Raw genomic sequence first — 57,010 nt, 5'->3', positions numbered from 1 at the left:
CCGACCAGTTGCCCACCATCAATGCCGGCGTCACGGGCAACCGCCAGCCCGCCGCCGATGGCAGCGACAGCATCACCAGCGCCTACACCGCAGGTCTCGCGCTGGCGTCCTGGGAAATCGATTTCTTTGGCCGCGTGGCCAGCCTGAAGGAAGCGGCGCTGGCGCAGTTCCTGGCCACGCAGGAGGCGCGCAGCGCGGTGCAGACCAGCCTGGTCGCCTCGGTGGTCAGCACCTGGCTGAGCCTGCAGACCAACGAGGAACTGCTGGCCCTGACGCAGCGCACGCTGGCCACCCGGGACGACTCGCTGCGGCTCAACCGCATGCGCTTTGACCAGGGCGTGACCTCGGCCCTGGACCTGCGCCAGGCCGAATCCCTGACGGCGGCCGCGCGTTCCACCCTGGCCCAGCAGCAACGCCTGCGCGCGCTCGATGTGAACGCGCTCACGCTGCTGGTGGGGCAACCCCTGCCCGAGCGGCTGCTGCCCAGTGTCCAGGCCGATGGCGGCGCAGTGGCCCTGCGCGATGTGCCCGAAGGCATGCCGTCCGATCTGCTGGAGCGCCGCCCCGACATCCGCCAGGCCGAGCAACAGCTGATCGCGGCCAACGCCAATATTGGTGCGGCGCGGGCAGCGTTCTTCCCGCGCATTGCCCTCACGGCCAGCGCTGGCACCGCCAGCAATGCGTTGTCGGGCCTGTTCAAGAGCGGTTCGTGGGGCTGGACGCTGGCGCCCCAGGCCGTGCTGCCCATTTTTGATGCCGGGCGCAACCAGGCCGGGCTCGACTCGGCCCGTGCCGGGCGCGAGATTGCGGTGGCCCAGTACGACAAGGCCATTCAAAGCGCGTTCCGCGAGGTGGCCGATGCCCTGGCCGGCCGCGCCACGCTGGGCGAGCAGGTGCTGGCCCAGCAGGCTCAGGCCAACGCTGAGGCCGACCGCTTCCGCCTGGCCGATCTGCGCTACCGCAACGGCGTGGCCAGCTACCTCGATGTGCTCGACGCCCAGCGCGCCCTGTTTGCCACCCAGCAGGCGCTGGCCCAGTCGCAGCTGGCGCAGCGGCAGAACCAGGTGGCGCTATACAAGGCGCTCGGTGGCGGCTGGCGCGATGCGGCCGACAGCGCCGCCCCCGCAGCCACGCAGAACTGAGGGCTGCTTGCCCGGCTTTGTGCCGGGCCATGCAGCTTGAATCCTTGGCGTAAAGCGCCGAGGTTCCCGGGCGATGGGCCTGCGCCACGCCGCATGCGGCTGTATCGGGCGGCGGCGACAATGCTCGCCATGCAAACCCCTTCTGACGTTCCGGGCGCGCGCCTGCCGGACTTTCGCACCCAGCCGCGCGCATTTCTGCAAGCGCTTTTCGATGCCGCCGTGCGCAGCGCCCAGCCGCTGCAAGGCATGCGCGCCTGGCTGCCCGAGCCGCCGCGTGGGCGCACCCTGGTGCTGGGCGCGGGCAAGGCGGGGGGCTCCATGGCCCAGGCGCTGGAGGCCCTGTGGCCTGCCGACGCGCCGCTGTCGGGCCTGGTGGTCACGCGCTATGGTCATGTGCCGCCCCGGCCAGAGGGCCTGGCGCAGCGTATCGACGTGGTCGAGGCAGCGCACCCCGTGCCCGACGCGGCAGGCATGGCGGCGGCCGAGCGCATGCTGGCGCTCACTGCGGGGCTGACGGCCGACGACCTGGTGCTGTGCCTGGTGTCGGGCGGCGGCTCGTCTTTGCTGACGCTGCCGGCCGAGGGCCTGGCGCTGGTAGACAAGCAACGCATCAACCGCGCCCTGCTCGAAAGCGGGGCCAGCATTGGCGAGATGAATTGCGTGCGCAAGCACCTCTCGCGCATCAAGGGCGGGCGCCTGGCCGCGGCCTGTGCACCGGCGCGCGTGGTCACGCTCACCATCAGCGATGTGCCGGGCGATGACCCCTCGGTCATTGCCAGCGGCCCCACCGTGCCCGACACCACCACCTGCGCCGACGCGCTGGAAATTTTGGCGCGTTACTGCATCGACGTGCCGCAGCCCGTGCGCCAGGCCTTGCAAAACGGCACGCTGGAGACCCCCAAACCGACAGATGGCGTCTTTACCGGGCATTCCGTGCACCTGGTGGCCACGCCCTGGCAGGCGCTGGAGGCGGCTGCGGCCGTGGCGCGCAGGGCGGGGCTGGCGGCCTACATTTTGTCGGACGAGGTGGAAGGCGAGTCCCGCGAGGTGGGGCGGGTGCACGCGGCATTGGCGCGCAGCGTGGCGCTGCGTGGCCAGCCGTTCGAGCGGCCTTGCGTGATTTTGAGCGGCGGCGAAACCACGGTCACGGTGCGCCCGCGCCGCGCGGGCGCAGCCCCCGGCCGCGGCGGGCGTGCCGGCGAGTTCTGCCTGGGCCTGGCACAGGCGCTGCAGGGCATGGCTGGCGTGTGGGCGCTGGCGGCCGACACCGATGGCATCGATGGCATCGAAGACAACGCGGGCGCGCTGGTCACGCCCGACACGCTGGCCCGTGCCGCAGCGGCGCCATTGCGCGTAGCCGACCACCTGGATCGCCACGATGCCTATGGCTACTTCGAGGCGCTCGGTGATCTGGTCGTCACCGGGCCCACGCATACCAATGTGAATGACTTCAGGGTGCTACTTGTTTTATAGCTGCTAGCGCTTATCCAATAAGCGCTTGAAGCACTTTTTGCTTCAATTCATGGGGGTGGCCACCAGCGTCGTGGCATGAAAAAAGGCACGGCAGATGGCTCTGCCGTGCCTTTTTTGCCTGAGCCCGGGGGCGCGGCGATCAGAAGCGGTGGCGAATGCCCGCGCCGAAGCTGTTGCCGTTGGTCTGGCTGGTGATCTTGTCGTTCATGTACATGGCGTACACATCGGTGCGTTTGGACAGGTTGTAGTCGTAGCCCAGCGTGAAGGTCTTGCGGCTCACGTCGGGGGTGGACCACTCGGTCTTCACCCACTCGGCGAGCAGCTTGCCATTGCCCAGCGGGGCCGAGGCGCCGACCTGCACCGTCTTGCCCTTGGTGGAGGCGGTGTCATCGATTTTCTTTTCGCCATAGCTCAGGTAGGGCTTGACCATGCCGAAGTCGTAGGCGCCCAGCAGCATCCAGTATTTGTGGTTGTTGGGCAGCAGCGTGTTCACAGGGTTGCCGATGTCGGCGTTTTCATAGAAGCCGGTCAGGGTCAGCGGGCCGCCAAAATAGAAGAAGTTGACGCCCACGTTGTTCTTGCCGGTTTCGCCCGCCTGTTCACCAAACTGGTATTGCAGGTTGGCCTTGAAGCCGCCGATGTCGGGCGTGGAATACACGATCTGGTTGCTCCAGCCCGTGTCGGCGGGCGTCATGGAACGCCAGCCCGTGCCGTTGAACAACGGCACATCCTTGTGCAGGATCAGCGGAGAGAAGGTGAACGAGTCACCCAGCGGGTTGCCCACCACCGAAGGCAGAAAGTTGGGCGCCATCCAGCGGCCCAGCAGCACCGAGCCAAAACCGCCCGACAGGCTGACGTTGGCATCGCGCGAGAAGAAGGTGTCGTTGACAAAGCGCCCTTGCGTGCCGGCGTCCACCTTGATGAACGAGGTCAGGTTGAAGTGGGCCTTCAGGCCGCCGCCCAGGTCTTCGGTGCCCTTGAAGCCAAACCACGAGGTGGTCAGACCACCGCTATCGACCACGGACTTGCTCTTGGCATCGCCAGCCATCTTCATGGAGCCGGCAAACACGTCCATCAGGCCGGTGAGCTGAACGGAGCTTTGGGCATGGGCCCCGGCGGCACACAGCAGTGCGGCGCTCAGGGCGATCAGGTTTTTTTTCATTGAAACTCCTGCAGGGGGTTGAAAACGCCGGTTATCCCGGCCTGAAAGGGCATGACACCGTCATGACAGTGCATCGCGCACTCGATGATCGTGTCCCCAACAACTTGTTGCAAGTTCCATGCCTCATGCGGGGGCGGATGTTGTTTTTCGTGCTGTTTGACCGGGCGCAGAGGGCAGGCGCGGCCCCTGCCAGGGTCCGGCTTCCTTTTGATCTTCCTCAAAACGCACCGCGCTATCGCACGGCAAAGTGGGCTGCATGCTGCCATCCACATTCTTTTCCCTCCCCGCCCAGATCGAAGTGCTAGCTGCCGGCGAAGTGCTGCGCAGGCGCAATCAGGACCTGACTTCGGTGCTGCACCTCGAAAGCGGGCGGGTGCTGCGCGGCATTTACGAAGAAGGGCGCATGCGCCACCAGCTGGGCGTGGTGGAAGGGCCCTTCTGGCTGGATGCGGCTTCTGCGTTGCTCGAAATGCCTTTTCCGGTAGACATGGTGACGGAGACGCGGGTGCAGGTGCGTCGCCTGCCGATTGAGGAATTCCGGCGCGGCTGCGCGTCGCTGCCTGCCGTGGCGCAGGGTATTTTGCGGGACATGGCCACCGGATACCGGCAGCAGTCCGAGCTGGCGGTGAGCCGGCTCGCGCAGGACGCAGAGGCGCGGTGCGCCCAGTGGTTGCTCAACCACGCGCAGCCCGACCACAGCGGCGCCATGAGCGTGACACTGCACCAGCGCAAGCGCCTCATTGCGGCGCAACTGGGCATTGCCCCCGAAACCTTTTCGCGTGTGCTGCGCCACCTGCGCGAGCACGGCCTGATTGCCGGCACCGGCAACGTGCTCAATCTTCCGCAGCCGCACGCGCTGCAGTCTGTGGCGGGTTGCTGAAGCTGCCGGGCGACCCTTTGACTCAGGGTTATTCCTTGGGCTGAAGCGAGGGTTCCACCCAAGCGTCTGGGGCGGGGGGCTGCGTATATTTGCCTGAGAACTCTTTGGCAAACCCGGCTCTCATGTTGCCCCCTGAACTTCTTGCTGTGTTGAGCCTGTCGCGCGCGGGGTGCCCATGACCCCGTTGGCGCATGCACAGGCGCAGACGGAGTCGCCCACCTGGTGGCCGCCCGGATCGTTGGTGCTGCGCCTGATGCTCGTGGCCATGCTGGCCGTGGCTGTGTCGGGGGTGTTGTCGGCGTGGCTGGCTTCGCGTGCCGCGGAGCGCGAGGCCATCCGCCGCGTGGTGGGCCAGCAGAACGAAGAGGTCGAGGTGATGGCCCGGCTGCTGGCCAGCAAGATCGAGCAAAGCCAGAAAGTGCTGCGCACCGTGGCCGAGGGCATCACGCCGGAAGTGCTCAATTCGCCATCGTCGCTCGAATCGCTGTTGCGGCAGGGCCTGCCGGCCGTGCAGTTTTTTGATTCGATGCAGGTGGCCCGCCAGGATGGCGAGCTGCGCGTCAACCTGCATTCCGGGCGGCTGGAAGATGCGGCCAACCTGGACCCTGTCGAGCGCGATGCCCTGCGGCGCACGCTCAGTGGCGGCAAGCCCCTGGTGTCCGAGCTGGTGGGCGGGCGCACCGCCGCGGCGCGGGTCATGTTCACCATGCCGCTGCGCCGAGAGGATGGCCCGGTTCTGGGGGTGGTGGCCGGGGTGCTCAAGCTGCATTCGCAAGGATTGCTGCCGCCGTCCATGACGCTCCCGGCGCGGGACGATTCGCGCCTGATCGTCTTCACCCGCGACGGCACCATCCTGTCGCATCCCGATCCCCTGCGCCTGCTGGGCAACGTGCGCGACGAAGCCGGGCTGGGGCCGGTCTATGCCCAATGGCTGCAACAGGCGCAGCCCGTGGTCGGGCGTGGCACCACCGTGGTGCAGCCGGCGCACATCGTGAGCATGGCCGGAATGCCGCTGCCGCAGTGGCTGGTGGCCCGAGTGAGTGATTTTCGCGCCATGATGGCGCCCCTGGAAGGTGCGCAGCGCAAGGCCTGGTGGCTTGCCGCCGCGGTGATGGCAGCCAGCATGGCCTTGCTGGCGGCGTTCATGGCGTGGATGGCGCAGCCTCTGGCACGGCTGTGCCACAGCGCGCTGCAACTGGCGCACGGGGAGCGTAGCGGAGCCATCCAGTGGCCCCGCGCCAGCGGCGAGGTGGGGGCGTTGGTCAAGGTGTTTGAGGGGCAGATGCAGCAAAGCGCCCAGCAGCGCCAGCAGCGGGCACAACTGGAAGGGCAGTTTCAGGCCATCCTCGACAACGCCTCCGTGGGTATCGTGATCACCCGCCGGGGCATTCTCGAAGTGGTGGGGCGGCAGGCCTGCCAGATGCTTGGCTACTGCGACGAGGAACTGCACGGCCGCCCGGCGCGCACCCTTTATGCGACGGACGCCGACTACGCTCGGTTGGGCGAGCGCGTGCAGGCCGCATTCCGGGCCCATGGCGCGTTTGACGGGGATGTGTGCTTCATGCGCAAGGATGGCAGCCCCGTCTGGGCGCGGGTGCAGGGGCGAGGGGTGCAGGCGGACGACATGGTGGGCGGCACGGTCTGGATTCTGGAGGACATGACCGCCGCACGCGAGGCGCAGCAGCAGCAGGACTGGGCCTCCATCCATGACCCGCTCACGCAGCTGCGCAACCGCGACGCGTTTGTCCAGCGCATGGGCGTGTTGCTGGCCGAGCGGGCTGCGCGGGCGCGCATGCCGGACATGGCGGCCGCACAAGCCGAGGCACAGGCCGAGGGCGACGGAGTGATGCTGTTCCTCGACCTGGACCATTTCACCGTGGTCAACGATGTTGCCGGCCATGATGCTGGCGACGATGTGCTGCGCCATGTGGCGCGACTGCTGGAGTCGCAGGTGCGTCAGATCGGCTGGGCGGCGCGGCTGGGCGGCGACGAGTTTGCCGTGGTGCTGCCAGGCTGCTCGCCTACGCGGGGGCAGGCGGTGGCCGAGCAACTGCGCGCCGCCGTGCAGGCCTGGGAGCCGTCGTACCAGGGCCGCAGCTTCACGCTGGGCGTGAGCATTGGTCTGGTGGTGCTGGATGCCAGCCTGCAGGATGTGCCGTCGGTGCTGTATGCGGCCGATATGGCGTGCTACGACGCCAAGCGAGCGGGGCGCAACCGGGTGGAGATGCGCCATGCCAGCCAGGCGGCGGCTTCGGGGCGTATGCCGCTGGGGCCGGGGGAGGGGGATTAGCCTTCTTGCTTTTTGGGTTGATTTTTTGATATGGAACGTTTTTGCCTGATTGGCTACATACCTCAGACCAACCCCCGTTCGCCCTGAGCTTGTCGAAGGGCTGTTTGCAAGGAGTGCCCAGGCTTCGACAAGCTCAGCCCGAACGGTTGATAGAAGGCATCTGAGACATGTAGCTAATCAGGCGTTTTTGGGCTTTTGCGCTTATGTAGAATGCGCTGGTAGCTATTGTTTTGATAGTTCGTGGCGTGCCTTTGCTCAGGGCGGAGGCCGGGTCTCGCCCCGGCGGGCGAGGTACTTTTCTTTGCTTCGCCAAAGAAACGTACCCAAAAGAAAGGCGACCCACAGTCTGCGGCCCCTTCGGGGCAACCTGCGGCGGTGCGCTTGCGGGGTGCGCCGTGGAACTCGCTTTGCGCTGCGCGCGCCGCTCAGACAACCACGGCGAGCTAGATGACGAGGCATGCGCGCTGCGACGCGCATGCTCACCCCGCAACCGCACCGCCGCAGGCGCAGCCAGATGGGGGGAGCCACCGAACATCCAAACAACCCCACGGGCCATCGCTGCGCTCGGCCCCGTCTCGCGGGCGCAAGTGCCACGCGCTGCGCAACCTGGGCCGAGCGCAGCGATGGCCCGTGTGGCTGTTGGCTCCCCACCCCTTCTGGATGCGCCTGGGGCGCGCAGGGCGCGGGGTGGCGGGTGTGCCGCAGGACACACCCGCTTCGTGATCTGACTCGCCGTGGTTGTCTGAACGGAGCGCCGCAGGCGCGCAGTGAGTTCCACGGCGCACCCCGCGCACGAGCACCCCAGGTTGCCCGCAGCGAAGCGGAGGGTCGCAGACAGCAGGGTCGCCTTTTCTTTGCTTACTTTCTTTTGGCGAAGCAAAAGAAAGTGAGGCGCCCGCCGGGGCGCAACCCGGCCCCCATCCTTAGCAAGAACCCGGAAAAACTATCAAAACAATAGCGAAAAACGCTTGATACACAAGCGCCACAACCAGAAAACACTCAATCCATCACCCGCCCCAACGCCCGCAGCACATGCTCCGCCGTCGCCGGCGCCATCAACACCACCGGCGCCGCAGCATTAACGCCACCACGCCCAGCCGCCACCGCATTGCGCAGCGCCTCATACACACTGATCGCCAACATGAACGGCGGCTCGCCCACCGCCTTGCTGCCGCCCACGTTGTCCTCGCGGTTGGCTTCAGGCCACAGGTCCACCTTGAAGTGCGCCGGAATATCGCCCGTCGCCGGAATCTTGTAAGTGCTGGGCGCATGGGTGGCCAGGGTGCCCTTGTCGTTCCACACCAGCTGCTCGGTCGTCAGCCAGCCCATGCCCTGCACAAAGCCGCCTTCGATCTGGCCGATGTCGATGGCCGGGTTGATGCTGTGGCCCACGTCGTGCAGGATGTCCACCTTCAGCACACGGCTCTCGCCGGTGAGGGTGTCAATCACCACTTCGGTGCAGGCCGCGCCGTAGCTGAAGTAGTAGAACGGCCGCCCGGTCAGCGTGGTCTTGTCGTAGTGGATCTTGGGCGTGCGGTAAAAACCGTCGCTCCACAGCTGGATGCGGTTGGCATAGGCGGCCTGCACTACCTCCTCAAAACTGCGCACCGTCTTGGGCGAGATCACCTGGCCGCCCGCAAACCGGATCGCGCCTGCGCCGCAACCATCGAGCCCGCACACGAACGCGGCCAGGTTGTCGCGCACATGGCGGGCCGCAAACTGCGCGGCGCGGCCGTTCAGGTCGGTGCCGCTGCTGGCGGCGGTGGCGCTGGCGTTGGGCACCTTGCTGGTGTCGCTGGCTGTTACCAGCACGCGGTGCAGCGGCACGCCCAGCTCGTCGGCCACGATCTGCGCCACCTTGGTGTGCAGGCCCTGGCCCATTTCGGTGCCGCCGTGGTTCACCTGCACGCTGCCGTCGGTGTACACATGCACCAGCGCACCCGCCTGATTGAACAGCGTGGCCGTGAAGCTGATGCCGAACTTGACGGGCGTGATGGCCAGGCCGCGCTTGAGCACCGGGCTTTGCGCGTTCCAGGCCGTAATGTCGGCCTGGCGCTGGCGGTAGCCCGAGGTTTGCTCCAGCGTGGGCAGCAGCTCGTGCAGGATGTTGTCTTCCACCGCCATCTGGTAGTGGGTGACGTGGCGGCCGCTGTTCGCGTCCTTGCCGTACAGGTTGGCCAGGCGCACGTCCTGCGCATCGCGCCCCAGGGCGCGCGCAATGTCGCCCAAAATGGCTTCGATCACGATCACGCCCTGCGGGCCGCCAAAGCCGCGGAAGGCGGTGTGGCTCTGGGTGTTGGTCTTGCAGCGGTACGAGGCAATCTCGACATCGCTCAGGTAATACGCGTTGTCGGCATGGAACACCGCCCGGTCGGCCACGGGGCCCGACAGGTCGGCGCTGAAGCCGCAGTTGGCGGCCATTTGCAGCTTCAGGCCCGTGATGCGGCCGGTGTCGTCAAAGCCCACGTCGTACTCGTACGCAAAAGGGTGGCGCTTGCCGGTGACCATGAAGTCTTCGTCCCGGTCCAGCCGCAGCTTGATGGGGCGGCCCAGCTTGTTGGCGGCCACGGCGGCCCACACGGCCAGGTGGCCGGCCTGAGTCTCCTTGCCGCCAAAGCCGCCACCCATGCGGCGGCATTCCACGCGCACCGCATGGTTGTCGATGCCCAAAGCGTGTGCCACCCAGTGCTGCACCTCGCCGGGATGCTGCGTACTCGAATGGATCGACCACTGGTTTTGCTCCAGCGGCAGGGCGTAGGCGATCTGGCCCTCCAGGTAGAAATGCTCCTGCCCGCCGACTTCAAACGCACCGCACAGGCGGTGCGCCGATTGCGCGAGGCCGGTGGCCGCATCGCCCCGGCGCACAAACACCGGGGGCAGCACATAGCTTTGTGCCTTCAGCGCGTCGTGCACCGTCAGCACGGCGGGCAGGGGCGTGATGTCGAGCTTCACAGCGCGCACCGCGCGGCGCGCCTGCATGACCGAGTCGGCCACCACCAGGCCGATCACCTGGCCGACAAACTGCACGTTGTCCAGCGCAAACACCGGCTCGTCGTGCGCGAACGCGGCCAGGATCTTGTCGCCGGGCACGTCGCTGGCCAGCACCACGCCACGCACGCCGGGCAGTGCCAGTGCGGCCGTGGCGTCCACCCCGTTCAGCGTGCCGTGGGCCACGGTCGAGAGGATGGGCGCCGCATACAGCGTGCCCTTCACCTCCGGCAGGTCGTCGATGTAGTGCGCAGCACCCGCCACCTGGGCGCGGGCGCTTTCGTGGATGTGGGGCTGTCCCATCGCGGCGCGGGTGGGCGCGGGCAGGGCGGTTTCGGCGATGGTGTGGGGGGCGTTCATACGGCGGCCTCCAGCGTCAAGGTGTCCAGGCTGACCGAGGGCTGGCCCTGGCTCTCCAGCCAGTAGCGTTGCAGCAGGCTGCCCAGCACCTGGCGGCGGTAGGCGCCGCTGGCACGCATGTCCGAGATGGGGCTGAACTCGGCCTGCAGCACGGTGGCGGCGCGTTGCGCGGTGGCTTCGGTCCACGGTTGGCCTGTCAGCGCAGCCTCGGTCTGCCGCGCGCGGGCCGGGGTGGCGGCCACGCCGCCCGCGCCAATGCTGGCGCGCTGCACGGTGCCGTTGGCGATGTCCAGGTTCAGCACCAGGCACACGGCGGAGATGTCGTCGTCAAAGCGCTTGGAGATCTTGTACGCGGCAAGCCTTTCGGTCTGCGCAGGCCGGGGCACCACGATGCGCACCAGCAGCTCGTCGGCCTCCATCACGTTCTGGCGGTAGCCGGTGTAAAGGTCTTTCAGCGGCAGCTGGCGCTCGCCCCTGGCCTGGCTGGCCAGCACCACCTGGGCGCGCAGCGCAATCAGCAGCGGCATGGAGTCGCCAATGGGCGAACCGTTGGCCACATTGCCGCCCAGCGTGCCCGCGTTGCGCACCGGCAGCCCGGCAAACCGCGCGGCAAAACGGTGCAGCTGCGGCCACTGCGCGGTGAGGGCTGCAAACGCGTCGGTCAGCGTGACGGCGGCGCCGATGTGAATCGCGTCGGCGTGTTGCACCACCTGCCGCAGTTCGGCCGCGCGGGTCACGTCCAGTACTTGCGCGTATTGCTTGTGCAGCTTGGTCACCCACAGCCCCACATCGGTGCAGCCGGCCACCACCTGGGCGTCGGGGTGCGCCGCACGGGCCGCGAGCAGGGTGGGAAGCGTGGTGGGGGAAATATAGGAAAAATCGGCCTCTGGCGCTTGTTGGGTGTGCGCTAGTAGCTCTAATTTTTGTAGCAAATCGGCTTCGTTGACGCGCATGGCTGGCAGCGATGTCATCTGCTGGGCGGCATCGAGGATGGGGCGGTAGCCGGTGCAGCGGCACAGGTTGCCCGAGAGTTCTTCCTGCGCCAGTTCGCGGGTGATGGGTTCACCATGGCAGATATGGTTTTGGTACATGCCGAACAGGCTCATCACAAAGCCGGGGGTGCAGAAGCCGCACTGGGAGCCATGGCACTGGACCATGGCTTCTTGAGCGGGATGCAGTGTGGGTGACTGGCGCGGCGCTGATGTGGCGTCGCCCACCGGCTGGATCAACGGGTCTTCCGCCAGGTCTTCCACCGTCCACAGCGCCATGCCGTCGATCGAATGCGCCAGGCGGATGCAGCTGTTCACGGCGCTGTAATGCAGCTGGCCATCGCGCGCCTCGCCCAGCACCACGGTGCAGGCGCCGCAGTCGCCCTCGCCGCAGCCCTCCTTGGTGCCGGTGCAGCCCAGGTCCTCGCGCAGCACCTGCAGCAGCGTGCGGTCGGGTGGTACATTGCGCAGCGCCACCGGCTGGCCTCGGCGCAGAAATTGCAAGGGTCGGGTTGTCATATGAAAAGTGCCACGTCGATGCGCGGAGATCGTAAACAGGTTGTCGGGGTGCAGCGCACCGGGCAAGGGCGCCAGCGCAAGCTTATGCCGACCGGGCAAGCACCGCAATTTCCACGCCAGATGCAGGCCATGCCGTGGCAGGCGCACGGGCGCCGGTCCGTGGTGGCTTTGCTGCTAAAAAGATAGCTGCTGGCGCATATGGAACAAGCGCAAAGCCCTGATTTGAATCCAATTGCCGTTCATGAAAACTGAGAGACAATCGCCTGCATGAGCTCCACCCCCATCTCCCGCCCGCCGGGCACTCCGGGCATGTCCGGCGCAGTGCCGCCCCGGCTGCAGCTGGTGGGCATCACCAAGCGCTACCCGGCCGTGGTGGCCAACAGTGCGGTTTCGCTGACGGTGCAGCCCGGCGAGATCCATGCCGTGCTGGGCGAAAACGGCGCGGGCAAGTCCACGCTGATGAAGATCATCTACGGCTCGGTCAAGCCCGACGAGGGCAGCGTGCACTTCAACGGCCAGGCCGTGCAGGTGCGCAACCCGCAAGAGGCCCGCGCCTTGGGCATCGCCATGGTGTTCCAGCATTTCAGCCTGTTCGACACCCTCACGGTGGCCGAGAACGTGTGGCTGGGGCTGGACAAGCGCATCACGCTGTCCGAGGTCACACAGCGCATCACCGCCACGGCGGCCGAGTACGGCCTGGGCATCGACCCGCTGCGCCCCGTGCACACGCTTTCCGTGGGCGAAATGCAGCGCGTGGAAATCATCCGTGCGCTGCTCACCCAGCCCAAGCTGCTCATCCTGGATGAGCCCACCTCGGTGCTCACCCCGCAGGCGGTCGAAATGCTGTTCGTGGTGCTGCGCAAGCTGGCCAGCGAGGGCTGCAGCATTCTTTACATCAGCCACAAGCTGCACGAAATCCGTGCGCTGTGCACCGCCTGCACCGTGCTGCGCGGCGGCAAGGTGACGGGGGTGTGCAACCCGGCCGAAGAGTCGAATGCATCCCTGTCGCGCCTGATGATTGGCGCCGAGCCGCCCGCGCTCACGCACCGCGCCGTGCAGACCGGCGCCACCGTGCTGCGCGTGCAGGGCCTGTCGCTGCCGCGCGCCGACCAGTTTGGCGTGGACTTGATTGATGTTCAATTCGAGGTGAAGGCGGGCGAGGTGGTGGGCATTGCCGGGGTGTCGGGCAATGGGCAAAAAGAGCTCTTGTATGCGCTGTCGGGCGAAGACCAGCGTGCCGAGCCCGCCAGCATCCAGGTGGCGGGCCAGCACGCCGGGCGCATGGGGCCGGGCCAGCGCCGCGCCCTGGGCCTGCACTTTGTGCCCGAGGAGCGCCTGGGCCGTGGCGCTGTGCCCACCATGGGGCTGGCGCACAACCTGCTGCTCACGCGCACCAACGCGGTCGCGGGCAGTGGCTGGATCCAGCTGGGGGCGTTGCAAAAGCACGCCCAGGCCATCATCGAGCGCTTCCATGTGAAGGCGGGCGGCCCCCACGCGGCGGCCCGGTCGCTGTCGGGGGGCAATCTGCAAAAGTTCATCGTGGGGCGCGAGATCGACGCCAACCCTGCGTTGCTCATCGTCTCGCAGCCCACCTGGGGCGTGGACGTGGGTGCAGCCGCGCAGATTCGCGGCGAGATTTTGGCGCTGCGCGACGCCGGCTGTGCCGTGCTGGTCGTGAGCGAGGAGCTGGACGAATTGTTTGAAATCTGTGACCGCCTGCATGTGGTGGCCAAGGGGCAGCTCTCGCCTTCGGTGCCGCGCGCCGACGCGACCGTGGAGCGCATTGGCGAATGGATGAGCGGCCTGTGGCATGCCGACGTGCAGGCGCATCTGGCCCGCAACCGCGAGCAGCTTGCCCAACTGAACCAGGGGGCGCAGCATGTTCCGACTTGAACCGCGCCCGCAGGCATCGCGCTGGTGGAGCTATGGCTCGCCGCTGCTGGCCCTGGCCGTCACGGTGCTGATCGGCATTGCGCTGTTTGCCGCGCTGGGCAAGGACCCAGTGCGCGGCCTGCAGGTGTTCTTCTGGGAGCCGGTACGCTCGTCCTACGCGCTGGGCGAGCTCATGGTCAAGGCCACGCCGCTGCTGCTGATTGCGCTGGGGCTGGCGGTGTGCTTTCGCTCCAACGTCTGGAACATCGGCGCCGAGGGTCAGTTTGTCATCGGTGCCGTGGTGGCCGGTGGCGTGGCGCTGCTGGCCGACAAGAGCACGGGCCCCTGGATCGTGCCCGCCATCTTGCTGGCCGGCGTGCTGGGCGGCATGGCCTGGGCGGGGCTCACGGCGCTGCTGCGCGACAAGTTCAATGCCAATGAAATCCTGGTCAGCCTGATGCTGGTGTACGTGGCCACGCTGGTGCTGGGCTACCTGGTCTATGGGCCCTGGAAAGACCCCATGGGCTATAACTTTCCGCAAACCAAGACCTTCGAGAAGGTCACGCAGATTCCGCGCCTCATGCAGGGCTCGCGCGTGAGCATTGGCCTGTTGCTGGCGCTGGCGGCCGCGGGCGCGCTGTGGGTGTTTTTGTTTCGCACGCGTGCGGGCTTTGCCCAGCAGGTGGGCGGGCTGGCGCCGGCGGCGGCGCGCTATGCCGGGTTTTCGTCACGGCGCGCGCTGTGGACGGCGTTGCTCATTTCGGGCGGCGCAGCGGGCCTGGCGGGCGCGCTGGAGGTGGCGGGCCCCATTGGCCAGCTCACGCCCTATGTGCCCGCGGGCTACGGCTTTGCGGCCATCATCGTGGCCTTTGTGGGGCGGCTGCACCCGGTGGGCATGGTGTTTTCGGCCATTCTCATGAGCATGTTCTATATCGGCGGCGAGCTGGCGCAGTCGCGCCTGGGCCTGCCCAAGTCGCTCACCGGCGTGTTCCAGGGCTTGCTGCTGTTCACGCTGCTGGCCTGTGACACGCTGATCGCCTACCGCGTGCGGTGGGTGGGTGCCCGCAAGGAGGTGCGTTGATGATGGAATCGTATGCATTGCTGATCGGCGCCACGCTGAGCGCGGGCACCGTGCTGGCCCTGGCGGCGCTGGGCCTGCTCATCAACGAAAAGGCCGGCATCGTCAACCTGGGGGCCGAGGGCATGATGCTGTGCGCCGCCATCGCGGGCTTTGCCACCGTGGTGCACACCGGCAACACCTGGCTGGGCTTTGCCGCGGGCATGGCGGCAGGGGCATTGCTGGCCGCCATCTTTGGCGTGTTGGTGATCTGGCTCAACACCAACCAATACGCCACAGGCTTGGCGCTCAGCCTGTTTGGCGTGGGGTTCTCGGCGTTTGCGGGCATCAGCTATGTGCAGGCCAAGCTGCCCGAACTGCCCAAGTACGCGATTCCCGTGCTGGGCGATGTTCCGCTGCTCGGGCCCGCGCTGTTCCAGCAGCATCCCTTGGTGTACCTCACCATGGCGCTGGTGGCGGGGCTGATCTGGTTCCTGTACCGCTCGCGCGCGGGCCTGGTGTTGCGCTCGGTGGGGGAGTCGCCCGAATCGGCCCATGCGCTGGGCTACCCCGTGCGCCGCATCCGGCTGGCGGCCGTGATGGCGGGGGGCGCTTTGTGCGGCCTGGCGGGCGCCTACATCTCCACCGTGTACACCCCGCTGTGGGTGGAGGGCATGGTGGCCGGGCGCGGCTGGATCGCGCTGGCCCTCACCACCTTTGCCACCTGGCGCCCGGCACGCGTATTGCTTGGTTCTTATCTGTTTGGTGGCGTGACCATGCTCCAGTTCCATTTGCAGGCCACCGGCGTGCAGGTGGCCAGCCAGTTGCTGAGCATGCTGCCGTACGTGGCCACCATCGTGGTGCTGGCGCTGATTTCACGCAATCCGGCGTGGATCCGGGTGAACATGCCGGCATCGCTGGGCAAACCGTTCTATCCTGGCACCTGAAAATTTGCTTACATTCTGGCAACCCTTTTTTTACAAGGAAACGACATGACTGATCTCCAGAAACGCTCGCTGCTCAAAGTGGCCGCGCTGTCCGCCGTGGCTGCTGCCGCGCTCGTGGGCTGCGGCAAGAAGGAAGAGCCGGCCCCTGCGCCCGCACCGGCGCCTGCCGCCGAAGCCCCCGCACCCAAGCCCGAGCCACTGAAGATTGCATTTGCGTATGTCGGCCCCGTGGGCGATGGTGGCTGGTCTTTTGCGCACGACAACGGTCGCAAGGCCCTGGAAAAGGAATTCGGCGACAAGATCGTGACCAGCTTTGTCGAAAGCGTGCCCGAATCGGCCGATGCCGAGCGTGTGCTGCGTGACATGGCCGGCCAGGGCAACAAGCTGATCTTCGGCACCACCTTTGGCTACATGGAGTCCATGCTCAAGGTGGCGGCCGACAACGCTGGTGTGAAATTCGAACACGCCACCGGCTACAAGACGGCCGAGAACATGCGCACCTACGACAGCCGCACCTACGAAGGCGCTTACATGGCGGGCGTGATCGCAGGCGCCATGACCAAGACGAACACGCTGGGCGTGGTCGGCTCGGTGCCGATTCCTGAAGTGATCCGCAACATCAACAGCTTCACGCTGGGTGCGCAGTCGGTCAACCCCAAGATCAAGACCAAGGTGGTCTGGGTGAATGAGTGGTTCAGCCCGCCCAAGGAAACCGAGGCCGCCACCAGCCTGATCAACGGCGGCGCCGACGTGCTGTTCCAGAACACCGACTCGCCCGCCGTGCTCAAGACCGCCCAGGAAAAGGGCAAGCGCGCCTTCGGCTGGGACAGCGACATGACCGCCTACGGCCCCAAGGCCCACCTGGCCTCGGCCGTGATCAACTGGGGTCCCTACTACATCAAGGCCACCAAGGATGCGCTGGAAGGCACCTGGGCCACGGGCCAGAGTTGGTGGGGCGTGAAGGAAGGCACGATCGACATCGTCTCCATCGCCGACGACGTGCCGGCCGACATCAAGGCCAAGGTCGAGTCCATCAAGGCGGGCCTGAAGGATGGCAGCTACTCCATCTGGAAAGGTCCCATCCTGGGTCAGGATGGCAAGCCCGTGCTGGAAAAAGACGTGGTGGCTGACGACAAGTTCCTTGGTGGCATCAACTTCTACGTGAAGGGCGTGGAAGGCAAGATTCCTGGGGGCGACAAGAAGTAAGCTCCAGGCTTGCTGACACCCTGGCCGCCCGAGGGCGGCCTTTTTTTCTGGATTTTTGGGAGAGACCCATGATGGAGGAAACCCTCTGGCACCCCGTGGCCGATGCGCGGGAGGTGGCGTCGCAACCGCTTGGCGTGCAGTTGCTGGAGCGGCCCCTGGTGCTCTGGCGCGACGCCAGCGGCGCCGTGCAGGCCTTTGCGGACCAGTGCCCACACCGGGGCGCGCGGCTGTCGCTCGGCCGCGTGGTCAACGGGCGGCTGGAGTGCCCCTACCACGGCTGGCAGTTCGCCGGCAGTGGCCACTGCGAGCATGTGCCGGCGCTGCCATCGTTCGTCCCCCCGCCCACCCACTGCGCCCGCCGATTCGAGTGCTGCGAGCAGCATGGTCTGGTGTGGGTGCGCCTGGCAGAGGGCGCTGCAGCGCTGCCGGAGTTTCGCGCCGAAGAAGATGCGCACCTGCGCAAGCTCAACTGCGGTCCCTATGACGTGGCGGCCAGTGCGCCGCGCATCATCGAGAACTTTCTGGATATGTCGCACTTTGGCTTTGTGCACGAAGGCTGGCTGGGCAGCCGCGACGCAGCGGCCATCGATGACTATCGGGTCGAGTCCACCGCCACGGGGCTGCTGGCCACTGGCTGCAAGGCCTGGCAACCTCAGTCGAACCTGCATTCCACGGCCGCTGCGCAGGTGGAATACACCTATGAGGTCACGGCGCCCTATGCGGCGGTGCTGACCAAGGTGCCCGAGGCGCACACCACGGCAGTGCAGGGCTGGCGCGAGTCCATCGCCTTGTTCATCTGCCCGTTGACGCCAGAAACCAGCCGGGTGTGGTTTCGGCTGGCGGTGGCCGACTTTGAGTCGCCGGACGAAAAGCTGCAGGCCTTCCAGCACACCATCTTCACGCAGGATCAGCCGGTGCTGGAGTCGCAAAGGCCCAAGCGCCTGCCGCTGGACTTGCGCGCCGAGTTGCACACCGCGGCCGACAAGGCATCATCCGCCTACCGCCGTTTGCTGAAGAAAAACGGCATCACCTTCGGAGTCTGCTGATGTTTAAAGTGCCCCCTGTAGCCGCAGAGCGTCTGCAGCAGTTGCTGCGCGCCATGCCCAAGGCCGAACTGCATATCCACATCGAGGGCTCGCTGGAGCCCGAGCTGATCTTTGCCCTGGCGCAGCGCAACGGGGTGCCGCTGCCCTATGCCAGCGTGGACGATTTGCGGCAGGCCTATGCCTTCACCAACCTGCAGAGCTTTCTCGACATCTACTACGCGGGTGCCAGCGTTTTGCTGCATGAGCAGGATTTTTACGATATGGCCCGCGCCTACCTTGCGCGAGCTGCTATGGATAACGTAGCACACGCAGAAATTTTTTTCGACCCCCAGACCCACACCGCACGCGGAGTGGCGATGGAGACCGTGATCAACGGCTTGCACCGCGCCTGTGCGGACGCACGCACCGAGCTGGGCATCAGCGCCACGCTGATCCTGTGTTTCCTGCGCCACCTGAGCGAGGAGTCGGCGTTTGAAACGCTGGAGCAGGCCATGCCGCTCATCAACAAGATCGTGGGTGTGGGGCTCGACTCCAGCGAGGTGGGCCATCCGCCCGAGAAGTTTGCGCGCGTGTTCGCCCGCTGCCGCGCGCTGGGCCTGCATCTGGTGGCCCACGCGGGTGAAGAGGGGCCGCCCGCCTACATCTGGAGCGCGCTGGATGTGCTCAAGGTCGAACGCATCGACCACGGCGTGCAGGCCATGCACGACGCGGCCCTGATGCAGCGCCTGGCGCAAGACCGTATCCCGCTCACGGTGTGCCCGCTGTCAAACCAGAAACTGTGTGTGTTCCCCGACCTCAAAAACCACAACCTGCGCCAGTTGCTGGACGCCGGCCTGTGCGCCACGGTCAACTCGGACGACCCGGCCTATTTTGGCGGTTACATCAACGAGAACTTCACCCAGGTGTTTGCCGCCACGGACATGACGGTCCGACACGCCTACCAGCTGGCGTTCAACAGTTTCGAAGCCAGCTTTGCCAGCCATGCCGACAAGCGCGTGTGGGAGCACCGCCTGAAGGAAGCCTTCGAGCGCTTCGTCGAGCACGACTAGCCTCTCAGCCTGCGCCTGGGCATGGGCATGGGCATGGGCATGGGCATGGGCATGGGTTGGAGCTCCAGGCAGTTCTCCTCGCGTAAAATACCGGCGCAAAGGCTGCTGTCCCGGCAGCCTTTTGTTTTTTGTTTCCGGGACCATGTAGAGGAACACCATGTACAAAAACCTCGCAGCCACGCTCGTGGCCGCTTGTTTTTTCTCCCCCGTTTTTTCCCAGACCGCGCCCGCCAAGGGAAGCGCCGCCGAGCCCGTCAAGGCCGGCTTTGTCTATGTCTCGCCGGTCACCGAAGCGGGCTGGACGCGCCAGCACGAAGAAGGCCGCAAGGCCGTCGAGGCCGCGCTGGGGGCGCAGGTGAAAACCACTTTTGTCGAAAACGTGCCCGAAGGGGCCGATGCCGAACGCGTGATCCGCGACCTGGCGGCGACGGGCCACCAGATTATTTTCACGCCCAGCTTTGGCTACATGGAGCCCACGCTCAAGGTGGCGCAGGACTATCCCGGCGTGAAGTTCGAGTCCATCACCGGCTACAAGACCACGGCCAATGTGGCCACGGCCAACGCACGCTACTACGAAGGCCGTTACCTGGCGGGCATTGCCGCAGGCCGCATGAGCAAGACCGGCGTGGCCGGCTTTGTGGCGGGCTTCCCCATCCCCGAGGTGCTGCAGGGCATCAACGCGTTTGCCCTGGGCATGCGTTCGGTCAACCCGCAGGCCATGGTCAAGGTGGTGTGGCTCAACGTGTGGTTCGACCCGCCCAAGGAGCGCGATGCTGCCATGGCGCTGTTCAACCAGGATGTGGATGTGATCGCGTTCCATACCGGCTCTACCGCAGTGATGGCGGCGGCGCAGGAGCGCGGCAAGATGGCCGTGGCCTACCACTCGGACATGCGCCGGATCGGGCCCGATGCGCAGATCGTGGCCATCACCCACCAGTGGGGCAACTACTACACCGAGCGCGTGCGCGCCGTGCAAAACGGCAGCTGGAAAAGCGGCAATGTGTGGGGCGGCGTGCGCGAGGGCATGATCCGCGTGGGCGACTTTGGCAGCCGCGTGCCCGCAGCCGTGCAAAAAGAGGTGCTTGCCGCGCAGAAGGCGGTGGGGGCGGGCAGGCTGCACCCCTTCCGCGCCGGCAAGGCCGCCGTGCGTGACAACGAAGGCCATGAGGTCATTCCCGCCGGGCAAACGCTTTCCGACCCGCAGATTCTGCAGATGAACTGGCTGGTCGAAGGGGTGCAGGGCAAGCTGCCGCGCTGATGCCCTTCGAAGGCGGCAGCGCCGCTGCCTGCCGCTAAGCTATGAACCATGCCTGTATTTCGCTCCGCCCTTTTGCGCTTTGCCGACGATGGCTCGGCCCTGTATGAACAAGATGGCCTGCTGGCCGTGGGCCCGGATGCCCAGGGGCGCCAGCGGGTGCTGGCCGCGGGGGCCTGGTCTGACCTGGCGCCCCGCTTTGGCGACGGGCCGGTCGAGCACCTGCCGGGCCGCATCATTGCCCCCGGGTTTGTGGACATGCACATCCACTTTCCGCAGACCGACGTGATTGGCTCGCCGGCCGAAGGCCTGCTGCCCTGGCTGGAAAACTACACCTTTCCCCATGAAAAACGCTTCGCAGCGCCCGACTACAGTGCGCAAGTAGCTCAGTTTTTCATAGCAGAATTGCTGCGCAACGGCGTGACCACCGCGCTGGCGTTTGCCACCTCGCACCCCGCGTCGGCCGAGGCGTTGTTCGTTCAGGCGCAGCGCCACCAGATGCGCCTGATCACCGGCAAGGTGCTGCAGGACCGCCACTCGCCCGACGGCGTGCGCGACGACACCGAGCAGAGCCTGGTCGACACCGAGGCCCTCATCCAGCGCTGGCATGGCGTGGACCGCCTGGGCTATGCCATCACGCCACGCTTTGCGCCCACCAGCACGCCCGCGCAGCTGCGTGGCGCCGGGGAACTGGCGGCGCGCTACTCCGATGTGTGGATCCAGTCGCATGTGGCGGAGAACCTCGATGAAATCCGCTGGGCACGCGAGCTGTTTCCGGCATCGCGCAGCTACCTGTCGGTGTACGACGACTTCGGCCTTCTGCGCGAACGCGCCGTGTACGCCCACTGCATCCATCTGGGCGAAGCAGACCGCGCCCTGCTGCGCGACACCGGGGCGGTGGCGGCCATCAGCCCCACCAGCAACCTGTTTCTGGGCAGCGGCTTTTTCGACTATGCCGAGGCCGACCGCGTGGGCGTGGGCTACGGGCTGGCGAGCGACGTGGGTGGTGGCACCAGCTTCAGCCCGTTTCACACCATGATGGCGGCGTATTACGTGGGCCGCGAGGGTCAGACCAAGCGCGGCCTGAGCCTGTCGCCCGCGCACCTGTGGTGGCAGCACACGGCCGGTGCCGCCAGGGCGCTGGGCCTGGCCGGCGTGGTGGGCAATCTGCAGCCCGGTTGCGAGGCCGACTTTGTGGTGCTCAACCCCCAGGCCACGCCGCTGCTGGCGCGCCGCACGGCCCAGGCCGACAGCCTGGACGAGCTGCTGTTCGCCATGATCGTGCTGGGCGATGATCGGCTGGTGGAAAATACGGTAATTTCTCAAGCAAAATACGGCTCTTGCGCTTGATGGTCAAGCGCTAATAGCTATCAAAAACGTAGTATTGGCGAGGAGCCTTCCACCATGAGCATCAAGAGCGACAAATGGATCCGCCGCATGGCGGCCGAGCACGGCATGATCGAACCCTTCGAGCCCGGCCAGGTGCGCGAGGTCGAGGGCCGAAAAATCATCAGCTACGGCACCAGCAGTTATGGCTACGACATCCGCTGCGCCCCCGAATTCAAGGTGTTCACCAACATCCACAGCACGGTGGTAGACCCGAAGAATTTTGATGAAAAAAGCTTCGTCGATTTTCATGGAGACAGCTGCATCATCCCGCCCAACAGCTTTGCGCTGGCGCGCACGGTGGAATACTTTCGCATCCCGCGCAACGTGCTCACCATCTGCCTGGGCAAGAGCACCTATGCACGCTGCGGCATCATCGTCAACGTCACGCCGTTCGAGCCCGAGTGGGAAGGCTATGTGACGCTGGAGTTCTCCAACACCACGCCGTTGCCCGCACGCATCTATGCGGGCGAGGGCTGCGCGCAGGTGCTGTTTTTCGAGAGCGACAAGGACGATGTCTGCGAAGTCTCCTACAAGGACCGTGGCGGCAAATACCAGGGCCAGGTGGGCGTCACGCTGCCCAAGGCCTGAAAACAGACACGGCGCGGCGTGTCGCCATGCGCCTCGCCACGGAGGTGCCGCCGTTCAGGTTTCCACGCAGACCCTGTTGCGCCCCTGGCCCTTGGCCTCGTAAAGGGCCATGTCTGCGCGGCGCAGGATGTCGGCGCCGTTCTCTTGCCCGCGCATGGTGGCCACGCCCACGCTCACGGTGATGGTGCCAACCACCGGGTCCTGCTGATCGGCCATGGCGGTGACCAGCGCCTGGGCTATTGCCTGGGCACCGGCCAGATCGGTGTCGGGCAGCAGGGCCACAAATTCTTCACCACCGAGCCGTGCGACCACATCCGAGCTGCGCAGCCGCGATTCGAGCGTGCGCGCCAGGCGGCGCAATACCTCGTCGCCGGCCTCGTGGCCGTAGGTGTCGTTCACGCGCTTGAAATGGTCCACGTCCATGGTGATCAGGCTCAGCGGCCGGCTGCTGCGCCGGGCCAGCGCGAGGGCAAATGCCATCTGTGATTCAAACCCGCGCCGGTTGAGCAGGCCGGTGAGGGCATCGGTGCGGGCCTGCAGGTCGAGCGCGCGGTTGGCGGCCTCCAGCTCGAGCGTGCGCAGGCGCACCTTTTCCTCCATGGCTTCGCGTGCGGCGAGCAGGCGGTGGGTCATGCGGCCGAGTGCCTGCGCGAGCTGGCGCACTTCGCGGTTGCTGTGCACGGCCGGTATGTCGCTGCCGGGCTGGCCCGCCTCCACGGCGCTGGCGGCATCGGCCAGCGCATACAGGTCCACGCTCAGCCGGCGCGCTGCCAGCCACGCCAATACCGATGCAAAAAGGGCCGCCGCCAGGCCGATGAGCAGGGCCAGGCGCACCGTGTGGTCGGCCTCGGCAAAAGCCAGTTCCACCGGCTGGCGCGCCACGATTCGCCAGCCCAGGTCGCTGGCCGCATTGCGGGGCTGCAGCTGGGTGGCGGCGGTGAGGTAGCGTTTGCCGTCCTGCCACTGCACCACGGCGCTCTGTGTGTGCCCGCCGTCGCGGTTGTTGTTGACGTGGGTGCCTGCGGGCAGGCGCTGGCCGGCGGCCTGCAATGCACCGGCGCGGCCATGGGGGGCCAGGATCATCTGACCCTGGCGGTCGAAGATGAAGAGCTCCACGGCGCTATCTTCGGATGTGGGCGGGGTGAGGGTTTCCAGCACCTCGCGCGTCCACTCCCAGCTGCCGTGGATGCCCAGCACGCCCACGGTGGTGGCGCCGATGCGGATGGGCGCTGCAAAGTCGACAAACCGGTAGGGCTCGCCGGATGCCGTGGGTGGCAGCAGCTCTTGCAGCAGTTTGGCGGTGTGCACATCGCCCACATGCACCCCTCGCAAGCCACTTTGAAACCACGGGCGCGCGGCCACGCTCTGGCCGGCCAGTAAACCGCCCGTTGCGTTGCGCACCACGCCCTGGGCATCGGCCACACCGATCCAGACATTGGTCGGCTGCATCGTCTGGCTGCGCGCGAGCATGTGCTGGGCCTCGGGCGAGTCAAGCCCTTTGGACCACATCATTTCGGCGCCGGCCAGCACCTCGGCCTCCAGGCTGCGCTGCATCAGTCCGATGGCCAGAAGCTTTCCAGCGTTCTCGGCGACCACTTGCAGCGACGCCCCCGCATCGCGCTGGATGCGGTGCTTGAGCAACTCGCCAAACCCCAGCGACAGCAGCACGGCCAGCCCGACGACCAGCGCGCCAAAAACCAGCGCAATCTGCGTGCGCAGTCCGCGGTCGGCGAATCGCGCAAAAAAGGTCATGAGGGCACCTGCACGGCCGCTGCGGGCATCGGGGACTCTGCCGCACCCCGGCACATGGCCAGCCGCGCGGCGGCCAGATCCCAGCCAGCCCAGCCACAGCTTTTGAACAGCACCGGGCCTTTGCTGGCCCGCGCGCCGTGGGCCCATGGGCCGCACACCACGTCCCTCAGCCTGGGCATGGCGGCCACGTCGAGTCCGGCCTGCAGCAGGTCACCCGCTTCGTGGCTGGCATCGCCGGTGTCCACCACAATGGTTCCGTGCAGCGCCACATGCTGGCACAGGGCGGGCGCCAGCTCCACCATCGTGGGGGTGAAGGCGCCCACGGCCGCAATAAAGGCATCCGGCCGGGGTGCCGCCGACAGCACCACGCCCTGGGCCGGGGTGCAGGTGGCGACCAGCGGGCAGTGGGGCAGGGCGGCGTCGGCGTCGGCCACCACGCGGGCCTGGGCGCCCAGGGCGTGCACATGTGCGGCCAGGGCCTCGGCGCTGGCGGCGCTGCGCGAAGCGATCCACACCTCTTGCACCCCCAGCCCCACTACAAACGCCTCGGCATGGGCCCGGCCCTGCACGCCGGCGCCCACGATGAGCAAGGGCCCCTGCGGCACCTGGGCCAAATGGCGGGCCGCCAGCAGCGAGACGGCAGCGGTGCGGCGGGCGGTGACCGTGGGGCCGTCCAGCACCAGCCGGCGCTCGCCCGTGGCAATGTCGAACACCACCACATCGCCCTGGATGGACGGGCGCCCGGTGCCTGCGTTGCCGGGAGTGAAGGTGATGAGCTTGGTCATGGCCACGCTGCGGTCAGTGGCGGGCATCACAAACAGGCTGCCGCCCTGCGCCAGCGGCAGCACGCTGCGGGCCGGAACGGACACGGTACTGTCCCGCAGCAGGGCCGCAATTTCATCGGCTAGCGCTGACCACGGCAGCAGAGCCGCCGTGGCCGCCGCATTCAGCGAGCCCGGGGCTTCAGAAAAGGGTGCAAATGACATGGCCCGCACTGTACACACAGCGTCGGGCCGCTGCGGTGGCGCACAAGCATTCACCGCTGGATTGGCCATGCCCTCCAATGGCTCAATAGGTGCACCCGCCTGCAGGGCAATGTCCTGCTGCGCCAGCACGGCCGCCCACAGCGCCGCATGGATGCCGCGCACCATGTCGCGCAGCGGCAGGTGGGGTGTGCCCTGCCCGATGACCCAGGGCACATGCACAAAGCCGCCCCGCGCTCCGGCCGGGCCCACGCCCCGCACCAGCAGGTGCATCAGCCCATACAGCACATGGTTGCAGACAAAGGTGCCTGCGGTCTGCGAGACCTCGCAGGGCACGCCCGCGCGCCTGGCCCAGGCACACCGTCATCACGGGCTGTTGCGCTTGCACCAGCGCCGCCAGCCGCTGCAGCGAATGCCCGAACACCGTGGGCAGCTGCGCTGCCACCACGGTACGGCCGGCAATGCGCTGGCCATGCAGCGCCTGCGCGATGAGCCAGCTGGGGTTGCGCGTGTCGCCGCCAAACGGACCGAACCCGGCGAGCAGAATCACGCGTTCTGCGGGCTGTGGGAGGGGTTGGGGTCGTGGGCCATGAACTGGGACTGCGTGGTGCCGGTATAGGGCCAAAAAAGGAAGCGGCAAGTGCAGGGGTGGGTGCACAGGGGGCGGTACAGCGGTGCACACGGTCACATGTAATTCGCTGCCCTGACCGCCGCACGGCGCGTAACATGCGGACTTGGCCCTTCAATGTTGGAGGGCGCTGGAGACCTGCGATGAAATGGGAAGGCAACCGCGAATCGGACAATGTGGAAGACCGCCGCAGTGGAGGTGGCGGGATGCCCGTGTTCGGGGGGCGCAGCATTGGCATTGGCACCATCGTCATCGCCTTGCTGGGTGGCTGGGTGCTGGGTGTCAACCCGCTGACCATCTTGAGTTTGCTCAGCGGTGGCGGCGCGCCCACGGCGCAGGTGCAGCAGGGCCCCGCCCAGCGTCCGCCTGCAGATGACACCATGGGGCGCTTTGTTTCGACCGTGCTCGCAGATACCGAGGATGTCTGGCAGGCTGTGTTTCGCCAGGCCGGCGGCACCTACCAAGAGCCGCGCCTGGTGCTGTTCCGGGGCGCCACGCCCACGGCGTGCGGTACGGGCCAGGCCGCGATGGGCCCTTTTTATTGCCCGGCCGACCAGAAGGTGTACATCGATCTCGGGTTTTACGAAACGCTCAAGAGCCGCCTGGGGGCGCCGGGCGATTTTGCGCAGGCCTACGTCATTGCCCATGAGGTGGGCCACCATGTGCAAAACCAGCTGGGTATCAGCGCCAAGGTGGACCAGATGCGCGGCCGGGTGAGCCAGACCGAATACAACGCCTTGTCGGTGCGGCTCGAATTGCAGGCCGACTGTTTTGCCGGTGTGTGGGCGCACCACGCACAAAATGCGCGCCAGATTCTGGAGCAGGGCGATGTCGAAGAAGCCATGAACGCCGCAGCCAAGATTGGCGACGATGCCCTGCAGCGTTCTAGCGGCGGCGCCGTGGTGCCAGAAAGTTTTACGCATGGCAGCAGCGCCCAGCGCCAGCGCTGGTTCAACAATGGGCTGCAAAACGGCAATGTCAAGGGCTGTGACACATTTTCGAGCCGCAATCTCTGATTTCAGGGTGTCGCGTGGAGGCGCAGCCGTGGCACCCTGGGGGACCGTGGTACGAAAGCGATCCACTGCAAATATGGTGATAGCGCTCATGGATAAAGCGCTTGTAGCTATATAAATAATAGCAATTCACGGCGCGCAGCGTCGGTGCCGTGCGCCCGTCGTGCAGGGGCAACGCGCAAAAATAGCGCCACTTTTGCCACCGGTGCGACAATAGCGGGCTAAATGACAAGTTCTTTTTCCAATTTATCGCTGGCCGAGCCGCTGGCGCGCGCCGTGGCCGAAATGGGCTACGAGTCCATGACGCCCATCCAGGAGCAGGCCATTCCAGTGGTGCTTACCGGGCAAGACGTCATGGGCGCAGCCCAGACGGGCACCGGCAAGACGGCGGCGTTCTCGCTGCCGCTGCTGCAGCGCCTGCTCAAGCACGAAAGCAGTTCCACATCCCCCGCCCGCCACCCGGTGCGCGCATTGGTGCTGCTGCCCACGCGCGAGCTGGCCGACCAGGTTGCGCAGCAGATTGCGCTGTATGCCAAATACACCAAACTGCGCAGCACCGTGGTGTTTGGCGGCATGGACATGAAGCCGCAGACGCTGGAGCTCAAGAAGGGCGTGGAAGTGCTGGTGGCCACGCCAGGCCGCCTGCTGGACCACATCGAGGCCAAGAACGCGGTGCTCAACCAGGTCGAGTACGTGGTGCTCGACGAGGCCGACCGCATGCTGGACATCGGCTTTTTGCCCGACCTGCAGCGCATTCTTTCGTACCTGCCCAAGCAGCGCACCACGCTCTTGTTCAGCGCCACGTTCTCGCCCGAGATCAAACGCCTGGCCGGCAGCTACCTGCAAAACCCGGTCACCATCGAGGTGGCCCGGCCCAACGAAACCGCCTCCACGGTCGAACAGCGCTTTTACAGCGCCAACGATGACGACAAGCGCCGTGCCATCCACCAGGTGCTGCGCACACGCGGCATCAAGCAGGCGTTCATCTTCGTGAACAGCAAGCTCGGTTGTGCGCGCCTGGCCCGCAGCCTGGAGCGCGAAGGCCTCAAAACCACCGCCTTGCATGGCGACAAGAGCCAGGACGAACGGCTGAAGGCGCTCGAAGCCTTCAAGAGCGGCGAGGTCGATCTGCTGGTGTGTACCGATGTGGCGGCCCGTGGCCTCGACATCAAGGACGTGCCGGCTGTGTTCAATTTCGACGTGCCGTTCAACGCCGAAGACTATGTGCACCGCATTGGCCGCACCGGCCGCGCTGGCGCGTCGGGCTTGGCTGTCACCCTGGTGTCGGGCAGCGACGCCCGCCTGGTGGCCGACATCGAGAAGCTGCTCAAGACCAAGCTCGATATCGAGGCCCTCGAATACGACGAAGACAAGCCCCGGGGCCGCATCAACGACGGCCGCCGCGCCTGGCGTGAAGCGGGCGAAACGGGGGACCCGCGCGATGCGATTCCCCCGCCGCCGATTCGCGAGCGCAGTGAGCGCCGGGACCACCGCGAGCCGCGCGAGCCGCGTGAAAACTACCGGGGCTTTCGTCCAGCGGTGGCTTCGCGTGACCCGTTCTTCGAAAAGCCGTATGAAGCGAGCAGCGCCGAAATCGCTCCCGCCTGGGAAGCCGCGGCCAAGTCGCCCACTCGCAGTGGCGTATCGGCCAACATCAAGTCCAAGCGCAAGGTGGCAGCCCTGTTCAAGGCCGTGCAGCCGGAAACCTCGGACCAGTGATTCGCTGACGGGGCGGCGGTGCAGGCCTGGATGGCACAGACAGACCGGTCTTGCCAACATGCGGCAAAAAGGCCGTTAGCGCTTATGCAGCAAGCGCAAGCTGCTATCAAAATAGTTTGATCGATGAGGCCCCACGCAGGGGGTGCCGCTGGCGTGGATGCCGCACTGGCGTGCGGGGTCGCCTGAAGACGACTTTTTCAAGCGCCCGGGGCTTGCGCCTGTTCGCAGTGCACCTGCAGCAGTTCGCGTTCGGCAAGCGTCGCGCCAAAGCGCACCGCGCTCAGGCAGCCGCCCCACACGCAGCCCGTGTCCAGCCCGATCACATCGCTGCGGTTAAGCCAACCCAGTGTGGACCAGTGCCCGAAGGCCATCAGCGTGCCAGCCGTGCGCCGTTCAGGCACATCAAACCAGGGCAGGAGGCCAGCGGGCGCGGCACTGGCGCTCTCGGTGCTATTGAAATCCATCACGCCTTGTGCTGAGCAAAAACGCAGCCGCGTGAGCGCATTCACGACCACGCGCAGGCGGTCCGGGCCGGTCAGCGAATCGTCCCAGTGGTTCGGCGTGTTGCCGTACATCTGTTGCAAAAATGCGGGCAGATCGGCGCTGCGCAACACACGCTGCACTTCGTCAGCCAAGGTCATGGTGTCGGCCGCAGTCCACGACGGCAGGACGCCGGCATGCACCATCAGCAAAGCCTGTCCGCCGTGCACATGCTGGCGGGCCAGTGGCTGCAGGCGCAGCCATTGCAGCAGTGCATCGCGGTCCGGGGCATGGAGCACGCTGGCCAGCGTGTCGCGCCGCGAGGGTTTGCGGGCGCCATGGGCGGCTGCCAGCAGGTGCAGGTCATGGTTGCCCAGCAGGGGGCGCAGGGCATCGCCGTGCGCCATGCAGCGGCGCAGCACGGCAGCGGAGTCCGGCCCCCGGTTGACGAGGTCGCCCAGAAGATAGACGGTATCGCGGCTTGCAGAAAAGCCGATCCGATCGAGCAGGCGCCCCAGTGCGCTGTCGCAACCCTGGATGTCGCCAATACAGTAAAGTGCCATGGTGTTCTTCTTACCTTTTGATTCATGGATTTTCTGCTGATCACGCTGCTGACGCTGCTCAATGGCGTGTTTGCCATGTCGGAACTGGCCTTGGCGTCCAGCCGCAAATCCCGGTTGGTTGCCATGGCGGAGGGTGGCGACAAGGGCGCGCAGGCTGCCCTGACCTTACTCGACAACCCCACGCAGTTCCTGTCGTCGGTGCAAGTGGGCATTACCTCCATCGGCATGCTCAACGGCATCATTGGCGAAGCCGCTTTCAGCAGCGATCTGGGCTTGTGGCTGCAGACCCTGGGCGTTCCCGAGAGCGCGGCCAGTGTGAGCGCCACGGCCATTGTGGTCACCATCATTACCTTCATCACCATTGTGTTTGGCGAACTGGTGCCCAAGCGCATTGGCCAGCTGTATCCGGAATCTGTGGCCCGGTTCGTGGCGCGCCCCATGACCTGGGTGGCCCAGGTCGCCAAGCCCTTCGTGCGTCTGCTGGCGCTGTCCACCCAGGGGGTGCTCAAGCTGCTGCGGGTGGACAACGACGCAGGCCGGATGGTGACTGAAGAGGAGATTGCCGCCAGCCTCGAAGAAGGACGTGATGCCGGTGTGATCGAGCACCACGAGCACCAGATGGTGCAAAACGTGTTTCGCCTGGACGACCGGCCGCTGACGTCGCTGATGGTGCCGCGCACCGATGTGCAATGGCTCGATGCGGGTCTCTCGGTGCTTGAAGGCCTGCGCATGGCGGGCTCCGGCGGGGACCGTGGCGCCCATTCCTGGTACCCGGTGTGCCGGGGTTCGCTCGATGAAGTGGTGGGCGTGATCAGCGTGGCGCGCATGCTGGAACTGGGCCCCGAGGCGCCTGGCAGCGTGGAGTCGTATGCGCAGCCCGCCGCCTTTCTGCCCGAAACCCTGAGCGGGATGGAATTGCTGGAGCAGTTTCGCGCGCGGTCGGGGCGCATGGTATTCGTGGTGGATGAATATGGCGTGGTGCAGGGCATCATGACGCCGCGCGATTTGCTGGAAGCCATTACCGGGGAATTGCAGCCGGGCGCATCCGCCGATGCATGGGCAACCCGGCGTGACGATGGCACCTGGCTGCTCGATGGCTTGATGCCCGTGACCGAACTTAAGGCCAGGCTCGATATTCGGGATTTACCCGAAGAAGACCGGGGACGCTATAACACGCTCGCAGGCTTGTTGATGGCAGAAACCGGTCATTTGCCCGAAGTTGCCGAGCGTATTGCCTGTGCCGGGTGGATATTCGAAATTCTGGACCTGGACGGCAAGCGTATTGATAAGGTGCTTGCGCAGCCGGACCCCCAGGTTGAGCAAGATTGAATATTGAGCGTGGCCCCCGTGACGAAAATGATGGGTGGAATGGACCGCTAATGGGAGGCTGCGTGCACAGTGCGCGCATTATTCCTATAATGCAGGCTCCTTCGCAATTACTTTTGTTACACACCATGTCCAGCTACAAAGAACTCCTGAAGCAGCGTGAAGCCCTTGAGCAGAAAATCAACGAAGCCCGGCGCAATGAGCTCTCGGAAGCGGTTGCACAGGTTCGTGCGCTGGTGACAGAGTTTGGTTTGACAGCGCAAGACGTGTTTCCCACGGGCCGGGCGCGCAGTGCCGGCGCTGGCTCCAAGGTGGCCCCCAAATACCGCAATCCCGCTACCGGCCAGACTTGGACCGGCCGCGGCAAACCACCAAAGTGGATCCAGAACGAAAGCCGTGAGCAGTTTGCCATTTAACCGGGGTGTGCATTCATTCAAAAAAGTCCGCCTTGGCGGACTTTTTTTATGGGTGGCCATTCCGATGCCGAGGATGGCGGGCTTTTGCGCCTCGGGATGGCAAAGGCGTGCCAGGGTTTGCCAGGCTTCGGCTGTGAAATGATGGGCCGGAACAAACGATTCCATGGCCAGTTTCTGCTGGTTTTTACGAGGTGATGTCGGTGGGGGTGCCCAATATCCTCGTGGCGTGAGGGAAGGGTCTGGCGACACGTTGTTTTGATTGCAATCCACAGTTACACGGGCAACAATTATTCGCCTTGAATGCGCAGGGTCTGCGGTGGCCTGAATGGAATGGCGCAGGCGTTCGATTCGATTCGATTCGATTCGCTGCATGCCTGCAATACCCATGGCACCCACGGCACGCAACCAAGACAGGTCATTGCTGCAAGTGCCGAATGCAGGGCGCAAGGCCTGTTTCGCGCCCATTTGCATGGCCCCACCATTGCGCGCCCGCAGGGGACTGCCAGAATAGACCCCGTTACAGACCCGTTGTTTCTTCAAGGAGTTCTCCCATGGCCTCGTCGTCCAAGCCCGCCCGCCACGCTTTTTCCAGCACACTCAAGCGTTTCAAAACCGCGTCCGGCAAATCGGGTCAGTTTTATTCGTTGCCCGCACTGGCCAAGCAGTTCCCGCAGATCAGCCGCCTGCCGGTGTCGATTCGGATCGTGCTCGAATCGGTGCTGCGCAACTGCGACGGACGCAAGGTCACGGCCGAGCATGTGCAGCAGCTCGCCAATTGGGCGCCCCAGGCTGCGCGCAAGGACGAGATCCCGTTTGTCGTCTCGCGCGTGGTGCTGCAAGACTTTACTGGCGTGCCGCTGCTGGCCGACCTGGCCGCCATGCGCAGCGTGGCCGCCAAGCTGGGCAAGAACCCCAAGCAGATCGAACCGCTGGTGCCCGTGGACTTGGTGGTGGACCACTCCATCATGGTCGATCACTATGGCCAGAAGAACTCGCTCGACCTGAACATGAAGCTCGAATTCCAGCGCAACCGCGAGCGCTACGAATTCATGAAATGGGGCATGCAGGCCTTTGACACCTTTGGCGTGGTGCCGCCGGGCTTTGGCATCGTGCACCAGGTCAACCTCGAATACCTCGCGCGTGGCGTGCACAAGCGCAACGATGGTGTGTATTACCCCGACACCCTGGTCGGCACCGACAGCCACACCACCATGATCAACGGCATTGGCGTGGTGGGCTGGGGCGTGGGCGGCATCGAGGCCGAGGCCGCCATGCTGGGCCAGCCGGTGTACTTCCTCACGCCCGATGTGGTGGGCATGGAGCTGACCGGCCAGCTGCGCGAAGGCGTCACCGCCACCGACCTGGTGCTCACGGTGACCGAGATCCTGCGCCAGCACAAGGTGGTGGGCAAGTTCGTCGAATTTTTTGGCGAGGGCACGCGCACGCTGTCCCTGCCCGACCGCGCCACCATCGGCAACATGGCGCCCGAATACGGCGCCACCATGGGCTTCTTCCCCGTGGATGAGCGGACGATGGAATATTTCAAGGGCACGGGCCGCACCAAGGGCGAGATCGAAGCCTTCGAGGCCTATTTCAAGGCGCAGGGTCTGTTTGGCGTGCCGCTGGCGGGCGAAGTGGATTATTCGCAGGTGGTGAAGCTCGACTTGGGGCAAGTCACCCCCAGCCTGGCCGGCCCCAAGCGCCCGCAAGACCGCATTGAGCTGGGCAAGGTGGCGGGCCAGTTTGCCGACCTGTTCAGCAAGCCCAATGCCGACAACGGCTTCAACCAGCCGGCCGAGCGCCTGCTGCAGCGCCACCGGGTCGGCTGTGGCGAAGGGGGGCCGGCCGAGGACGCGCCTGCGCCACAACCCGGTGCCACGCGCTCGGTGGTGGAAATGGTGGGCAACCGCCCGACACTGGCCACGGCGCAGCATGACAGCCCATCCGTCTCGGTGTGCGACCTGCCCGGCGATGCCGACAAGGCCTTGACAGTCGGCAATGGCGACGTGCTGATCGCCGCCATCACCAGCTGCACCAACACCAGCAACCCCAGCGTGCTGCTGGCGGCTGGCCTGCTGGCCAAGAAGGCGGTGAAGGCGGGGCTCAAGGTGCAGCCGCACATCAAGACCTCGCTGGCGCCGGGCTCGCGCATCGTCACCGAATACCTGCGCGAAGCCGGGCTGTTGCCGTATCTGGAAAAGCTTGGCTTTGCACTGGCGGGCTACGGCTGCACCACCTGCATTGGCAACGCGGGCGACCTGACGCCCGAGCTCAACGAGGCCATCACCAGCAACGACCTGGTGTGCGCCGCCGTGCTGTCGGGCAACCGCAACTTCGAGGCGCGCATCCACCCCAACCTCAAGGCCAACTTCCTGGCCAGCCCGCCGCTGGTGGTGGCCTATGCCATTGCCGGCACGGTGCTCAAGGACCTGATGACCGAGCCCGTGGGCCAGGGCAAGGGCGGCAAGGACATCTACCTGGGCGACATCTGGCCGAGCAGCGACGAGATCTACGCGCTCATGAAGTTCGCCATGAAGGGCAAGGCCTTCCGCGAAAACTACGCCAAGGTCAAGACCGAGCCTGGCAAGCTGTGGGAAAAAATCAAGGGCGTGGCTGGAAACACCTACACCTGGCCCGCGAGCACCTACATCGCCGAGCCGCCATTCTTTGCCGATTTTGCTCTTGAAAAAGGAGCTGCCGGCGCAGAAGGGGCGGGCACTACAGGCCAAAATGACCCGATTTCTGTGCAGGGTGCCCGCATCATGGCGCTGTTTGGCGACTCCATCACTACCGACCACATCTCGCCCGCCGGCTCCATCAAGGAAAGCTCGCCCGCCGGCCAATGGCTGCTGCAGCACGGCGTGCAAAAGGCCGACTTCAACAGCTACGGCGCCCGCCGCGGCAACCACGACGTGATGATGCGCGGCACCTTTGCCAACGTGCGCATCAAGAACCTCATGATCGCGCCCACGGCCGACGGCTCGCGCGAAGAGGGCGGTGTCACGGTGTTCCAGAACGAGGGGCCGTTGCAGGGCGAGAAGATGTTCATCTTCGACGCGGCCATGCAATACATGGCGCAAAAGACGCCCACCGTGGTGTTTGCCGGCGAGGAGTACGGCACCGGTTCCAGCCGCGACTGGGCCGCCAAGGGCACGCAGCTGCTGGGCATCAAGGCCGTGGTGGCGCGCAGTTTTGAGCGCATCCACCGCTCCAACCTGGTGGGCATGGGCGTGCTGCCGCTGCAATTCAAGGCGGGTGATTCATGGGCGTCGCTGGGCCTGACGGGCAATGAGGTCATCGACGTGCTGCCCGATACCGCACTCACCCCGCAAAGCGACGCCACGCTGGTCATTCACCGCGCTGATGGCACGCGCCAGGAAGTGGTGGTCACGCTGCGCATCGACACGCCGATCGAAGTGGACTACTACCAGGCGGGCGGCATCTTGCCGTACGTGCTGCGGCAGCTGCTGACGGGCGCCTGAGAGGCCGGGCGTCTTTCGAACGCGCAAGCCCCGCCCGCCTGCCCGCCCGCTTGCCCGCCGACGGCGCGCGGCACAATGCGGGCATGAGAAAACAGGTGTTAATCGCGGGTGGCGGCATTGGCGGTTTGGCTGCGGCCCTGGGGGCTTCGCGCGCCGGGTGGGAGGTGCGCTTGTATGAGCGTGCCGCCGCATTCAGCGAGGTGGGCGCCGGCGTGCAGCTGGGGCCCAACGTGGTGCGCCGCCTGCAGGCCTGGGGCCTGCAGCGCCCGCTGCAGGATGTGGCGGCATTTCCGGGGCGTTTGCAGGTGCGCAGCGCCCTCACGGGCCAAGCGCTGGCGGCCATGCCGCTGGGTAGCACGGCGGTAGAGCGCTACGGCGCGGCCTACGCCACCGTCCACCGCGCCGACCTGCATGGCCTGCTGCTGGCGGCCGTCAGCAAATACACCGACACGCAATTTCATCTCGACCACGCGATCGACCGCTTCACCGACGCCGAGGGCGTGGTGACCGTGCGCACCAGCCGGGGCAAGGAGGTGGAGGGCGATGCCCTGGTGGGGGCCGACGGCCTGTGGAGCCGCACCCGCACGCAGCTGCTGGGCGAGCAGCGCCCGCGCGTGACCGGGCACCTGGCCTACCGCGCCCTGGTGCCGCAACATGCGCTGCCCAAGGCGCTGCGCACCAGCGACGTCACCGCCTGGCTGGGGCCGCGCCTGCATGTGGTGCAGTACCCCGTGCGCCGGGGCGAGTTGCAGAACCTGGTGGTCATCGTGCAGGGCCCCGCGCCGCACGACCTGGAAAACTGGGACCACGCGGCCAATGGCGCCGACCTGGAGGCCGCGCTGGCGGGCACCTGCACGGCGCTGCAGCAGGTGGTGCGCGGGGTGGTTGATGCGGGCGCTGGCTGGCGCCTGTGGCCGCTGTGCGACCGCCCGCCCGTGCGCGGGCCGGGCGAGATGGCGCGGGGCGTGGTGGCTTTGCTGGGCGACGCCGCCCATCCCATGCGCCCTTATCTGGCGCAGGGCGCCGGCATGGCCATTGAAGACGCCGCCGAGCTGCAGCGCGCGCTGGCCATGCACGACCTGGAGGTGCCGCTGCGCCTGACCCGCTATGCGCTCAACCGCTGGCAGCGCAATGCGCGCGTGCAGGCCCGCTCCACCCGCAATGGCCGCATCTTTCACGCCACGGGCCCCGTGCGCTGGGCGCGCGATGCGTCGCTGCGCCTGCTGGGCGAGCGGCTGCTGGACGTGCCCTGGCTGTACCGGGGCGACGGCTCCAGCGCCAGTTCGCTCTGATTGCTATTGAAAATATAGCTATCAGCGCTTTATTCATAAGCGCTTGAGTGCTTTTTTATGCAGATTCTTTGTCGACCGCCCCGGCTTGCTGCAGCAGCGGCGATGCCGGCAGCCAGCGGAACGCGGTGGAGCCCAGCGCCAGCAGCGCGGCAATCGTGGCCATCACCGCGCTGTAGGGTTCCAGCCCCTGGCCCTGCGCCCAGCTGGCGACCCAGCCGGTGAGCGATTGCACCAGCCCCACGCCCAGAAACATGGCCATGGTGAACACCGACAGCGCGCGCCCGGTCAGGTCGGGCGCGTAAGACGAGCGCACATCCGAATACTGCAGCACCGAATAGCCCGACACCAGTGCAATGCACACCACGAGCGCCAGGTTCAGCATGGCGTGGTGCACCAGCCCCAAGCTCAGGTAGAGCGCGGCCACCAGCAGCGAAAAGTTGGCCACCCAGGCGCGCCGGCGCGCCGGGCCGGGGTCGATGCGGCCAAAAAAGGCGGGGGTGAACAGCGAAATCAGCGACATGCCCAGGGCCATGTTGCCGCTCTCGACCAGCGTGAATGCATAGCGGTCGATCAGCATCGGCCCAATCCATAGGCCGCGCAGCGCCAGAAACGAGGCGTAGCCGACCATGCCCAGCAGCAGAATGCCCAGCGTGTGCGGCAGCATGAACAGCGCGCCAAAGCGGCGCACGGCGGTGCCCCAGCGCTCGCGCACGGGCGTCGGGCCGGGCAGCGCGGGCTCGTGCACGCAGCGCCAGATCAAGAGCCAGGCCAGCGCCGACAGCCCCGCCAGCAGCACAAAGCCGCTGCGCCAGCCTGTGCGCTGCACCAGCCAAGCCAGCGGCGTGCCGGTGAGCAGCAGGCCCAGCCCGCCCACGCCCATGCCCACGCCCGACATGAAGGCAAAGCGCGAACTGGGGAAATGCCGCGAAATGAACACCGTGCAGGCCAAAAATGCCGGCGCGCAGCCCACGCCAATGAGCAGCTGGCCGAACATCAGCCAGCCATAGTTGGGCGCCCAGGCCGACACGGCGGCGCCGGCAATGGCCAGCGGAAAGGCGCTGAGTACGGTGCGGCGCAGGCCATACAGGTCCATGCCAATGCCCATGAAAAACTGCGTCACACCAAACGACAGGCCAAACAACCCGGCAAACGCGCCCAGCGACGCCGGCGAGAGGCCAAAGTCAGCCTGCAGGCCCGTGGCCATGATGGCGGTGACGGTGCGGTAGGCCTGGCTCAGCGCAAAGGCCGAGAGCAGCGCCAGGAGCATGAACCACAGCGTGCCCGGGGATGGCGGGACGGGGCCCAGGGGCGCAGGGTGGGGCTGGGCGGCGATGGATGCGGATGAGGGCGATGAAGAGGACACGGGATGAAGCGGGAGATTCAGCAGGGTGGGTTGCGCGGGTGCACGGCAGCCATTGTGTGCAGTGTGCAGCCTACACGCAGCCGCGTGCGGGCGCTGTCGCGGTGGTGTAACTCTGTTTTTGATAGCTTCAAGCGCTTGCTGCATAAGCGCTTGAGGCCAATTTGGCCTGAATTTTAAAGATCGGTGCGCAGCTTCCAGATCTCGGGGAACAGCACCACATCCAACATCTTGCGCAGGTAGCTCACGCCGCCGGTGCCGCCCGTGCCGCGCTTGAAGCCGATGATGCGTTCCACCGTGGTCACATGGCGAAAGCGCCAGAGGCGAAAGGCGTCTTCGAGGTCAGTGAGTTCCTCGCCCAGCTGGTACAGGTCCCAGTGCTGCTGCGGGTTGCGGTACACGGTGAGCCAAGCGCGCTCTACCCCATCGCTCTCGGCGTAGGGCAGGGTCCAGTCGCGGTCGGTGTGGCTGGCGGGCACCGCCAGGCCGCGCCGGGCCAGCAGGCGCAGGGCTTCGTCGTACAGCGATGGCGCCTCGAACGCGGCCTGCACCTGGGCCAGCAGGTCGGGGCGGTGCGCATGGGGCTGCAGCATGGCGCGGTTCTTGTTGCCCAAGGCGAACTCGATGCAGCGGTACTGGTAGCTTTGAAAGCCGCTGGAGCTGCCCAGATAGGGCCGCATGGCGCTGTATTCGGGCGGGGTCATGGTGGCCAGCACGTCCCAGGCGTGCACCAGCTGTTCCATGATCTTGGAGACGCGCGCCAACATCTTGAACGCGGGCTGCAACTCGTCGCGTGCGATGTGGCCGGTGGCCGCGCGCAGCTCGTGCAGCATGAGCTTCATCCACAGCTCGCTGGTTTGGTGCTGCACGATGAACAGCATTTCGTCGTGCGCGGGCGACAGCGGCTTTTGCGCCGTGAGCACGGCGTCGAGCTGCAGGTAGTCGCCGTAGCTCATGCGCTGGCTGAAGTCGAGCTGGGCGCGCTCGGCGTGCACGATGGATTCGGGCAGGGCAGATGCGGATGCGGGCGTTTCGCTGGCAGGGTTTTGGGAAAAGGGGCACATGGCGGGGTTCCTTCTCGGTCAGGTCACTGCGTGTTGCTGGTTGAATTCGGGGCGCTGCCACTCGGCTGTGTCGAGCACCTGGCGCAGGTGTTCCACGGCATTCCACACGTCTTCGAAGCCGATGTACAGCGGCGTGAAGCCAAAGCGCAGGATGTCCTTGTGCACCGTGTCGCCATTGCCTTTGCCTGAACCGGAAGCCGCACCGGACCCGGCGCGGTAGTCGCCAATCACGCCGCGCGCAATCAGCGCCTGCACGATGGCATAGGCGCCGGTGTCTTTTGTAAGGCATACCTGCGAGCCGCGCCGGGCGTGGTCGCGCGGAGTGGCCAGGCCCAGGCCGTGGCCCGCGCAGCGCTCTTCCACCAGCTTGATGAACAGGTCGGTGAGCGCCAGCGACTTGGTTCGCAGCGCGGCCATGCCGCCCAGGCTTTGCGCGGCGGTGAACACATCCAGTCCACACTGCAGGGCCGACAGGCTGATGATGGGCTGCGTGCCGCACAGATAGCGTGTGATGCCCGGCGCGGGCTGGTAGTCGGGCGTGAAGGCAAACGGCGCGGCGTGGCCCCACCAGCCCGACAGCGGCTGCATGAACTTCAAATCCGGGCGGCTGGCATGGCGCGGATGCACCCACACAAAGGCCGGGGCGCCGGGGCCACCGTTCAGATACTTGTAGCCGCAGCCAATCGAGAAATCCGCGCCCGCGCCGTTCAGATCGACCGGCACCGCACCCGCGCTGTGCGCCAGGTCCCACACGCACAAAATGCCCTGGGCGTGCGCGGCGGCGGTGATGGCGGCCATGTCGTGCATGGCGCCGGTGCGGTAGTTCACATGCGTGAGCATGAGCACGGCCACGTCGCTGGTGAGGGCTGCGGCAATGTCTTCGGGCTCCACCAGCACCAGCTCCAGGCCGCGTTCCTTGCACAGGCCTTCGGCAATGTAGAGGTCGGTGGGGAAGTTGCTGCGCTCGCTCACGATGCGCTTGCGCGTGGGGCTGTCTTCGCGGGCGATGTTCAGCGCGGCGCTCAGCACCTTGTAGAGGTTGATGGAGGTGCTGTCGGTGCAGACCACTTCGTCTTTGCCCGCGCCGATCAGTGGTGCCAGTTGGTTGCCCAGGCGCTGGGGCAGGTCGAACCAGCTCGCGGTGTTCCACGATTGGATGAGGTCGGTGCCCCATTCGCGCGTCACCACGTCGGCCACGCGGGCGGCGGTGGCCTTGGGCAACACGCCCAGCGAATTGCCATCGAGGTAGATCACGCCGGGTGGCAGCGTGAAGTGCGCGCGCAGCGGTGCCAGCGGGTCTTGCGCGTCGAGGGCGTGGCAGTCTTGGTGGGTGATGGTCATGGCGGTCCAGGTCGGTTACTTCTGTTTTGATAGCTGCTAGCGCTTATGGGATAAGCGCTAGATGCCAAAAATGCTCGAAATCAGTGCGTCACAACGCGCGCAACACGGCGCGCACCGGCGACGCATCGGCGGTGGTCAGCTTCAGGGGCAGCGCGATGAGTTCGTAGTCGCCCTCGGGCACGTCGTCGAGCACCAGGTTCTCCAGCACGCGCAGGTTGCGGCGGCGGATGACCTGGTGGCTGTCCAGCGTCTTGCTGTCGGCCGGGTCGATGCTGGCGGTGTCGATGCCCACCAGCAGCACGCCCCGGTCGGCCAGGCGCTCAATGGTTGCGGGGGCGTAGGCGGTGAGCTGGGCATCCCATTGCGCGGGCGCGCTGGCATAAGTGCGCACCAGCACCCGTTGGGGCAGGGTGGCGTCCACCGCGTGGGCAATGTGCCGCCACTCGATCAGCGGACCGCAGCCCATGGCGTGGACCACGCGGCAGGGGCCCAGAAACGCGTCGAGCGACACCTCGCCAATGGCGGCGCCGCGCTCGTCGTAGTGCAGCGGCGCATCTGCGTGGGCGCCCACATGGGGCGACAGCGTGATGGCGCTCACGTTCACCGGGCAGCCGGGTGCGATGGTGGCGCTCCACTGCTGCTGGTAGGGCGTGTCGCCGGGAAACACCGGTGTGCCGGGGTGGACAGGAGGGGATATGTCCCAGAGCTTTTGCATGGGCGACAAGGTAGCGCGCTGGGCCGTTCGTGGTGTCGCTTTATGGCAACGCATGGGCAAAAAACCGGGCGCTGCGGTGCGGGCCTACCCGCCAATTTGTTGTTACAGTGCGAAACAGTCTCGGCCCCTGACCGTGAGGTGATCGCCAGCGGGACGGCTCTCCTTGTACCCATTTACGGGCGATTCTCCCGCCATCGTCGCACCACCTCCATGACCGCCGTACCTGCCGCGCCGACCCACTGGGTGGTCCGTATGAACCACCGCAATCGCAGCGTGTCCTGGCTGATTTTTGTGGTCGTCCTTTCGGTCCATTTCCTTGAGCATGGTTATGGCCCCTGGGCATGGGGGCTCATGGTGCTGCAGTTTCTGGTGTATCCGCATGCCGTGTACCTGCGGGCCCGCCATGCCAGGGATCCGCTGGCAGCGGAAATCCAGAACCTGCTGCTCGACAACTTCTGTTTCGGCCTGTGGTCTGCGGCGCTGGGGTTTCCGCTCTGGATTTGTTATGCCCTGGTCATTTGCGGCTGCATCAATATGACTGCTTTTCGGGCGCTCAAGGGGATGCTGCAGGCACTGGCATGCGCAGCCGCGGGGGCGGTGCTGGTGGTGGCGGTGGACGGGTGGCGCTTTACCCCCGACACCTCGCTGCGCGTCAGCGCCTTGAGCATCCTGTGCCTGTCGTCCTACCTGGTCTTGTTTGCCCGCGACGCCAATTCCCGCACCGTCGCACTCACCACCACGCGGGCCAGACTGCGCCAGAGCGAAACGGCGCTGCAAAGCCAGTTGCAGGCTGTCCAGTCCTTGCAGACCCAGCTGACCGAGCAGGCCCACCGCGACCCTCTGACCGGCCTGTACAACCGCCGCTACCTGAACACGGCACTGAAGCGGGAGCTTGACGACTGCGTGGGCGAGGGCGCCACGCTGGCCCTGCTGCTGATCGATCTGGACCTCTTCAAGCAGATCAACGACCGCCACGGCCATGCCGCCGGGGATGATGTCCTGCGCCAGATCGCGGTTCTGTTGCTGCAGTCCATGCGACCGAGCGACATCTGCTGCCGCTATGGCGGGGAGGAGTTTCTGCTGGTTCTGCCTGGCATGGGGCTGCAAACTGCCATGGACCGAGCGCAAGCCTTGCGCCAGCAGGTGGCCGAACGGCGCTGGCTGGTCGATGGCCAGCCGATCGGGGTCACGCTGTCGGTGGGGGTGGCTTGCGCGGACAACGCCGCAATATCGCCGGCCGCGCTGATCGACCTGGCAGATCGCGCGCTCTACCAGGCCAAGGCCGAGGGGCGCAACCGGGTGTGCGTGGCAGAGGCTGTTGCGGCGGCAGAGACCGCGGGCGTTAAAGCGCCCGCACTTCCGGCCTCGTAATGCCGGGGGCTTGCCGTGCCCTCAGTCACTCAGGCACAAGGCGCTTTAGCGGAATACGGGATAGGGCGGGCAGGTACAGCCTTCATGCAACCCGGCCGTGCAAAAGGTACTCCATGAGGGCCTTTTGCACGTGCATCCTGTTTTCGGCCTCGTCCCAGACGACGGACTGGGGGCCGTCAATCACATCCGCCTCCACCTCTTCGCCGCGGTGCGCAGGCAGGCAGTGCATGAACAGGGCATCGGGTTGGGCGGCGGCCATCATTTCGGCGTCCACGCACCAGTCGGCAAACGCCTTCTTGCGTTCTTCGTTCTCGGCCTCGTAGCCCATGCTGGTCCACACGTCGGTGGTGACCAGGTCCGCGTCCTTGCAGGCTTCCAGCGGGTTGCTAAAGAATTGATAGCTGCTGGCGCTTATCCCGCCTGCGCCTGCGGCCAATTTCTCATCAATTTCGTAGCCGCGAGGCGTGCTCACATGCACCTTGAAGCCCAGCAGCGCAGCGGCCTGCAGCCAGGTGTTGGCCATGTTGTTGCCGTCGCCCACCCAGGCCACGGTCTTGCCCTGGATGGAGCCACGGTGTTCGATGAAGGTGAAGATGTCCGCCAGGATCTGGCAGGGGTGGTATTCGTTGGTCAGGCCGTTGATGACGGGCACGCGCGAGTTGGCGGCAAAACGCTCAATCTTGGCTTGCTCGTAGGTGCGGATCATCACCAGGTCGGTCATGCGGCTGATAACCTTGGCGCTGTCTTCAATCGGTTCGGCGCGGCCCAGCTGGCTGTCGCCCGTGGTCAGGTGCACCACGCTGCCGCCCAGTTGGTACATGCCGGCCTCAAAACTCACGCGCGTGCGCGTGCTGGCCTTCTCGAAGATCATGGCCAGGGTGCGGTCCACCAGCGGGTGGTGCTTTTCGTAGGCCTTGAACTTCTTCTTGATGAGCGCGGCGCGCTCGAACAGGTAGGTGTACTCGTCGGCGGTGAGGTCGTTGAACTGCAGGTAATGTTTCATGGCGCTCTCGTTGCGGGCGGGCTTATTCCGCCAGCAGGGTTTTGACCAGCGGGGCGAGTTTGGCGACGATTTCGTCGGCCTCGGCGGTGGTGAGAATCAGCGGCGGCACGATGCGGATCACGCTGTCGGCCGTCACGCTGATCAGCAAGCCGGCCTCGGCCGCGCGGCCCACCAGCGCGCCGCAGGGCTTGTCCAGCTCCACCCCCAGCATCAGGCCCTGGCCGCGCACTTCTTTCACGCCGGGCAGGCTGCCCAGCGCGTGTTGCAGTGCGGTCTTGAGGTAAGCGCCCACGACGGCGGCGTTGTGCAGCAGGCCGTCTTCTTCCATGATGCGGATGGTTTCGTTGCCCGCGCGCATGGCCAGAGGGTTGCCGCCAAAGGTGGTGCCATGGTTGCCCGGCTGCAGCACGGCGGCCGCTTTGGGGCCTGCCACCACGGCGCCAATCGGCACGCCCGAGCCCAGGCCCTTGGCCAGGGGCATCACATCGGGCACGATGCCGGCCCACTGGTGGGCAAACCATTTGCCGGTGCGGCCCATGCCGCACTGCACTTCGTCGATCATCATGAGCCAGCCGCGCTCGTCGCACAGCTTGCGCAGCTGCTGCAGGTATTCCACGCGCATGGGGTTGATGCCGCCTTCGCCCTGGATGGTCTCGAAGAACACGGCCACCACGTTGGGGTTGCCTTTGGTGGCCTTCTGGATGGCGTCGATGTCGTTGAGCGGCACGCGGATGAAGCCTTCCACCAGCGGGCCAAAGCCGTTGTGGATCTTGGGGTTGCCCGTGGCCGACATGGTGGCGATCGAGCGGCCGTGAAAGGCTTTTTCGTACACCACGATCTCGGGCTTGGCGATGCCCTTGTCCACGCCGTATTTGCGCGCGATCTTGAGCGCCGCCTCGTTGGCCTCCAGGCCCGAGTTGCAGAAGAACACATTGGTCATGCCCGAGCGCTCCACCAGCCGGGTGGCCAACTGCTCCTGGCCCGGCACATGGTAGTAGTTGGACGAATGCATGATCTTGCCGATCTGGTCCTGCAAGGCGGGCACCAGCTTGGCGTGGTTGTGGCCCAGCGTGTTCACCGCAATGCCGCCCAGGGCATCCAGGTACTCCTTGCCGTTCACGTCCCACACGCGGCAGCCTTGCCCGTGCGACAGCGCAATCGGCACGCGGCCATAGGTGTTCATCACGTGGGGCGAGGCGGCCTCAATGAAAGCGGTCATGCAGTGGACTCCAGACGGTGGGGTGAAGGGGGCGGCCCGTGCTGGTCGCGCCCTGAAAAAGCGAAGCACGATTTTAGGGCGAGCGCAGGCGCCCGAAGATGACGATTGCGCATCACTGCAATGCCTTGGCGGGTGAGGGGGCAGGCCAGCTCTTATATAAGAGTTAGAATGCGAGGCGCGGCGTAGCAAGCAGTGATCCTGTGGTATCAGCCCTCTATCTATCACATCCCGATGGTTTCCCCCACCTCCAAAGAAGTCTTCATTCAGGGCATCACCCACGCAGGGAAAACCTTTCGTCCCAGCGACTGGGCCGAGCGGCTGGCCGGTGTGATGAGCGGCTTTCGCCCTGGCGGAGCGAAGCCCGGCAGCCATCTGAGCTACTCGCCCTGGTGCATTCCGACCACGCTCAATGGAGTGAAATGCGTGGTCGTCAACAGCGATTTGCGCGACCATGAGCCCATGGCCTGGGACTTCGTCATCAACTTTGCGCGTGACAACGACTTGCAGGTCGCTGAAGCCTGCCTGCTGCCCGACCCGCCCCTGCCCACGCCTTGAGACCGGCAATGTTGGCATCGCGGCCCCAGAATCTCGGGGCCGTTTTTTTGCCCTGCCTTTCACGTCGGAAGAAACCGGCCCAGCAACGAAAAAACCGCCCGGAGGCGGTTTTGTTCGTTGCTGGCAGCGCACCCGTTACAAACGGCGAACGGTATGACCCGTTCGGGCTGTTTGCCTGAAGATGGTCAGGCAGCCAGGGCCAGGGCTTTCACCTTGGCAGACAGACGGCTCTTGTCGCGAGCAGCCTTGTTCTTGTGGAAGATGCCCTTGTCGGCCACGGTGTCGACCACGGCCTGCATCTTGGCGAACAGTTCGCTCGCCTTGGTCTTGTCGCCAGCCAGAACAGCCTTTTCGACGTTCTTGACAGCTGTGCGGTATTTGGAGCGCAGCGAAGTGTTCGCGGCGTTGATCTTGATGTCCTGACGGACGCGCTTGCGGCCCGACGCCAGGCGCGGGTTCTTTTTCTTGGGTTTAGCGGATGCCATTGATGTGTTTCCTTGTGTCTGAGGATGATGCCAGCAAAGCCGACGATTATAGCCCAGCCCGCCGTGCGTGCCCAGCCCCGGTCAAGCCATCCCTTCGGGAAGCGGCGGGCGGGTAAGTGGACGCATCAGCGCAAGTGCCGTCGCTGCCCGTGCACGGGGCAGTGCACGGGCAGCGAATACACTCCCTGCGGTGTCCCTGTTCAAAGCTGCCTCCACCGTCTCCCTGCTGACCCTGGCCTCCCGCGTGACGGGCCTGGGGCGCGACCTCCTGATGGCCTCGATGTTTGGTGCCAACGCGCTGACCGATGCTTTCAACGTTGCCTTCCGCATTCCCAACCTGTTCCGGCGCCTTTTTGCCGAGGGCGCGTTCAGCCAGGCATTCGTGCCGGTGCTGGCGGCCTCCAAGGCCCAGCATGGCGAGGCGGCCACGCGCGTGCTGATTGCCAGCGTGGCGACAGTGCTGGCCTGGGTGCTGCTGCTCACTTGCATTCTGGGGGTGCTGGGCGCGCCGCTTCTGGTGTGGTTGCTGGCCAGCGGCCTGCGCCAGAGCCCGGCCAGCTTCGACGCCGCCGTGCTGATGACGCGCTGGATGTTCCCCTACATCGGCTTCATGTCGATGGTGGCGCTGTCGGCGGGCGTGCTCAACACCTGGAAGCGCTTTGCCGTGCCGGCTGCCACGCCGGTGCTGTTGAACCTGTGCATGATCGCCGCGGCCTGGCTGGGCGCCCCGCAACTGGCGGCCCGTGGCATCGAGCCCATCTATGCCATGGCCGGGGGCGTGATGCTGGGCGGCGTGCTGCAGCTGGCGGTGCAGGTGCCCGTGCTGTACCGCCTCGGTTTGTTGCCACGCATCGGCGTGACCTGGGGTGCTGTGCGCGCCGCCTGGGCAGAGCCCGGCGTGCGCCGCATCCTTACGCTGATGGCGCCTGCGCTGCTGGGCGTGGGCGTGGCGCAGATATCGCTCATGATCAACACCCAGATCGCTTCCTACCTGGCGCCGGGCAGCGTCACCTGGCTGTTTTACGCCGACCGGCTGATGGAGTTTCCCACCGCCTTGCTGGGCGTGGCGCTGGGCGTGGTGCTCACACCCCAGCTGGCTGCTGCCAAGGCCGCGGGCGATGCGCTGCGCTACTCGGCCATGCTCGACTGGGGCCTGCGCATCGTGGTGCTGCTGGCCGTGCCTTGCGCCGTGGCGCTGCTGACCTTTGCCACGCCCCTGGTGGCCACGCTGTTCCACCACGGCGCCTTGCTCGACAGCGATGTGGGCCAGATCGCCATCGCCCTGGCCGGTTACGGGGCCGGCCTGCTGGGGCTGGTGGCCATCAAGGTGCTGGCGCCGGGCTATTACGCCAGCCAGGACATCCGCACGCCGGTGAAGATCGCCATTGCGGTGCTGGTCATCACCCAGTTGCTCAACGTGGCCCTGGTGCCGTTCATGGCCCATGCGGGGCTGGCACTGTCGATCGGACTGGGCGCGCTGGTCAATGCGCTGTGGTTGCTGGCGGGGCTGCTGCGCCGCGGCAGTTACCGGCCGCAGCCCGGATGGGCGCGCTTTGCCCTGCAGGTGGTGGCTGCCAGCGCCCTGCTGGCGGTGTTGCTGCTGTGGGCGGCGCAGTATTTCCCCTGGGTGCAGATGCGCTCGCACAGCGGCCAGCGAGCGCTCTTGCTGGCCCTGGTGCTGTGTGCTTCGGTGGCGCTGTATTTTGGTGCGCTGTGGGCTGCCGGGTTGAAGCTGCGCCAGATGCTGCGCCGTTGATGCCCGCTCGGAAATGAGCCGGGATCGCGCGCTGTCCGTGGCTTGACGCGGCGCAGCGCCCACCGTACAACCCTCTCATGTCTCTCCGCTATTCCGTCCCCACCGCACTGGAATATTTTGCCGCGCTGGTGCAGAGCGACGAGCATTTCCCGCTGCTAGAAGCCGCCGCCAGCCTGGCGCAGGACGAATACATCGACCTGGATGTGCAGCAGCTCTTGGGCGATGTGGATCAATTGCTGGCGCGCTTGCAGCGCCGCTTGTCTGCTGATGCACCCGCGTTGCAGCGTCTGCGCACGCTCAACCAGTTTTTCTTCGCCGACCTGGGCTTTGCCGGCAACGTCAACAATTACTACGACCCGGAAAACAGCTATCTGAATGCCGTGCTGCGCACGCGCCGTGGCATCCCGATATCGCTGGCCGTGCTGTGGATGGAGCTGGCCCAGGGATTGGGGCTGCAGGCGCGCGGCATTGCGTTTCCCGGGCACTTCATGGTCAAGGTGCTGCTGCCCAAGGGCCAGGTGGTGATGGACCCGGTGTCGGGGCAATCCCTCCGCCGGGAGGATCTATCCGAGCGGCTGGAGCCGTACAAGCGCCAGGGCGGTCTGGTGGATGACTACGACGTGCCGCTGGGCCTTTATTTGCAGGCGGCCACCCCGCGCGACATCATTGCGCGCATGCTGCGCAACCTCAAGGAGGTGCACCGCACGCAGGAAGACTGGCAGCGTCTGATCTCCGTGCAGGACCGCCTGATCGTGCTGCTGCCCCAGGCCTGGAGCGAATGGCGCGATCGCGGGCTGGCCCATGCCGAGCGCGGCAACGTGGCCCAGGCGGTGGTCGATCTGCAGACCTATCTGGCGCATGTGGAAGACGGGCTGGATGTGGCTGCCATCGCCCAGCGGATCAGCGCCCTGCGCAGCGCCGGCAGCTGAATGCACGTCTGAAATGCAAAAAGCGCTTGCCAGGCAAGCGCTTTTTGCTATTGATTAAATAGCAAATTGTCAGGCGCCCGCAGCCTTGACGCACAGGACGGGGCAGGACACCGTCATCAACAGTTCCTGGGCCACGCTGCCCAAAATCAGCTTGCCCACGGCGGTGCGCCTGCGCAGTCCGATCACCAGCACGGAGATGTCTCGCGACTCCACCAGGTCGTTGATTTCATCCACGGCGCTCTTGCCGCGCACGAACTGCTTGAACTCGGCGGTGATGCCTTGCGCGGCCAACAGCTCTTCCACCCGCTCCACCTCGAAGCCGGCGGCCAGCGAGGCGTCTTCCTGCTGGCCGCCGGGGCCGGCGTTCACTACCATCAGGGGTTCCTGGCGGCGCTTGGCGATTTCGATGCCCTTGTCCAGTGCGGCCCGGCCCTCGGGGCGGGGTACGTATGCGACGAGGATGGTCATGTCTTGTGTCTCCTGGGTATTTTTGGGATGGCGGCTCGCCCAGGGCTTGGGGTGGCCGTGCGTGACCGGTGCAGTCTGCGCCCGCAAATGGTAACGCCTGGCGCAGGGGTTTGGGCGGTGCTGCTTCGGCGCTCAACGCGCCCGGCTTCCGCCCTCCGATGGCGTGCCCGGTTGCCCGAAATGGTGCCAGGCCCGGCGCAATTGCGTGTCCGAACTGAACCCCGCCAGCGCTGCCGCCTGGGTGACGTTGTGCCCGGCCCGCAGCGCCGCCTCGGCAGCGGCCAGGCGGATGCGGCGCAGATACTGCAGCGGGGCGATGCCCGCATGTTCCAGAAACAGCCGCGTCAGATGGCGGGGCGAGGTGTGCGCCACCTGCGCCATGGCCGGCACGTTCCAGGCGGCCTGGGGCTGCTGGCCCACGGCGTCCTGCACCCGGTGCAAGGCGGCATGCAGGTGGTTGCGGTGGTGCAAAAACGGCGAGAGTTCGGGGTCGTGGGGGCCGCGCCGCAATGCCACTACCATGGTTTGCGCCACCTGGGCTGCCACGGCGGGGCTGCAGGTGTCGGCAATGCGCTGCAGCATCAGGTCGATGCCCGTGGTCACGCCCGCGCTGCTGTGCAGCGGTCCGTCGGCCACGAAGACGCGGTTGCTCACCACGTCGCAGCGGGGCTCCGCGGCGGTCAGCTCGTCGAGGTGCTGGTGGTGCGTGGTGGCACGCCGGCCCGCCAGCAACCCGGCATGCGCGGCCAGCACGGCGCCGGCGCACACCGTGACCAGCTCCAGCCGCCCACTGGCCAGCCGCAGGCCGCGCAGCCAGTGCAACAGTGCATGCGCGTCGTCGTGGTCCACATCAATGCGCTGCCCCGGCAGCCCCACCAGCACCACCCAGGCGGGGGTGGGCAAGGTGGCAGGCAAAGGCGCCAGCCCCGTCAGCACCACGCCCACCGAGGTGGCCGATTGCGGGCTGGGGCTGACAAAGTGCAGCGCAAAGTGTGCGGGCTGGCCCTGCGCCAGCAGCACCTGGTTGGCGATGCGCAAGGCTTCGGCCGGGCCCGCCCAGTCTAGGACGAGGCTACCGGGCAGCAGCGCGAAGACGACGTGGATTTGAGCGGGGGGCATTTGCATCCATCTTCCTTTTTTTGATTTACGCAGTGACGGAACTGGCGCGGCCCAGGCCAAAGCCGCCGCGCAAGGGCCGCCCCGCCGCGCAGCCGCTCAAGGGGCTGTCGCTGCGCGCCATTCCATCTGGCGGGCGGTGCGCTCGGCCAGCGGCAGGCCGGTCAGGCGTGCGACCAGGTGCAGGCACATGTCGATGCCGGCGCTGATGCCTGCCGAAGTAACCCGCGCGCCCTGGTCCACCCAGCGCACATTCTCTTGCACCGCGAGGTGTGGAAACCGCGTGCGCAGATCGGCAAGATCCTCCCAGTGCGTGGTAACGGCCCCCTGCGTCAGCACGCCGGCTGCCGCGAGGATGAAGGCGCCGGTGCAGACAGATGCGCTGATCTGCGCCCCTTGCGCTGCACCTGCTACCCATGCCCGGGTGGCGGGGCAGGCAGCGGCGGCATCCACCACGCCGCCCGGCACGATGAGCACATCGGGGGCTGATGCGGTGGCAAAGTCGGCATCGGGCAGCACCTGCAGGCCGGCGCGGGCGCGCACCGGCTGCAGGGTGCGCGCCACGCATTGCACGGCAAACAGGGCCGGGCCGCCCGGCTGCAGGCGCTGGTGCATGCGTGTGGCCGTGGTGAAAACCTCGTAGGGGCCGCCCAGGTCCAGCACTTCCACCTCGTCAAACACCAGAATCGCCACCTGCAGCGAGGCCGGGCGCGGTGCGGCGGTCATGCGGCAGCGCCGGTGGCGGCTTCGCTGGCGGTGCAGCGGGCCAGGGCATCAGCCACGGTGCACAGTGTGGCAAACCGCCCTTGCAGCACCGTGGCGGTGCGGGCCTTGATGTCGGCTGCGGGCAGGGGCTGGCCATCGAGCTGCACCATGTCCCAGGTGTGGGTGGCTTCGGTCACAAAGTCCACCTGCCAGCCCAGGTCGGAGGCGTGGCGCGTGGTGGTTTCGCAGCATTGTTCGGTGCGGATGCCGCTCACGATGAGGCGGCCGATGCCCTGCTGCGTGAGCCACACCTCCAGCCCCGTTCCCACCAGCGCGCTGTGGCGCGACTTGGTGAAGGTGGCGGCGGCGTCAAACGTCGCCAGCCCGGCCAGCGGGCGCACCTGGCCGGACTCGGCGGAAAAGGGGTTGGCCGGCACGGCCGGGCCGTCGCAGTGGAGCACGCGCACCACGGGCACACCGCGGGCCACGCAGCCCGCTATCAGGGCGTTTTGTGCCGCCAGATAGGCCGGCAGGCCCTGCGCGGTGAAAAACGGGCGGTGACGGAAGGATTCCTGCGCGTCAATCACTATCAGACATGATTTCATAAAAATGCTTTCTCAATAAAATAGAGATAGCGCTTATCGTGACTACGGTACAGGCTGTCGTCCAATCCGCAGCGGACAAATATCGATCAATTCACGCCATTTTTGGTTCGTAGAGTACGGGGAATGCCCAAAACCGTGCAGACAAAGGCACCGGAGCACGATGGCTGGGTGTTTGATTTCAACGCCCGACAGGCGTTGAACGTAGGTGCCTTCGCCACAGGCTGCTACTGAATCAGGAGTAAATGACGCGCTGGCCCGTAAGCTGCTATCGTGGACAGGGTTTTCCCTGATGAATGACACCCCGCACCCATGTCCCGCCGCACACCCCTGTTCTCGCTGTCCGCTCTGACGCGCGCCTATCGGCGCAACCTCAAGGCTTTTGCGCGCGCCACCAAGCCTGTGCGAACTGCTGCCGCCAAGCCGGTGCGTGCCAAGGCGGTGGCGGTGCCCCGCGCGCGGCCCAAAGCGGCGCCTGCCGTGCGCACACCGCGCAAGCCGCTGCCTGCCAGCGGCGAGTGGATTGCCGGCATTGCCCCCGGCCCGGCGGGGGCGCGGCGCTTTCACCTGTATGTGCCGCCAGGGCTGGCGTTGCGGTCGGGCGAAAAGCTGCCCCTGTTGGTGATGCTGCACGGCTGCGGCCAGACGGGGCGCGAACTGGCCGCCAGCTCGCGCATGAACCGCCTGGCGGTGCGCCAGCGCTTTCTGGTGCTTTATCCCGAGCAGGAACGCGTGGCCAACGCCCACGGTTGCTGGAACTGGTTTGATCGCCGCAGCGGCAAAGCCGATGCCGAGGCGGCCACCCTGCTGGCCGCCATCGACTTGGTGGCCCGCCGCCACCCGGTGGACTTGGCCCGTGTGGCCGTGGCGGGTCTGTCGGCCGGTGGCAGCATGGCGGCGCTGCTGGCGGCGCGCTACCCCGAGCGGTTCTGTGCCGTGGCCATGCATTCGGGCGTGGCACCCGGTTCGGCCGAATCCGCCGCCACCGCCATGGCGGCCATGCATGGCCGCCGGGAAGCGCATCTGCCCGATCCGCCGCAGGCGCTGGCTGCCAACGGGGCGGTTCCTGCGCCACTGCCCCCCTTGCTGATCCTGCATGGCGATGCGGACCATGTGGTCTCGGTGCGCAACGCGGCAGCCACGGCCGAACTGTGGGCCGAGGCACTGGGCGCGCGCGCCGGCCCGATGCGCACCTTGCAACGTGGCAGGCGCCATGCGGTGCGGGTGACCGAGTACAAGGCGCGCGGCCGCATCCAGGTCACGCTGCGCGAAATCGTGGGCCTGGGCCACGCCTGGAGCGGCGGCGCGCCCGGCCTGCCTTACAGCGACCCGGCGGGCCCCGATGCGTCAGCCCCGGTCTGGGCATTTGTGGCGCGGCAGTTCAAGAAAATATAAGAAAAATGGCCGCTGGCGCTTATGGATAAAGCGCCGTGTGCTATCAATAATGAAGTATTGGCGTCCCCGCACGACGCTACCGCTACACCAGCCGCGCCGCCACCAGTTCTTTCTTGAGGTAGGCGTAAAACAGCGGCGCCGCCACCAGCCCCGCCGGGCCAAAAACCGCCTCGGCCACGAACATCACGCTGAGCAGCTCCCACACGCCCATCTGCGTGCGGCTGCCCACCACCTTGGCGTTGATCACGTATTCGGCTTTGTGGATCAGGATGAGAAAGCCCAGGCAGGCGGCCGCCGCCATGGGCGACACCGACAGCCCCACGATGGTGATGACCGCGTTGCACAGCAGGTTGCCCACGATGGGCACCAGCCCGGCCACGAAGGTGAAGGTGATCAGCACCGGCGTGTAGGGCAATTGCAGGCCCCAGTACGGCAGCACGAACAGCAGGAACAGGGCCGTGAGCAGGGTGTTGAAGGCTGCGATCCAGAACTGCGCCGCAACAATTTGCCGGAAGGCCTCGCCGAACCGGCTGATGCGCTGCGCCAGTTGCTGCGCCAGCGGGCCGCGCGCCAGGCCGGGCGGGCGCACGGCGGCCAGCGCCCCGATCAGCAGGCCGACATAGGCAAACAGCAGGCCCGCCAGCCAGGCACGCCCCGCCATGGCCAGCGCGCCGGCCTTGGCGCCCAGGTAGCTGGCGATGGCGCGTTGGATTTCGGCGGCGCCCTCGGGCAGGTACACCGCCATGTCGGGGGGCAGCTTCAGGCGCAGCTCCAGCACCGTGCGCGCCATGTAGTCCAGCAGCTCGCGGTATTGCTGCGGCAGCTCGACCACATAGCTGCGCGACTGCGTCAGGCCCACCGCCAGCAGCACCAGCGGGCTGAGCATGACCAGCGCGGCGGCTGCCACCTGGGCGGCGCGCGGTGGCACGCTGGCGTGGGACGGCGGGCGAACCAGCCGGGCGAACCAGCCGCTGAAGGCCCGCGTCAGCAGAAAGCCCAGGCAGACACACAGCAGGCCGGGCAGCAAGCCGCGCCACATGATCAGCAGCAGCGCTGCGGCCATCAGCAGGTAGCTGGCGGTCTCGATGCTGCGCGTCGCAGGGCGGGGGGAGGGTGCCGCCGGTGCAATGGCCGTGGTGTCGGAGCGGGAGCGCGGCGCCATCGGGGCCCGTGCGGCGTCAGCCCACCACCACGGCGGCACCTTCGCCGCGCGGTGCGATGGTGCCAATGGCGTACACCTGCTCGCCCGCGGCGCGCAGCGTGGCGGCCGTGGCGTCGGCAGCGGCCGCAGCCACCACCACCACCATGCCGATGCCGTTGTTGAAGGTGCGGTTCATCTCGATGTCGTCGATGCCCGCCGTTTTCTGCAGCCAGGCAAACAGTTCGGTCTGCGGCCAGCTGCCCTTTTGCAGGTGGGCAGCGGTGCCGTCAGGCAGCACGCGGGGAATGTTCTCCAGCAGGCCGCCTCCGGTGATGTGGGCCAGGGCTTTGATGCCGCCGGGCGAGGTGGCATCTGCCGAATGCGGGTGGGCGGCCAGCGCGGCCAGCACGTTCTTCACGTACAGGCGGGTGGGCTCCATGACGGCCTGCTTGAAGGGCTTGCCGTCCAGCGTGGCGGGCAGGTTGCCGGCGGCGCGGTCGATGCACTTGCGCACCAGCGAGAAGCCATTGGAGTGCACGCCGCTCGAAGCCAGGCCCAGCACCACGTCGCCGGGCTGCACATCCTTGCCTGTGAGAATTTTGGATTTTTCGACCGCACCCACGGCAAAGCCGGCCAGGTCGTATTCGCCCGCCGGATACATGCCGGGCATCTCGGCGGTTTCGCCGCCGATCAGCGCGCAGCCCGAGAGCTCACAGCCCTTGGCAATGCCGCCCACCACGGCTGCGGCCGTGTCCACGTCGAGCTTGCCGCAGGCGAAGTAGTCGAGGAAGAACAGCGGCTCGGCGCCTTGCACCAGCACATCGTTCACGCTCATGGCCACCAGGTCGATGCCCACGGTGTCGTGCATGTTCCATTCAAAGGCCAGCTTGAGCTTGGTGCCCACGCCGTCGGTGCCGCTCACCAGCACGGGCTCTTGGTAGCGCTTGGGCACTTCAAACAGCGCGCCAAAGCCGCCGATGCCGGCCAAAACGCCCTCGCGCATGGTCTTTTTGGCCAGCGGCTTGATGCGCTCGACCAGGGCGTCGCCCGCGTCGATGTCAACGCCAGCGTCTTTGTAGGACAGGGGGGTGGGGGTGGATGCAGAGGAGCTCATGGCAGGGATGGCACGGACCAGCGTGCGCGGCAGACTAAAATTTGCGCAGATTTTACGGGGTGCGCACCGCGCACCCTCCGTTCACCCTTACTTCCTGCCCCGTTTTGCCTTTCATGCCCATGCCGTTTGCCGTTATCCAACCCTGCGCCTGCCCCTGTGCCTGCGGGCTGCAGCCATGAAACAGCTGGCCCTGGACATTGGCTTGGCGACGGGGCCCACGCTGGCGCGTTTTTTTGCCGGCCCCAACGAGGCCGCGCTGCAGCATCTGCAGCTGTGGGTGGGCGAGGGCAGCCAGCAGGACACCCGCTCGCCCGTGCCCACCTACCTCTGGGGCGAGGCGGGCAGCGGCAAGACCCACTTGCTCAAGGCGGTGCACCAGGCCCTGAGCGACCAGGGCGCCAGCGTGGGCTGGCTCGATGCCTCGGTGGCCATGCCCGCCGAATTTGACGAGCGCTGGGCCGCCGTGGTTCTGGACGACGTGCACCTGTACAGCACCGCCCAGCAGGCCATGGCTTTTAACTGGTTTGTGAATGCCATCAGCCCCGCCAACGGCGCACCGCGCTGGGTGCTGGCGGCCGGCAACCTGCCGCCGGCCGATCTGCCGCTGCGCGATGACCTGCGCAGCCGCCTGGGCTGGGGCCATGTGTTCCAGCTGCATTTGCTCGACGAAACCGCCCGCCGCGCGGTGCTGCGCCAGGAGGCCGATGCCCGGGGCGTGTTTCTGGGCGACGAGGTGATGGACTTCATGCTCAACCGCTTCTCGCGCGACCTGGGCAGCCTCATGCAACTGCTCGAACAGCTCGATGCCTATGCGCTGCGCACCCAGCGCGCCATCACCATCCCGCTGCTCAAGGCCATGCTGGAGTCGGAATGAGGGACAACCCCCTGGGGCGATGCTGCGCACTTCACAACACAATCAATGACTGATATCCCGCTCCATCGTCCCCGGCTGACGCTGTTCGACCTGGACCACACGCTGCTGCCCATTGACTCCGACTACGAGTGGGGTGAGTTCACCATCCGCATCGGCTGGAACGACCCGGTCGAATTTGCGCGCCGCAACGACGAGTTCTACGCGCATTACCAGGCCGACACGCTCGATGTGCAGGACTATGTGCGTTTTGCCATCGAGGCCGTTCGTCTGCGCGGGCCTGAGGCCGCCGCCGCCGCCCATGCCCAGTTCATGCGCGAAGTGATCGAGCCTGCCATCCACCCGCAGGCGCGCGATCTGCTGCGCGGGCACCAGGCGGCGGGCGATGATGTGCTGATCATCACCGCCACCAACGAATTCGTCACCCGGCCCATTGCGAACGCCCTGGGGGTTCAGCAGTTGCTGGCCATGCAGCTGGCCCGCGATGCGCAGGGCTGGTACACCGGCGAAATCGACGGCATTCCCACCATGCGCGAAGGCAAGGTGCGGCGCATGGAACAATGGCTGGCCGAGCGGCGGCTTTCCTGGGGGGATGTGGAGAGCACGTTCTACAGCGATTCCATGAACGACGTGCCGCTCCTGGAAAAAGTCAACCACCCCGTTGCCACCAACCCCGACGCCCGGCTCAGAGCGCTGGCGCAAGCGCGCGGCTGGCGCATACTGGACCTGTTTCCGACCGGCACAAACCAGAATGCGCAGCCCGCTCCCGCGCGGAATGCCGCACCCTGAAACCGCACCTTGACCGCATGTTTGCGCCGCTCCATCTGTTTACTGCATACCCATGATCAAGAAGTTCATCGACAAACTGCTCGGCAAATCCACGCCCGGCACCTCGGGCGGCAAGCCGCATTTCGGCAAGCGTGAAGAGGTGCCCGCCTCGGTCCATGGCATCAACCCCGAGCTGGTGGACCGCCGCGCCGCCGAGGTGGTGGCCACGCTCAAGCAGGCGGGTTTTGAGGCCTACATCGTGGGTGGCGCCGTGCGCGACCTGCTGCTGGGCCTGCGCCCCAAGGATTTTGACGTGGCCACCAACGCCACGCCCGAGCAGGTCAAGGGCCTGTTTCGCCGGGCCTTCATCATCGGCAAGCGCTTTCGCATCGTGCACGTGGTGCATGGCCGGGGGCGCGAGCATGAGGTGATCGAGGTATCGACCTTCCGTGCCTACCTCGACAACGCTGCTGCGGGCCAGGTGGCGGGCAACGAAAAGACCAGCAAGGCGCAACTTTCGGGCATGCAGCATGCCGTGGACGCCAGTGGCCGCGTGCTGCGCGACAATGTCTGGGGTCCGCAGGACGAAGACGCCACGCGCCGCGACTTCACCGTCAACGCCATGTACTACGACCCGGTGAGCCAGATCGTGGTGGACTACCACAAGGGCCTGCAGGACGCCAGGAAGAAGACGCTGCGCATGATTGGCGACCCCGCCACGCGCTACCGCGAAGACCCGGTGCGCATCATCCGCGCCGTGCGTTTTGCCGCCAAGCTGGGCGCCCTGGGCTTCACCATCGAACCCAAGACCGCAGCGCCCCTGGTGCAGTCGCAGGCCTTGCTGGCCGAGGTTCCGCAAAGCCGCATGTTCGACGAAATGCTCAAGCTGCTGCAAACGGGGCATGCCATTGCCACCATCGAGCAGCTCAAGAAGCTGGGCATGGCCAAGGGCATCTACCCGCTGCTGGACGTGGTGGTGGAGCGCGCCGAAACGCCCTTCGTGAATGCCGCCCTCACCGACACCGACCGCCGTGTTGGCGAAGGCAAGCCCGTGGCCCCCAGCTTCCTGCTGGCCTGCGTGCTGTGGGACGACGTGCACAAGGGCTGGCTGGAGCGCCAGAACCAGCGCCAGCACCCGCTGCCCGCGCTGCAGGACGCCATCGACG

Annotated in this window: 46 protein-coding genes and 2 pseudogenes (2 of these 48 running past the window's edge); 27 read left to right on the top strand and 21 right to left on the bottom strand. The window is 66.3% G+C overall.

Going from position 1 to position 57,010, the window contains the following annotated elements; all coding sequences use genetic code 11:
* Together CCX87_RS13800 and CCX87_RS13795 are read left to right on the top strand one after the other, a co-directional pair.
* Positions 1-1,142, top strand: the 3' portion of a protein-coding gene (locus CCX87_RS13800; RefSeq protein ID WP_369825258.1) for an efflux transporter outer membrane subunit. 334 nt of this gene lie to the left of the window's left edge; only the last 1,142 of its 1,476 coding nucleotides appear in the window; its start codon lies off the left edge, out of view; the stop codon is at positions 1,140-1,142.
* A 120-nt stretch (positions 1,143-1,262) separates the two neighbouring features.
* A complete protein-coding gene (locus CCX87_RS13795) occupies positions 1,263-2,615 on the top strand; it encodes a glycerate kinase type-2 family protein (RefSeq protein WP_369825257.1) in 1,353 nt (450 codons plus the stop codon).
* Between the two features lie 139 nt (positions 2,616-2,754).
* Here CCX87_RS13795 and CCX87_RS13790 read toward each other — a convergent pair whose 3' ends face one another.
* A complete protein-coding gene (locus tag CCX87_RS13790; RefSeq protein ID WP_087747149.1) occupies positions 2,755-3,777 on the bottom strand; it encodes a porin in 1,023 nt (340 codons plus the stop codon).
* A gap of 256 nt (positions 3,778-4,033) precedes the next feature.
* Here CCX87_RS13790 and CCX87_RS13780 point away from each other — a divergent pair, with 256 nt between their 5' ends.
* Together CCX87_RS13780 and CCX87_RS13775 are read left to right on the top strand one after the other, a co-directional pair.
* On the top strand, positions 4,034-4,657 hold the full coding sequence (locus CCX87_RS13780) for a Crp/Fnr family transcriptional regulator (RefSeq protein ID WP_087747145.1): 624 nt from the start codon (positions 4,034-4,036) through the stop codon (positions 4,655-4,657).
* Between the two features lie 175 nt (positions 4,658-4,832).
* Positions 4,833-6,947, top strand: a complete 2,115-nt coding sequence (locus tag CCX87_RS13775; protein WP_087747143.1) for a sensor domain-containing diguanylate cyclase — start codon at positions 4,833-4,835, stop codon at positions 6,945-6,947.
* A gap of 999 nt (positions 6,948-7,946) precedes the next feature.
* Here the strand turns inward: CCX87_RS13775 and xdhB are convergent.
* The gene (gene xdhB / locus CCX87_RS13765; protein ID WP_232476405.1) at positions 7,947-10,295 is read right to left on the bottom strand and encodes a xanthine dehydrogenase molybdopterin binding subunit; all 2,349 of its coding nucleotides are present in this window, start codon (positions 10,293-10,295) and stop codon (positions 7,947-7,949) included.
* Positions 10,292-11,803 carry a xanthine dehydrogenase small subunit gene (gene xdhA / locus CCX87_RS13760; protein WP_087747139.1) on the bottom strand — a complete coding sequence of 504 codons (1,512 nt, stop codon included), beginning with the start codon at positions 11,801-11,803 and terminating at the stop codon, positions 10,292-10,294. The genes xdhB and xdhA overlap by 4 nt, the downstream gene beginning before the upstream one ends.
* A gap of 267 nt (positions 11,804-12,070) precedes the next feature.
* Between xdhA and CCX87_RS13750 the strand changes: the two genes are divergently transcribed.
* The 9 genes from CCX87_RS13750 to dcd all read left to right on the top strand — a co-directional run bounded on the left by CCX87_RS13750 (position 12,071) and on the right by dcd (position 22,212).
* Entirely contained in the window at positions 12,071-13,696 is a 1,626-nt protein-coding gene (locus tag CCX87_RS13750) for an ABC transporter ATP-binding protein (RefSeq protein WP_232476404.1), read from the top strand.
* The gene (locus tag CCX87_RS13745) at positions 13,683-14,756 is read left to right on the top strand and encodes an ABC transporter permease (RefSeq protein ID WP_087747132.1); all 1,074 of its coding nucleotides are present in this window, start codon (positions 13,683-13,685) and stop codon (positions 14,754-14,756) included. Before CCX87_RS13750 ends, CCX87_RS13745 begins: the two co-directional genes overlap by 14 nt.
* 2 nt (positions 14,757-14,758) lie before the next feature.
* On the top strand, positions 14,759-15,679 hold the full coding sequence (locus CCX87_RS13740) for an ABC transporter permease (RefSeq protein ID WP_087747129.1): 921 nt from the start codon (positions 14,759-14,761) through the stop codon (positions 15,677-15,679).
* A 45-nt stretch (positions 15,680-15,724) separates the two neighbouring features.
* A complete protein-coding gene (locus tag CCX87_RS13735) occupies positions 15,725-16,885 on the top strand; it encodes a BMP family ABC transporter substrate-binding protein (RefSeq protein ID WP_087747125.1) in 1,161 nt (386 codons plus the stop codon).
* Between the two features lie 68 nt (positions 16,886-16,953).
* Complete coding sequence (locus tag CCX87_RS13730; RefSeq protein WP_087747123.1) at positions 16,954-17,931, top strand: aromatic ring-hydroxylating dioxygenase subunit alpha; 978 nt, start codon at positions 16,954-16,956, stop codon at positions 17,929-17,931.
* Positions 17,931-18,980 carry an adenosine deaminase gene (locus tag CCX87_RS13725; RefSeq protein WP_087747121.1) on the top strand — a complete coding sequence of 350 codons (1,050 nt, stop codon included), beginning with the start codon at positions 17,931-17,933 and terminating at the stop codon, positions 18,978-18,980. The genes CCX87_RS13730 and CCX87_RS13725 overlap by 1 nt, the downstream gene beginning before the upstream one ends.
* Positions 18,981-19,137: 157 nt before the next feature.
* Positions 19,138-20,238: a BMP family ABC transporter substrate-binding protein gene (locus CCX87_RS13720; protein WP_087747119.1), complete on the top strand. Its 1,101-nt coding sequence runs from the start codon at positions 19,138-19,140 to the stop codon at positions 20,236-20,238.
* A 48-nt stretch (positions 20,239-20,286) separates the two neighbouring features.
* Positions 20,287-21,585: a guanine deaminase gene (gene guaD / locus CCX87_RS13715; RefSeq protein ID WP_087747117.1), complete on the top strand. Its 1,299-nt coding sequence runs from the start codon at positions 20,287-20,289 to the stop codon at positions 21,583-21,585.
* A gap of 54 nt (positions 21,586-21,639) precedes the next feature.
* A complete protein-coding gene (gene dcd / locus CCX87_RS13710; RefSeq protein ID WP_086911600.1) occupies positions 21,640-22,212 on the top strand; it encodes a dCTP deaminase in 573 nt (190 codons plus the stop codon).
* Positions 22,213-22,266: 54 nt separating this feature from the next.
* Here dcd and CCX87_RS13705 read toward each other — a convergent pair whose 3' ends face one another.
* The 4 genes and pseudogenes from CCX87_RS13705 to CCX87_RS21340 form a co-directional block, all read right to left on the bottom strand.
* The gene (locus tag CCX87_RS13705) at positions 22,267-23,964 is read right to left on the bottom strand and encodes a sensor domain-containing diguanylate cyclase (RefSeq protein ID WP_087747115.1); all 1,698 of its coding nucleotides are present in this window, start codon (positions 23,962-23,964) and stop codon (positions 22,267-22,269) included.
* Positions 23,961-24,950 carry a delta(1)-pyrroline-2-carboxylate reductase family protein gene (locus CCX87_RS13700; protein ID WP_087748344.1) on the bottom strand — a complete coding sequence of 330 codons (990 nt, stop codon included), beginning with the start codon at positions 24,948-24,950 and terminating at the stop codon, positions 23,961-23,963. Before CCX87_RS13700 ends, CCX87_RS13705 begins: the two co-directional genes overlap by 4 nt.
* A 186-nt stretch (positions 24,951-25,136) precedes the next feature.
* Positions 25,137-25,235, bottom strand: a pseudogene (locus CCX87_RS21345) (pyroglutamyl-peptidase I); the annotation flags it as partial.
* 120 nt (positions 25,236-25,355) lie between these two features.
* Positions 25,356-25,497, bottom strand: a pseudogene (locus tag CCX87_RS21340) (pyroglutamyl-peptidase I family protein); the annotation flags it as partial.
* A gap of 221 nt (positions 25,498-25,718) precedes the next feature.
* On the opposite strand from CCX87_RS21340, the gene ypfJ reads away from it, so the two are divergent.
* Together ypfJ and CCX87_RS13685 are read left to right on the top strand one after the other, a co-directional pair.
* A complete protein-coding gene (ypfJ, locus tag CCX87_RS13690) occupies positions 25,719-26,591 on the top strand; it encodes a KPN_02809 family neutral zinc metallopeptidase (RefSeq protein WP_087747113.1) in 873 nt (290 codons plus the stop codon).
* Positions 26,592-26,813: 222 nt separating this feature from the next.
* On the top strand, positions 26,814-28,307 hold the full coding sequence (locus CCX87_RS13685) for a DEAD/DEAH box helicase (RefSeq protein ID WP_087747111.1): 1,494 nt from the start codon (positions 26,814-26,816) through the stop codon (positions 28,305-28,307).
* 197 nt (positions 28,308-28,504) lie between these two features.
* Here CCX87_RS13685 and CCX87_RS13680 read toward each other — a convergent pair whose 3' ends face one another.
* On the bottom strand, positions 28,505-29,350 hold the full coding sequence (locus tag CCX87_RS13680) for a symmetrical bis(5'-nucleosyl)-tetraphosphatase (RefSeq protein ID WP_087747108.1): 846 nt from the start codon (positions 29,348-29,350) through the stop codon (positions 28,505-28,507).
* 24 nt (positions 29,351-29,374) lie between these two features.
* Here CCX87_RS13680 and CCX87_RS13675 point away from each other — a divergent pair, with 24 nt between their 5' ends.
* The 4 genes from CCX87_RS13675 (at position 29,375) to CCX87_RS13660 (ending at position 35,866) form a co-directional block, all read left to right on the top strand.
* Positions 29,375-30,679 carry a hemolysin family protein gene (locus tag CCX87_RS13675; RefSeq protein ID WP_087747105.1) on the top strand — a complete coding sequence of 435 codons (1,305 nt, stop codon included), beginning with the start codon at positions 29,375-29,377 and terminating at the stop codon, positions 30,677-30,679.
* Positions 30,680-30,804: 125 nt separating this feature from the next.
* A complete protein-coding gene (locus tag CCX87_RS13670) occupies positions 30,805-31,092 on the top strand; it encodes an H-NS histone family protein (RefSeq protein WP_087747103.1) in 288 nt (95 codons plus the stop codon).
* A 551-nt stretch (positions 31,093-31,643) separates the two neighbouring features.
* Positions 31,644-34,574, top strand: a complete 2,931-nt coding sequence (locus CCX87_RS13665; protein ID WP_087747101.1) for an aconitate hydratase — start codon at positions 31,644-31,646, stop codon at positions 34,572-34,574.
* Positions 34,575-34,657: 83 nt separating this feature from the next.
* Positions 34,658-35,866 carry an FAD-dependent monooxygenase gene (locus CCX87_RS13660; RefSeq protein ID WP_087748343.1) on the top strand — a complete coding sequence of 403 codons (1,209 nt, stop codon included), beginning with the start codon at positions 34,658-34,660 and terminating at the stop codon, positions 35,864-35,866.
* Between the two features lie 55 nt (positions 35,867-35,921).
* On the opposite strand, the gene CCX87_RS13655 is transcribed toward CCX87_RS13660, so the two are convergent.
* From CCX87_RS13655 to kynB, 4 genes are all read right to left on the bottom strand, one after another.
* Positions 35,922-37,229 (bottom strand): MFS transporter, encoded by a 1,308-nt coding sequence (locus CCX87_RS13655; protein ID WP_369825294.1) that lies wholly within the window; start codon positions 37,227-37,229, stop codon positions 35,922-35,924.
* A 173-nt stretch (positions 37,230-37,402) separates the two neighbouring features.
* Entirely contained in the window at positions 37,403-38,290 is an 888-nt protein-coding gene (kynA, locus tag CCX87_RS13650) for a tryptophan 2,3-dioxygenase (protein WP_087747099.1), read from the bottom strand.
* Between the two features lie 18 nt (positions 38,291-38,308).
* On the bottom strand, positions 38,309-39,631 hold the full coding sequence (kynU, locus tag CCX87_RS13645) for a kynureninase (RefSeq protein WP_087747097.1): 1,323 nt from the start codon (positions 39,629-39,631) through the stop codon (positions 38,309-38,311).
* An 88-nt stretch (positions 39,632-39,719) separates the two neighbouring features.
* Entirely contained in the window at positions 39,720-40,346 is a 627-nt protein-coding gene (gene kynB, locus CCX87_RS13640) for an arylformamidase (RefSeq protein ID WP_087747094.1), read from the bottom strand.
* Between the two features lie 210 nt (positions 40,347-40,556).
* Here kynB and CCX87_RS13635 point away from each other — a divergent pair, with 210 nt between their 5' ends.
* Entirely contained in the window at positions 40,557-41,717 is a 1,161-nt protein-coding gene (locus CCX87_RS13635; protein ID WP_087747093.1) for a sensor domain-containing diguanylate cyclase, read from the top strand.
* A gap of 82 nt (positions 41,718-41,799) precedes the next feature.
* On the opposite strand, the gene argF is transcribed toward CCX87_RS13635, so the two are convergent.
* Both argF and CCX87_RS13625 read right to left on the bottom strand, forming a co-directional pair.
* Positions 41,800-42,720 (bottom strand): ornithine carbamoyltransferase, encoded by a 921-nt coding sequence (gene argF, locus CCX87_RS13630; protein WP_087747091.1) that lies wholly within the window; start codon positions 42,718-42,720, stop codon positions 41,800-41,802.
* Between the two features lie 22 nt (positions 42,721-42,742).
* The gene (locus CCX87_RS13625) at positions 42,743-43,939 is read right to left on the bottom strand and encodes an aspartate aminotransferase family protein (RefSeq protein WP_087747089.1); all 1,197 of its coding nucleotides are present in this window, start codon (positions 43,937-43,939) and stop codon (positions 42,743-42,745) included.
* Positions 43,940-44,170: 231 nt separating this feature from the next.
* On the opposite strand from CCX87_RS13625, the gene CCX87_RS13620 reads away from it, so the two are divergent.
* Complete coding sequence (locus CCX87_RS13620) at positions 44,171-44,494, top strand: DUF3579 domain-containing protein (protein WP_087747087.1); 324 nt, start codon at positions 44,171-44,173, stop codon at positions 44,492-44,494.
* Positions 44,495-44,679: 185 nt separating this feature from the next.
* Here the strand turns inward: CCX87_RS13620 and rpsT are convergent, their stop codons facing one another.
* Positions 44,680-44,979 (bottom strand): 30S ribosomal protein S20, encoded by a 300-nt coding sequence (rpsT, locus tag CCX87_RS13615; RefSeq protein WP_087747085.1) that lies wholly within the window; start codon positions 44,977-44,979, stop codon positions 44,680-44,682.
* A gap of 190 nt (positions 44,980-45,169) precedes the next feature.
* Between rpsT and murJ the strand changes: the two genes are divergently transcribed.
* Positions 45,170-46,735 carry a murein biosynthesis integral membrane protein MurJ gene (gene murJ, locus CCX87_RS13610; protein ID WP_087747082.1) on the top strand — a complete coding sequence of 522 codons (1,566 nt, stop codon included), beginning with the start codon at positions 45,170-45,172 and terminating at the stop codon, positions 46,733-46,735.
* A 77-nt stretch (positions 46,736-46,812) separates the two neighbouring features.
* Positions 46,813-47,664: a SirB1 family protein gene (locus tag CCX87_RS13605; RefSeq protein WP_087747080.1), complete on the top strand. Its 852-nt coding sequence runs from the start codon at positions 46,813-46,815 to the stop codon at positions 47,662-47,664.
* Between the two features lie 69 nt (positions 47,665-47,733).
* On the opposite strand, the gene CCX87_RS13600 is transcribed toward CCX87_RS13605, so the two are convergent.
* The 4 genes from CCX87_RS13600 to CCX87_RS13585 form a co-directional block, all read right to left on the bottom strand.
* The gene (locus tag CCX87_RS13600; RefSeq protein ID WP_087747078.1) at positions 47,734-48,132 is read right to left on the bottom strand and encodes a universal stress protein; all 399 of its coding nucleotides are present in this window, start codon (positions 48,130-48,132) and stop codon (positions 47,734-47,736) included.
* 132 nt (positions 48,133-48,264) lie between these two features.
* The gene (locus tag CCX87_RS13595) at positions 48,265-49,257 is read right to left on the bottom strand and encodes a GlxA family transcriptional regulator (RefSeq protein ID WP_442857470.1); all 993 of its coding nucleotides are present in this window, start codon (positions 49,255-49,257) and stop codon (positions 48,265-48,267) included.
* Between the two features lie 90 nt (positions 49,258-49,347).
* Entirely contained in the window at positions 49,348-49,974 is a 627-nt protein-coding gene (locus CCX87_RS13590) for a DJ-1/PfpI family protein (RefSeq protein ID WP_087747076.1), read from the bottom strand.
* Positions 49,971-50,558: an isochorismatase family protein gene (locus tag CCX87_RS13585; RefSeq protein ID WP_087747073.1), complete on the bottom strand. Its 588-nt coding sequence runs from the start codon at positions 50,556-50,558 to the stop codon at positions 49,971-49,973. Before CCX87_RS13585 ends, CCX87_RS13590 begins: the two co-directional genes overlap by 4 nt.
* Positions 50,559-50,867: 309 nt before the next feature.
* On the opposite strand from CCX87_RS13585, the gene CCX87_RS13580 reads away from it, so the two are divergent.
* Positions 50,868-51,950: an extracellular catalytic domain type 1 short-chain-length polyhydroxyalkanoate depolymerase gene (locus tag CCX87_RS13580; protein WP_087747071.1), complete on the top strand. Its 1,083-nt coding sequence runs from the start codon at positions 50,868-50,870 to the stop codon at positions 51,948-51,950.
* An 82-nt stretch (positions 51,951-52,032) separates the two neighbouring features.
* On the opposite strand, the gene CCX87_RS13575 is transcribed toward CCX87_RS13580, so the two are convergent.
* Positions 52,033-53,112, bottom strand: coding sequence for an AI-2E family transporter (locus tag CCX87_RS13575; RefSeq protein WP_087748339.1), 1,080 nt, complete (start codon positions 53,110-53,112; stop codon positions 52,033-52,035).
* 16 nt (positions 53,113-53,128) lie between these two features.
* Complete coding sequence (gene purM / locus CCX87_RS13570; protein ID WP_087747069.1) at positions 53,129-54,205, bottom strand: phosphoribosylformylglycinamidine cyclo-ligase; 1,077 nt, start codon at positions 54,203-54,205, stop codon at positions 53,129-53,131.
* A 175-nt stretch (positions 54,206-54,380) separates the two neighbouring features.
* Between purM and hda the strand changes: the two genes are divergently transcribed.
* The 3 genes in view from hda to pcnB are tightly spaced (at most 52 nt apart) and all read left to right on the top strand, a layout consistent with a single transcriptional unit that may run on beyond the window.
* Positions 54,381-55,079: a DnaA regulatory inactivator Hda gene (gene hda, locus CCX87_RS13565; protein WP_087747068.1), complete on the top strand. Its 699-nt coding sequence runs from the start codon at positions 54,381-54,383 to the stop codon at positions 55,077-55,079.
* 45 nt (positions 55,080-55,124) lie between these two features.
* Positions 55,125-55,865, top strand: a complete 741-nt coding sequence (locus tag CCX87_RS13560; RefSeq protein WP_087747066.1) for an HAD family hydrolase — start codon at positions 55,125-55,127, stop codon at positions 55,863-55,865.
* A 52-nt stretch (positions 55,866-55,917) separates the two neighbouring features.
* Positions 55,918-57,010, top strand: partial view of a polynucleotide adenylyltransferase PcnB gene (pcnB, locus tag CCX87_RS13555; RefSeq protein ID WP_087747064.1) — the 5' portion only. The gene runs 497 nt beyond the window's last position; the window shows 1,093 of its 1,590 coding nt (coding positions 1-1,093); it begins with the start codon at positions 55,918-55,920; its stop codon lies beyond the right edge, outside the window.

Origin of the sequence: Acidovorax sp. T1, assembly GCF_002176815.1 — a bacterium.
Classification (GTDB): domain Bacteria; phylum Pseudomonadota; class Gammaproteobacteria; order Burkholderiales; family Burkholderiaceae_C; genus Acidovorax.
Note: the sequence above shows the minus strand (reverse complement) of the source record. Positions and strands in the feature narration are given on the sequence as shown.

Excerpts from the sequence above, each read along its gene's own strand:
- CCX87_RS13790 (WP_087747149.1), bottom strand. The coding sequence starts at position 3,777 with ATGAAAAAAAACCTGATCGCCCTGAGCGCCGCACTGCTGTGTGCCGCC.
- kynA (WP_087747099.1), bottom strand. The coding sequence starts at position 38,290 with ATGTGCCCCTTTTCCCAAAACCCTGCCAGCGAAACGCCCGCATCCGCA.
- CCX87_RS13680 (WP_087747108.1), bottom strand. The coding sequence starts at position 29,350 with ATGGCACTTTACTGTATTGGCGACATCCAGGGTTGCGACAGCGCACTG.
- CCX87_RS13670 (WP_087747103.1), top strand. The coding sequence starts at position 30,805 with ATGTCCAGCTACAAAGAACTCCTGAAGCAGCGTGAAGCCCTTGAGCAG.
- argF (WP_087747091.1), bottom strand. The coding sequence starts at position 42,720 with ATGAAACATTACCTGCAGTTCAACGACCTCACCGCCGACGAGTACACC.
- guaD (WP_087747117.1), top strand. The coding sequence starts at position 20,287 with ATGCCTGTATTTCGCTCCGCCCTTTTGCGCTTTGCCGACGATGGCTCG.
- CCX87_RS13635 (WP_087747093.1), top strand. The coding sequence starts at position 40,557 with ATGACCGCCGTACCTGCCGCGCCGACCCACTGGGTGGTCCGTATGAAC.
- CCX87_RS13590 (WP_087747076.1), bottom strand. The coding sequence starts at position 49,974 with ATGACCGCCGCACCGCGCCCGGCCTCGCTGCAGGTGGCGATTCTGGTG.
- CCX87_RS13585 (WP_087747073.1), bottom strand. The coding sequence starts at position 50,558 with ATGAAATCATGTCTGATAGTGATTGACGCGCAGGAATCCTTCCGTCAC.
- CCX87_RS13730 (WP_087747123.1), top strand. The coding sequence starts at position 16,954 with ATGATGGAGGAAACCCTCTGGCACCCCGTGGCCGATGCGCGGGAGGTG.
- CCX87_RS13620 (WP_087747087.1), top strand. The coding sequence starts at position 44,171 with ATGGTTTCCCCCACCTCCAAAGAAGTCTTCATTCAGGGCATCACCCAC.
- xdhA (WP_087747139.1), bottom strand. The coding sequence starts at position 11,803 with ATGACAACCCGACCCTTGCAATTTCTGCGCCGAGGCCAGCCGGTGGCG.
- kynU (WP_087747097.1), bottom strand. The coding sequence starts at position 39,631 with ATGACCATCACCCACCAAGACTGCCACGCCCTCGACGCGCAAGACCCG.
- CCX87_RS13750 (WP_232476404.1), top strand. The coding sequence starts at position 12,071 with ATGAGCTCCACCCCCATCTCCCGCCCGCCGGGCACTCCGGGCATGTCC.
- CCX87_RS13780 (WP_087747145.1), top strand. The coding sequence starts at position 4,034 with ATGCTGCCATCCACATTCTTTTCCCTCCCCGCCCAGATCGAAGTGCTA.
- rpsT (WP_087747085.1), bottom strand. The coding sequence starts at position 44,979 with ATGGCATCCGCTAAACCCAAGAAAAAGAACCCGCGCCTGGCGTCGGGC.
- CCX87_RS13595 (WP_442857470.1), bottom strand. The coding sequence starts at position 49,257 with ATGCAAATGCCCCCCGCTCAAATCCACGTCGTCTTCGCGCTGCTGCCC.
- CCX87_RS13775 (WP_087747143.1), top strand. The coding sequence starts at position 4,833 with ATGACCCCGTTGGCGCATGCACAGGCGCAGACGGAGTCGCCCACCTGG.
- CCX87_RS13735 (WP_087747125.1), top strand. The coding sequence starts at position 15,725 with ATGACTGATCTCCAGAAACGCTCGCTGCTCAAAGTGGCCGCGCTGTCC.
- hda (WP_087747068.1), top strand. The coding sequence starts at position 54,381 with ATGAAACAGCTGGCCCTGGACATTGGCTTGGCGACGGGGCCCACGCTG.
- CCX87_RS13660 (WP_087748343.1), top strand. The coding sequence starts at position 34,658 with ATGAGAAAACAGGTGTTAATCGCGGGTGGCGGCATTGGCGGTTTGGCT.
- CCX87_RS13740 (WP_087747129.1), top strand. The coding sequence starts at position 14,759 with ATGGAATCGTATGCATTGCTGATCGGCGCCACGCTGAGCGCGGGCACC.
- CCX87_RS13605 (WP_087747080.1), top strand. The coding sequence starts at position 46,813 with ATGTCTCTCCGCTATTCCGTCCCCACCGCACTGGAATATTTTGCCGCG.
- CCX87_RS13720 (WP_087747119.1), top strand. The coding sequence starts at position 19,138 with ATGTACAAAAACCTCGCAGCCACGCTCGTGGCCGCTTGTTTTTTCTCC.
- dcd (WP_086911600.1), top strand. The coding sequence starts at position 21,640 with ATGAGCATCAAGAGCGACAAATGGATCCGCCGCATGGCGGCCGAGCAC.
- CCX87_RS13705 (WP_087747115.1), bottom strand. The coding sequence starts at position 23,964 with ATGACCTTTTTTGCGCGATTCGCCGACCGCGGACTGCGCACGCAGATT.
- CCX87_RS13625 (WP_087747089.1), bottom strand. The coding sequence starts at position 43,939 with ATGACCGCTTTCATTGAGGCCGCCTCGCCCCACGTGATGAACACCTAT.
- CCX87_RS13600 (WP_087747078.1), bottom strand. The coding sequence starts at position 48,132 with ATGACCATCCTCGTCGCATACGTACCCCGCCCCGAGGGCCGGGCCGCA.
- CCX87_RS13675 (WP_087747105.1), top strand. The coding sequence starts at position 29,375 with ATGGATTTTCTGCTGATCACGCTGCTGACGCTGCTCAATGGCGTGTTT.
- CCX87_RS13685 (WP_087747111.1), top strand. The coding sequence starts at position 26,814 with ATGACAAGTTCTTTTTCCAATTTATCGCTGGCCGAGCCGCTGGCGCGC.
- xdhB (WP_232476405.1), bottom strand. The coding sequence starts at position 10,295 with ATGAACGCCCCCCACACCATCGCCGAAACCGCCCTGCCCGCGCCCACC.
- purM (WP_087747069.1), bottom strand. The coding sequence starts at position 54,205 with ATGAGCTCCTCTGCATCCACCCCCACCCCCCTGTCCTACAAAGACGCT.
- CCX87_RS13580 (WP_087747071.1), top strand. The coding sequence starts at position 50,868 with ATGTCCCGCCGCACACCCCTGTTCTCGCTGTCCGCTCTGACGCGCGCC.
- ypfJ (WP_087747113.1), top strand. The coding sequence starts at position 25,719 with ATGAAATGGGAAGGCAACCGCGAATCGGACAATGTGGAAGACCGCCGC.
- CCX87_RS13795 (WP_369825257.1), top strand. The coding sequence starts at position 1,263 with ATGCTCGCCATGCAAACCCCTTCTGACGTTCCGGGCGCGCGCCTGCCG.
- CCX87_RS13560 (WP_087747066.1), top strand. The coding sequence starts at position 55,125 with ATGACTGATATCCCGCTCCATCGTCCCCGGCTGACGCTGTTCGACCTG.
- CCX87_RS13575 (WP_087748339.1), bottom strand. The coding sequence starts at position 53,112 with ATGGCGCCGCGCTCCCGCTCCGACACCACGGCCATTGCACCGGCGGCA.
- CCX87_RS13700 (WP_087748344.1), bottom strand. The coding sequence starts at position 24,950 with ATGTCATTTGCACCCTTTTCTGAAGCCCCGGGCTCGCTGAATGCGGCG.
- CCX87_RS13725 (WP_087747121.1), top strand. The coding sequence starts at position 17,931 with ATGTTTAAAGTGCCCCCTGTAGCCGCAGAGCGTCTGCAGCAGTTGCTG.
- CCX87_RS13745 (WP_087747132.1), top strand. The coding sequence starts at position 13,683 with ATGTTCCGACTTGAACCGCGCCCGCAGGCATCGCGCTGGTGGAGCTAT.
- CCX87_RS13665 (WP_087747101.1), top strand. The coding sequence starts at position 31,644 with ATGGCCTCGTCGTCCAAGCCCGCCCGCCACGCTTTTTCCAGCACACTC.
- kynB (WP_087747094.1), bottom strand. The coding sequence starts at position 40,346 with ATGCAAAAGCTCTGGGACATATCCCCTCCTGTCCACCCCGGCACACCG.